The 57004-nt window shown below is 66.1% G+C and carries 50 protein-coding genes and 1 tRNA gene (2 of these 51 running past the window's edge); 17 read left to right on the top strand and 34 right to left on the bottom strand.

Annotated elements, in window-relative coordinates; all coding sequences use genetic code 11:
* Window positions 1-488 carry the beginning of a glutamine-hydrolyzing carbamoyl-phosphate synthase small subunit gene (gene carA, locus GQY20_RS10485; RefSeq protein ID WP_157217026.1) on the bottom strand. The gene continues 688 nt to the left of window position 1, outside the view, so 488 of the gene's 1176 nt are visible here — the first part of the coding sequence; it begins with the start codon at window positions 486-488; its stop codon lies off the left edge, out of view.
* Window positions 489-624: 136 nt separating this feature from the next.
* Here carA and GQY20_RS10480 point away from each other — a divergent pair, with 136 nt between their 5' ends.
* The 6 genes from GQY20_RS10480 to GQY20_RS10455 all read left to right on the top strand — a co-directional run bounded on the left by GQY20_RS10480 (window position 625) and on the right by GQY20_RS10455 (window position 7312).
* A complete protein-coding gene (locus tag GQY20_RS10480; RefSeq protein ID WP_157217025.1) occupies window positions 625-1077 on the top strand; it encodes a GatB/YqeY domain-containing protein in 453 nt (150 codons plus the stop codon).
* 36 nt (window positions 1078-1113) lie between these two features.
* A complete protein-coding gene (locus GQY20_RS10475) occupies window positions 1114-1551 on the top strand; it encodes an endonuclease domain-containing protein (RefSeq protein ID WP_408641075.1) in 438 nt (145 codons plus the stop codon).
* Window positions 1548-3401 carry a DNA primase gene (gene dnaG / locus GQY20_RS10470; RefSeq protein WP_157217024.1) on the top strand — a complete coding sequence of 618 codons (1854 nt, stop codon included), beginning with the start codon at window positions 1548-1550 and terminating at the stop codon, window positions 3399-3401. Before GQY20_RS10475 ends, dnaG begins: the two co-directional genes overlap by 4 nt.
* Window positions 3402-3417: 16 nt before the next feature.
* Window positions 3418-5451, top strand: a complete 2034-nt coding sequence (gene rpoD, locus GQY20_RS10465) for an RNA polymerase sigma factor RpoD (protein WP_157217023.1) — start codon at window positions 3418-3420, stop codon at window positions 5449-5451.
* A gap of 270 nt (window positions 5452-5721) precedes the next feature.
* Window positions 5722-6390: a DUF6975 family protein gene (locus tag GQY20_RS10460; protein ID WP_157217022.1), complete on the top strand. Its 669-nt coding sequence runs from the start codon at window positions 5722-5724 to the stop codon at window positions 6388-6390.
* 79 nt (window positions 6391-6469) lie between these two features.
* Window positions 6470-7312 carry an AAA family ATPase gene (locus tag GQY20_RS10455; RefSeq protein WP_157217021.1) on the top strand — a complete coding sequence of 281 codons (843 nt, stop codon included), beginning with the start codon at window positions 6470-6472 and terminating at the stop codon, window positions 7310-7312.
* Window positions 7313-7345: 33 nt separating this feature from the next.
* Here the strand turns inward: GQY20_RS10455 and GQY20_RS10450 are convergent, their stop codons facing one another.
* Entirely contained in the window at window positions 7346-8728 is a 1383-nt protein-coding gene (locus GQY20_RS10450) for a methyl-accepting chemotaxis protein (RefSeq protein ID WP_232475989.1), read from the bottom strand.
* Window positions 8729-8823: 95 nt separating this feature from the next.
* Between GQY20_RS10450 and GQY20_RS10445 the strand changes: the two genes are divergently transcribed.
* Both GQY20_RS10445 and GQY20_RS10440 read left to right on the top strand, forming a co-directional pair.
* Complete coding sequence (locus tag GQY20_RS10445; RefSeq protein WP_157217019.1) at window positions 8824-10002, top strand: vWA domain-containing protein; 1179 nt, start codon at window positions 8824-8826, stop codon at window positions 10000-10002.
* A gap of 1 nt (window position 10003) precedes the next feature.
* Window positions 10004-10366, top strand: a complete 363-nt coding sequence (locus GQY20_RS10440; protein ID WP_157217018.1) for a hypothetical protein — start codon at window positions 10004-10006, stop codon at window positions 10364-10366.
* Window positions 10367-10410: 44 nt separating this feature from the next.
* Here the strand turns inward: GQY20_RS10440 and GQY20_RS10435 are convergent, their stop codons facing one another.
* The gene (locus tag GQY20_RS10435) at window positions 10411-11517 is read right to left on the bottom strand and encodes an anhydro-N-acetylmuramic acid kinase (RefSeq protein ID WP_157217017.1); all 1107 of its coding nucleotides are present in this window, start codon (window positions 11515-11517) and stop codon (window positions 10411-10413) included.
* Window positions 11518-11549: 32 nt separating this feature from the next.
* On the opposite strand from GQY20_RS10435, the gene tyrS reads away from it, so the two are divergent.
* The gene (gene tyrS / locus GQY20_RS10430; protein ID WP_157217016.1) at window positions 11550-12776 is read left to right on the top strand and encodes a tyrosine--tRNA ligase; all 1227 of its coding nucleotides are present in this window, start codon (window positions 11550-11552) and stop codon (window positions 12774-12776) included.
* Window positions 12777-12855: 79 nt separating this feature from the next.
* Here the strand turns inward: tyrS and mdoH are convergent, their stop codons facing one another.
* From mdoH to recG, 3 genes are all read right to left on the bottom strand, one after another.
* Window positions 12856-14718 (bottom strand): glucans biosynthesis glucosyltransferase MdoH, encoded by a 1863-nt coding sequence (gene mdoH / locus GQY20_RS10425; RefSeq protein WP_157217015.1) that lies wholly within the window; start codon window positions 14716-14718, stop codon window positions 12856-12858.
* Complete coding sequence (locus GQY20_RS10420; RefSeq protein WP_157217014.1) at window positions 14715-16133, bottom strand: glucan biosynthesis protein; 1419 nt, start codon at window positions 16131-16133, stop codon at window positions 14715-14717. The genes mdoH and GQY20_RS10420 overlap by 4 nt, the downstream gene beginning before the upstream one ends.
* Window positions 16134-16469: 336 nt before the next feature.
* A complete protein-coding gene (recG, locus tag GQY20_RS10415; protein ID WP_157217013.1) occupies window positions 16470-18518 on the bottom strand; it encodes an ATP-dependent DNA helicase RecG in 2049 nt (682 codons plus the stop codon).
* Between the two features lie 73 nt (window positions 18519-18591).
* On the opposite strand from recG, the gene GQY20_RS10410 reads away from it, so the two are divergent.
* Together GQY20_RS10410 and mfd are read left to right on the top strand one after the other, a co-directional pair.
* Complete coding sequence (locus GQY20_RS10410; protein ID WP_157217328.1) at window positions 18592-18858, top strand: FAD assembly factor SdhE; 267 nt, start codon at window positions 18592-18594, stop codon at window positions 18856-18858.
* Window positions 18859-18901: 43 nt separating this feature from the next.
* Window positions 18902-22363: a transcription-repair coupling factor gene (gene mfd / locus GQY20_RS10405; RefSeq protein ID WP_157217012.1), complete on the top strand. Its 3462-nt coding sequence runs from the start codon at window positions 18902-18904 to the stop codon at window positions 22361-22363.
* A gap of 67 nt (window positions 22364-22430) precedes the next feature.
* Here mfd and GQY20_RS10400 read toward each other — a convergent pair whose 3' ends face one another.
* Both GQY20_RS10400 and GQY20_RS10395 read right to left on the bottom strand, forming a co-directional pair.
* Window positions 22431-22892: a nuclear transport factor 2 family protein gene (locus GQY20_RS10400; RefSeq protein WP_157217011.1), complete on the bottom strand. Its 462-nt coding sequence runs from the start codon at window positions 22890-22892 to the stop codon at window positions 22431-22433.
* A 69-nt stretch (window positions 22893-22961) separates the two neighbouring features.
* Entirely contained in the window at window positions 22962-25001 is a 2040-nt protein-coding gene (locus tag GQY20_RS10395) for a putative bifunctional diguanylate cyclase/phosphodiesterase (RefSeq protein ID WP_232475988.1), read from the bottom strand.
* A 167-nt stretch (window positions 25002-25168) separates the two neighbouring features.
* On the opposite strand from GQY20_RS10395, the gene moaA reads away from it, so the two are divergent.
* From moaA to GQY20_RS10375, 4 genes are all read left to right on the top strand, one after another.
* Entirely contained in the window at window positions 25169-26188 is a 1020-nt protein-coding gene (gene moaA, locus GQY20_RS10390) for a GTP 3',8-cyclase MoaA (RefSeq protein ID WP_157217010.1), read from the top strand.
* Window positions 26185-26958 (top strand): NAD kinase, encoded by a 774-nt coding sequence (locus tag GQY20_RS10385; protein ID WP_157217009.1) that lies wholly within the window; start codon window positions 26185-26187, stop codon window positions 26956-26958. Before moaA ends, GQY20_RS10385 begins: the two co-directional genes overlap by 4 nt.
* A gap of 67 nt (window positions 26959-27025) precedes the next feature.
* Window positions 27026-27100: transfer RNA gene (locus tag GQY20_RS10380), tRNA-Asn, on the top strand.
* A gap of 363 nt (window positions 27101-27463) precedes the next feature.
* Window positions 27464-28054 carry a cell wall hydrolase gene (locus GQY20_RS10375; RefSeq protein WP_157217008.1) on the top strand — a complete coding sequence of 197 codons (591 nt, stop codon included), beginning with the start codon at window positions 27464-27466 and terminating at the stop codon, window positions 28052-28054.
* A gap of 25 nt (window positions 28055-28079) precedes the next feature.
* Here GQY20_RS10375 and GQY20_RS10370 read toward each other — a convergent pair whose 3' ends face one another.
* The 10 genes from GQY20_RS10370 to GQY20_RS10325 form a co-directional block, all read right to left on the bottom strand.
* A complete protein-coding gene (locus GQY20_RS10370; RefSeq protein ID WP_157217007.1) occupies window positions 28080-28433 on the bottom strand; it encodes a hypothetical protein in 354 nt (117 codons plus the stop codon).
* Window positions 28434-28443: 10 nt separating this feature from the next.
* Window positions 28444-29853 (bottom strand): MBOAT family O-acyltransferase, encoded by a 1410-nt coding sequence (locus GQY20_RS10365; protein ID WP_157217006.1) that lies wholly within the window; start codon window positions 29851-29853, stop codon window positions 28444-28446.
* Window positions 29854-31113, bottom strand: a complete 1260-nt coding sequence (locus GQY20_RS10360) for a GDSL-type esterase/lipase family protein (RefSeq protein ID WP_198350901.1) — start codon at window positions 31111-31113, stop codon at window positions 29854-29856.
* Window positions 31113-32150 (bottom strand): SGNH/GDSL hydrolase family protein, encoded by a 1038-nt coding sequence (locus tag GQY20_RS10355; protein ID WP_157217004.1) that lies wholly within the window; start codon window positions 32148-32150, stop codon window positions 31113-31115. The genes GQY20_RS10360 and GQY20_RS10355 overlap by 1 nt, the downstream gene beginning before the upstream one ends.
* A gap of 165 nt (window positions 32151-32315) precedes the next feature.
* The gene (locus tag GQY20_RS10350; RefSeq protein ID WP_157217003.1) at window positions 32316-33593 is read right to left on the bottom strand and encodes a bifunctional alpha/beta hydrolase/OsmC family protein; all 1278 of its coding nucleotides are present in this window, start codon (window positions 33591-33593) and stop codon (window positions 32316-32318) included.
* Between the two features lie 12 nt (window positions 33594-33605).
* Entirely contained in the window at window positions 33606-33989 is a 384-nt protein-coding gene (locus GQY20_RS10345; protein ID WP_157217002.1) for an OsmC family protein, read from the bottom strand.
* Between the two features lie 111 nt (window positions 33990-34100).
* Window positions 34101-35435, bottom strand: a complete 1335-nt coding sequence (locus GQY20_RS10340; RefSeq protein ID WP_157217001.1) for a hypothetical protein — start codon at window positions 35433-35435, stop codon at window positions 34101-34103.
* 125 nt (window positions 35436-35560) lie between these two features.
* Window positions 35561-35998: a cupin domain-containing protein gene (locus tag GQY20_RS10335; protein ID WP_232475987.1), complete on the bottom strand. Its 438-nt coding sequence runs from the start codon at window positions 35996-35998 to the stop codon at window positions 35561-35563.
* Between the two features lie 22 nt (window positions 35999-36020).
* Window positions 36021-37187 (bottom strand): acyl-CoA dehydrogenase family protein, encoded by a 1167-nt coding sequence (locus tag GQY20_RS10330; RefSeq protein ID WP_157216999.1) that lies wholly within the window; start codon window positions 37185-37187, stop codon window positions 36021-36023.
* A gap of 272 nt (window positions 37188-37459) precedes the next feature.
* Complete coding sequence (locus GQY20_RS10325) at window positions 37460-37897, bottom strand: nuclear transport factor 2 family protein (protein WP_157216998.1); 438 nt, start codon at window positions 37895-37897, stop codon at window positions 37460-37462.
* A 228-nt stretch (window positions 37898-38125) separates the two neighbouring features.
* On the opposite strand from GQY20_RS10325, the gene GQY20_RS10320 reads away from it, so the two are divergent.
* Complete coding sequence (locus GQY20_RS10320) at window positions 38126-38974, top strand: SMP-30/gluconolactonase/LRE family protein (protein WP_232476016.1); 849 nt, start codon at window positions 38126-38128, stop codon at window positions 38972-38974.
* A 123-nt stretch (window positions 38975-39097) separates the two neighbouring features.
* Here GQY20_RS10320 and GQY20_RS10315 read toward each other — a convergent pair whose 3' ends face one another.
* Window positions 39098-39928 carry an MOSC domain-containing protein gene (locus tag GQY20_RS10315; RefSeq protein ID WP_157216996.1) on the bottom strand — a complete coding sequence of 277 codons (831 nt, stop codon included), beginning with the start codon at window positions 39926-39928 and terminating at the stop codon, window positions 39098-39100.
* A 37-nt stretch (window positions 39929-39965) separates the two neighbouring features.
* Complete coding sequence (gene hmgA, locus GQY20_RS10310) at window positions 39966-41246, bottom strand: homogentisate 1,2-dioxygenase (protein WP_232476015.1); 1281 nt, start codon at window positions 41244-41246, stop codon at window positions 39966-39968.
* An 86-nt stretch (window positions 41247-41332) separates the two neighbouring features.
* Here hmgA and GQY20_RS10305 point away from each other — a divergent pair, with 86 nt between their 5' ends.
* Window positions 41333-41791 carry a MarR family winged helix-turn-helix transcriptional regulator gene (locus GQY20_RS10305; RefSeq protein WP_157216995.1) on the top strand — a complete coding sequence of 153 codons (459 nt, stop codon included), beginning with the start codon at window positions 41333-41335 and terminating at the stop codon, window positions 41789-41791.
* 36 nt (window positions 41792-41827) lie between these two features.
* Here the strand turns inward: GQY20_RS10305 and GQY20_RS10300 are convergent, their stop codons facing one another.
* The 14 genes from GQY20_RS10300 to GQY20_RS10235 all read right to left on the bottom strand — a co-directional run.
* On the bottom strand, window positions 41828-42958 hold the full coding sequence (locus GQY20_RS10300; RefSeq protein WP_157216994.1) for an aminotransferase class I/II-fold pyridoxal phosphate-dependent enzyme: 1131 nt from the start codon (window positions 42956-42958) through the stop codon (window positions 41828-41830).
* Window positions 42959-43210: 252 nt separating this feature from the next.
* The gene (locus GQY20_RS10295; RefSeq protein ID WP_157216993.1) at window positions 43211-44371 is read right to left on the bottom strand and encodes an acetyl-CoA C-acetyltransferase; all 1161 of its coding nucleotides are present in this window, start codon (window positions 44369-44371) and stop codon (window positions 43211-43213) included.
* Between the two features lie 69 nt (window positions 44372-44440).
* Window positions 44441-45508, bottom strand: coding sequence for a phosphotransferase (locus GQY20_RS10290; RefSeq protein WP_157216992.1), 1068 nt, complete (start codon window positions 45506-45508; stop codon window positions 44441-44443).
* Window positions 45505-46683: an acyl-CoA dehydrogenase family protein gene (locus GQY20_RS10285; protein ID WP_157216991.1), complete on the bottom strand. Its 1179-nt coding sequence runs from the start codon at window positions 46681-46683 to the stop codon at window positions 45505-45507. The genes GQY20_RS10290 and GQY20_RS10285 overlap by 4 nt, the downstream gene beginning before the upstream one ends.
* Window positions 46680-47441 (bottom strand): SDR family NAD(P)-dependent oxidoreductase, encoded by a 762-nt coding sequence (locus GQY20_RS10280; RefSeq protein WP_157216990.1) that lies wholly within the window; start codon window positions 47439-47441, stop codon window positions 46680-46682. The genes GQY20_RS10285 and GQY20_RS10280 overlap by 4 nt, the downstream gene beginning before the upstream one ends.
* Window positions 47442-47501: 60 nt before the next feature.
* Window positions 47502-48686, bottom strand: a complete 1185-nt coding sequence (locus tag GQY20_RS10275) for an acetyl-CoA C-acyltransferase (protein WP_157216989.1) — start codon at window positions 48684-48686, stop codon at window positions 47502-47504.
* 230 nt (window positions 48687-48916) lie between these two features.
* Window positions 48917-50215 (bottom strand): type III glutamate--ammonia ligase, encoded by a 1299-nt coding sequence (gene glnT / locus GQY20_RS10270; RefSeq protein ID WP_157216988.1) that lies wholly within the window; start codon window positions 50213-50215, stop codon window positions 48917-48919.
* 54 nt (window positions 50216-50269) lie between these two features.
* A complete protein-coding gene (locus GQY20_RS10265) occupies window positions 50270-51601 on the bottom strand; it encodes an FMN-binding glutamate synthase family protein (RefSeq protein ID WP_157216987.1) in 1332 nt (443 codons plus the stop codon).
* Window positions 51601-52290 (bottom strand): GltB/FmdC/FwdC-like GXGXG domain-containing protein, encoded by a 690-nt coding sequence (locus tag GQY20_RS10260; protein WP_157216986.1) that lies wholly within the window; start codon window positions 52288-52290, stop codon window positions 51601-51603. Before GQY20_RS10260 ends, GQY20_RS10265 begins: the two co-directional genes overlap by 1 nt.
* Window positions 52290-53177, bottom strand: a complete 888-nt coding sequence (locus GQY20_RS10255) for a class II glutamine amidotransferase (RefSeq protein WP_157216985.1) — start codon at window positions 53175-53177, stop codon at window positions 52290-52292. The genes GQY20_RS10260 and GQY20_RS10255 overlap by 1 nt, the downstream gene beginning before the upstream one ends.
* Before the next feature lie 96 nt (window positions 53178-53273).
* Window positions 53274-53933, bottom strand: coding sequence for a helix-turn-helix domain-containing protein (locus GQY20_RS10250; protein ID WP_157216984.1), 660 nt, complete (start codon window positions 53931-53933; stop codon window positions 53274-53276).
* Between the two features lie 134 nt (window positions 53934-54067).
* Window positions 54068-54943: a formyltetrahydrofolate deformylase gene (gene purU, locus GQY20_RS10245; protein ID WP_408641073.1), complete on the bottom strand. Its 876-nt coding sequence runs from the start codon at window positions 54941-54943 to the stop codon at window positions 54068-54070.
* Window positions 54944-55007: 64 nt separating this feature from the next.
* Window positions 55008-55598, bottom strand: a complete 591-nt coding sequence (locus GQY20_RS10240; protein WP_157216983.1) for a sarcosine oxidase subunit gamma — start codon at window positions 55596-55598, stop codon at window positions 55008-55010.
* Window positions 55591-57004, bottom strand: the 3' portion of a protein-coding gene (locus GQY20_RS10235) for a sarcosine oxidase subunit alpha family protein (protein ID WP_157216982.1). 1496 nt of this gene lie beyond the right edge of the window; the window shows 1414 of its 2910 coding nt (coding positions 1497-2910); the start codon falls outside the window, past its right edge; the stop codon is at window positions 55591-55593. Before GQY20_RS10235 ends, GQY20_RS10240 begins: the two co-directional genes overlap by 8 nt.

The raw sequence follows: 57004 nt of genomic DNA, 5'->3' as shown, positions 1-57004 counted from the left end.
CAGCGGCGCGCCTCGGCGAGCAGCGCGTCGACGTCGAACACGCCCTTGGCGTCATGCGCGATCACCGCGTTGGGCGCACCCTGGATGCGGATCGCGCGGGTCAGCGCGCGCGTGTCCACTCCGGCGAGGCCGATCCGTCCGTTCGATTTCAGCCAGGCATCGAAACCCTGCGTCGCCCGGAAGTTGGATGGCGCGGTAACGTCCTCGCGCACGACGCAGCCGAGCGCATGCGGATTGATCGCCTCGACATCCTCGGGATTGGCGCCGACATTGCCGATGTGCGGGAAGGTGAAGGTGATGATCTGGCCAGCATAGGATGGGTCGGTCATCACCTCCTGATAGCCGGTCATGGCGGTGTTGAAGCACAGCTCCCCGACGGCCTGGCCCTCGGCGCCGAAACCACGGCCCCATATGATCTCGCCTGAAGCCAGTACCAACACGCCTGTCGCTCCTTCAGGTTGCGGGCGCGCGTGCTTAGTCTCGGCCACGGGCTGGCTCTCCTTGTGCTCGGGAAGTGGGTAAACGGCGGGGTCGATAGGTGGCACGGCACTGCGGGTCAATCTATTAAAAATCGGCAGGCGGAGTTATCCTGTATGCTTCCCCTTAACCGCTGTTCGAGGCTTCATGATTCGAGACGAGATCAAGGCGGCGCAGATCGCCGCGATGAAGGCGCGCGACGCCGATACCACGGCCGCCATTCGCCTCATCCAGGCCGCCATCAAGAATCGCGACATCGAACTCAGGACGGCTTCGGCCGCCGCGGACGACGATGTCGTGGTGAGCGAAGTGCTTCAGAAAATGGCGAAGCAGCGCCGCGAATCGATCGATATGTTCGAAAAGGGTGGCCGCATCGAACTGGCCGCCGCCGAGAAGGCCGAACTCGCGGTGATCGAAGCTTTTCTGCCCAAGCAGATGGACGAAGCAGAGGCCAAGGCCGCGATCGGCACCATCATCGTCGAGCTCGGCGCAGCCTCGGTCAAGGACATGGGCAAGGTTATGGCGGCGGTAAAGGAACGCTTCGCCGGCAAGATGGACATGGGTAAGGCCAGCGGCCTCGTGAAGGCTATGCTGTCCTAGCGATTCCCTCTCCCTGCCAAGGGAGCGGGTTAGGGGGTGGGTTTGCCGCGCAGAATTGATCCCAGGCTTGCCACCTTTGCGCGTTCCATGCGGAGCGCCACGACGCCTGCGGAGCAGCGCCTTTGGTTGGCGCTGCGGTCCCCGCGGTTGGAGGGGTTCAAATTCAGCCGCCAGATAATGGTCAGCGGGTGCATCTGCGATTTCGTTTGCCGAAGCCTCGCCTCGATTGTCCAGATCGACGGCGACACGCATGATCGGAAAAGGGACGCCGACAGGGACCATCTGTTCGGGCGAAACGGATATCGGGTGGTTCGGTTTACGAATGCGGAAGTGATGGGAAATCTGGAAGGCGTTCTGCCGGCGATCGTCGAAACAGCGAAAGGACAGTCTGCAAGGCGCTTCCATCGCTTCTCGGGCGGCGGCGCCACCCATCCCCCGGCCCCCTCCCTTGGCAGGAAGAGAGAGCGCATATGAGCCTCTCCCCCCAGTTCCTAGACGAATTGCGCACGCGCACCTTGCTGTCCGCGCTGATCGGCCGGACGACCAAGCTGCAGAAGGCCGGGCGCGAATTCCGGGCCTGCTGTCCGTTCCACAACGAGAAGTCGCCGAGCTTCTACGTCAACGACGAGAAAGGCTTCTACCATTGCTTCGGCTGCGGCGCGCATGGCGATGCCATCCGCTGGATGACCGACCAGCGCGGGCTGCCTTTCATGGACGCGGTAAAGGAGCTCGCCCAGGCCGCCGGCATGGAGGTTCCTGCGGCCGATCCCCGCTCGCGCGACAAGGCCGAGCGCGCGAGCAGCCTGTATGACGTCGCGGGGAAGGCAGCGGAATGGTTCGCGGAGCAGCTCGCCGGCATCGGCGGCAGCGAGGCGCGTGCCTATATAGAGCGGCGCGGCGTTACGCCCGAGACGGTCAGAAATTTCAATCTCGGCTTCGCGCCCGATTCTCGAGGCAAGCTGAAGAGCGCGCTCGCATCGCTGGGCCAGGACAAGCTGGTGGAAACCGGCCTGCTCATCGCGGCCGAGGACAAGGAACCCTATGACCGGTTCCGGGGTCGGCTGATCATCCCGATTCGCGATCCTCGCGGCCGGGTGATCGCCTTCGGCGGCCGCATCATCGGCCAGGGTGAGCCGAAATATCTCAATTCGCCCGAAACGGTGCTGTTCGACAAGGGACGCACCCTCTTCAACCTCGATCGCGCCAGTGCGGCAAGCCGCAAATCCGGGCGGCTGATCGTGGTGGAAGGGTATATGGACGTCATCGCGCTCGACCAGGCCGGAATCGGAGAGGCGGTGGCACCGCTCGGTACCGCGCTGACCGAGGGGCAGATGGAGCGGCTGTGGCGGCTCGTCGACCTGCCCATTCTCTGCTTCGACGGCGACGCCGCCGGACAGAAGGCAGCAATACGGGCCGCAGTTCGGGCACTGCCGATGCTCGGCCCAGGCCGTTCACTGCGCTTCGTATCGTTGCCGGCCGGCCAGGATCCGGACGATCTCATTCGCACTCGAGGCCGCGCCGCGCTGGAGGCGCTGCTCGCCGAACCCGAGCCGCTGGTCGACCGGCTGTGGCGGCATGAGCTCGCAGCCGAGCCGCTGACCACGCCGGAAGCCCGCGCCGGGTTCCGACGGCGCCTCGCCAACCATGCCGAAACGATCCGTGATGGCGATGTGCGCGGCCAATATATGGCCGAATTCCGTCGCCGCTTTGATGCTCTCTATGAATCGGCCAAGCCCCGCGCTCGCGCGCCGCAGCAACGCTTCGGCGGCCGGCAGACGCGCTGGCAGCCGGCATTCCAGCCGGCAACGGAGCAGGCCAAATCACTGGCCGGAAGCGGCATGGAGAGGCTGATGACGCGGGCCATCCTGGCTGGCCTCTTGCGCCATCCGCGTGAAATTGCCGCCCATTCCGAGGCTATTGCCGCACTGCCGCTCACCGATCCGCCGCTCGATAGGTTACGATCGGTGCTGCTGGATGCGGCCTTTGGAGCCTCTGTGCTTGAAGAACAACAGCTTGAAACCATATTGGCGTCAACCGGGTTGAAAGGCTTGGCAGACGAGCTTCGCGGGACGAACGGGCTTGCCTTTTCGTTTCTGCGAAGCAATGCCGATTCGGATCGTGCTGCGCGCGATCTGGGAGTGGCGATCGAAACGCTGGCGGCGAGGCCGGAACTCGACGCTGCGCTCGCGGCCGCAACTGCGAGGCTGATGGAGGCCCCCGACGAAGCGGGCTTCGCCGAGCAGCGGCGGCTGAGAGCGGCGCGGGAAGAGGCGGATCGGTCACTGGCGGCACTGGCGCAACCCCAGGATGGCGCAGCATATTGAGGACTGGCGTAACGGGATGGCGAAAACGAACATGGCGGAAGCCCCTGAAAAGACTGATGGGGACGCGCCCCTGATCGACCTCAACGAAGCCTCGATCAAGAAGCTGATCGCCCGCGCCAAAAAGCGTGGCTATATCACCTATGACCAGCTGAACGAGGCCCTTCCCCAGGATCAGATGACCTCGGACCAGCTCGAGGATGTCATGGCGGCCCTGAATGAAATGGGCGTCAACATCGTCGAGAACGAGGATGCTGGCGAAGACGAGCAGTCTGCCGACGACGTATCCGAAGAGGAGATTGCGGCCGACGACACCGACGGCTCCGCGCCGGTGCTTACGACCGTCACCAAGAAGGAAACGGTCGATCGCACCGACGATCCGGTGCGCATGTATCTGCGCGAGATGGGTGCCGTCGAGTTGCTCAGCCGCGAGGGCGAAATCGCCATCGCCAAGCGCATCGAGGCCGGCCGCGACACGATGATCCTCGGCCTGTGCGAATCGCCGATCACCTTCGAAGCGATCATCGGCTGGTCCACTGCGCTCAACGAAGGCACGATGCAGCTGCGCGAGATCCTCGATCTCGACGCCATGCTCTCAAAGGGGCCGACTGCCGAACAGGTGGAAGGCGCCGAAGAGGACGATAATGGCGAAATCAGCGAGAAGAGCGCTGGTCCTTCCTATAAGGAAGAAGAGGATGTCGAGGAGGAAACGGCCGGAGACGAGGACGAGGATTCGCTGACCGAACGGCGCGCGCCGCGCCCATCGGACGACGATGAGGACGACAACACCCTCAGCCTTGCCCAGATGGAAGAGCAGCTCAAGCCGCAGGCACTGGAGAAGTTCGCCAACATCACCGCGATCTACAAGAAATTCTCAAAGATCCAAGCTGCGCGCGTCTCGGCGCTCGGCATCGGCGACGACTTCCCGATGGCGGAAGAGCGGCGCTACCAGAAGATGCGCGAGGATTTGACCGCCGAGGTGGAAAGCGTCCAGTTCCACGGCGCCAAGATCGAATTCCTCGTCGACCAGCTCTATTCGTTCAACCGCCGGCTCACCACGCTCGGCGGCCAGATGCTGCGCCTGGCCGAGCGTCACAAGGTCACGCGCAAGGATTTCCTCGATCGCTACATCAACCACGAGCTCGACGAGAACTGGCTCGCTTCGGTCGCCCAGATCGACCGTAAATGGTCGGCATTCGCGACGAACGAAGCCAATGCGGTCGATCGGATCCGTACCGAGATCGGGGAGATCGCCCAAGTGACGGGCATGTCGCTCGGCGAGTTCCGCCGCATCGTCAACATGGTGCAGAAGGGCGAGCGCGAGGCGCGGATCGCGAAGAAGGAGATGGTCGAGGCGAATCTTCGCCTCGTCATCTCGATCGCGAAGAAATACACCAATCGCGGCCTGCAGTTCCTGGACCTCATCCAGGAGGGCAATATCGGCCTGATGAAGGCGGTAGATAAGTTCGAATATCGCCGCGGCTACAAATTCTCGACCTACGCCACCTGGTGGATCCGCCAGGCGATCACCCGCTCGATCGCCGATCAGGCGCGCACCATCCGCATCCCGGTGCACATGATCGAGACGATCAACAAGCTGGTGCGCACCAGCCGCCAGATCCTGCACGAGATCGGCCGCGAGCCGACCCCGGAAGAGCTGGCCGAGCGGCTTTCCATGCCGCTCGAGAAGGTGCGCAAGGTGATGAAGATCGCCAAGGAGCCCATCAGCCTCGAGACGCCGATCGGCGACGAGGAGGATTCGCATCTGGGTGACTTCATCGAGGATAAGAACGCGATCATCCCAGTGGACGCCGCCATCCAGGCGAACCTCAAGGAAACCGTGACTCGCGTGCTCGCCAGCCTCACTCCCCGCGAGGAACGCGTGCTGCGCATGCGCTTCGGCATCGGCATGAATACCGATCACACGCTGGAGGAAGTAGGCCAGCAGTTCAGCGTGACGCGCGAACGCATCCGCCAGATCGAGGCGAAGGCGCTTCGCAAGCTGAAGCATCCGAGCCGCAGCCGCAAGATGCGCAGCTTCCTCGATCAATGATCCACAGACCGGCCCTGGCACGATGCGAGGGCCGGTTTTTATTTGTTTTTCGCAGATCTTCTTATCCGGTCCGATGCGCCACTGGGGCATGGACTTGCATCCGCAAATGCCTCTAGGCCGACCAGGTTCCCCGTATCATCGCATTTATGGTGCGGATGGGCTACTTAGCGGACTGTAAACCTTATTTTTACGCGCTTGCTATAGGGGTGGATGTCAATAGGCAGCGGGCCGGGCAAGCGGTCGCCGGTGGCCGCTTCCGGGGAGATTGACATGGCTACGGATGCAATGCGGATCCACAACAGCGAGGGTACCGCCGATCTGATCTACGCCCTTGCCCGCAACGACGGCAGCGCGCACCATGAATATGTCAATGCGCCCTTCCTCGTCGAGGGCGCGCAATCCTCGCGCAATCTCGCGGATGCCGTTCATTATCTCTGCGTTCTGCATGGTCGCCTGCCCAGTGTGGTTGATCTGGCGGCGATGAAGGCCGGCCGCGAGGGGCTGAGCGGCTGGCTCAACGAAGCGGCGATCGCCTTCGCTCTGGAGCGCACCTATCTCACGCGGCTGGTCGTCGCGGTCGGTCCGATGCCGAGCACGCCTGGCCAGGCGGATTGTGAGGCGGCCGTCGTCAGCCAGCATCACGCGCTGGAAATGCTGGCCCGCTCCGAACGCCACGGATGCGCCATCGGCGCTGCCGTCGGGCTCGTGCTCGACTGGGCCGCGGTGCGGCCGATCCTAGACGCTGCAGCCGCCCGTTTCGGTCTGCCCGTCGCCGAATGGCGGCTTCCGCCCGATTCGGAGACCCGTGCCTTCATCAATCGGATCGCCGATACCTATACGGTCGAACGCGCGATGATGTTCGGCGCGCAGCAGCTCCTCGCCCAGCATCGCGGCCTCTGGGACCTGCTGGAAGCGCGCAGCACCGCCCGCCAGGATTGAGTTTTACCGCGCGAAACGCATTGCGCACCCGCCCGTCCCTGCTATCCGGATAGGAGGGTTAGGACGGAAGGATGCGCAAGTGCGGTTCGAAGGCACGCAGGATTATGTCGCCACCGACGATCTGAAGGTAGCCGTCAACGCGGCAGTGACGCTGCGGCGCCCGCTGCTCGTGAAGGGCGAGCCCGGTACCGGCAAGACCGTCCTTGCGCATGAGATCGCCAAGGCAGCCAACGCACCGCTGATCGAATGGCACGTTAAATCCACCACCAAGGCACATCAGGGCCTCTATGAATATGACGCCGTCGCCCGGCTTCGTGACGGCCAGCTCGGCGATCCGCGCGTCCACGAGATCTCCAATTATATCCGCCGCGGCAAGCTGTGGGAGGCGTTCACCGCCCCAGCCCTGCCCGTCCTCCTGATCGACGAGATCGACAAGGCCGATATCGAGTTCCCGAACGATCTCCTGCAGGAACTCGACCGGATGGAATTCCATGTCTACGAGACCGGCGAGACGGTGAAGGCGAAGGAACGGCCGATCGTCGTCATCACCTCCAACAACGAAAAGGAGCTGCCGGACGCCTTTCTGCGCCGTTGCTTCTTCCACTATATCAAATTCCCCGACCGCGAGACGATGGAAGCGATCATCGAGGTCCATTTCCCTGGCATCCAGAAGATCCTCGTCTCCCGGGCGATGGACGTCTTCTACGAAGTCCGCGATGTCCCCGGCCTCAAGAAGAAGCCATCCACCAGCGAATTGCTCGACTGGCTGAAACTGCTTCTTTCCGAAGACATGCCGCTGGATGTGCTCCAGTCGCGAGACCCCAAAAAGGCGATCCCGCCCCTGCACGGCGCTCTCCTCAAGAACGAGCAGGACATCATGCTGTTCGAGCGCCTGGCTTTCATGGCCCGCCGGCAGAACTGAGCGGCACTCCTCCTGCCAGCAAGCGGCCGGTCGTCAAATCAGATAGCCGACCTCGTAAAGGCCCCACTTTCTGCCGCCGAACAGCAGCGGCACGAACACGCTCCGCAGTGCCCGATAGCGGCCGTCGCCGAAATCCTGGCGATACGTGAACAGGAAATAGTCGCCGTCACGATCCATCGCCTCGCGCGTCTGGCGATCCATGAAAATCTGCCGGTTGCGCGCATGTTCGAGATTCCATTGCCGATCGTTCGGCCGCGGCGCCTGGCTGCGCGCGCTGATGTGCGTCGGCAGATGCCCATTGCGATCGATCAGGCAGCAGCCGACGATCGCCGCATCCTCGGCCGTGAATCGATCGAGCATCGGTCGGATCACGCCATCGGCGAAGGGGACGAAACCGGTCATATACTGCACGGGATCGGTATCGGGCAGGCGGCGATATTCGGTGTCGAACAGCGAAGATTGCGAAAGCCGGCCGGAGCGCAGCGCCGCTTCGATGGTCGTGTGGATCGATGCCGCCTGATCGCGCGCCACCGCCACAAAGCGCGTATCCCGGGTCTGCACGCCGCTATGTGCGACGCGATCGAGCATTCGGTTGGAGGCTGTCTCCAGCCCATCCAGTCGCTCGCGTACCTGCGCGAGCCCCGCTGCGTTCTCGATCGCCGTATCGGCGAAACCATCGAGCCCGTCGCCCAGCGTTTCGACATGGCGGGTGATATCGGCCCCGCATTGCTCGATCGCAGCGGTGCGCTGGTCGAACTGGGTGACGAGCGCCGCAATGGATTCGAGCGCCCCGGTAATTTCGCCCGTCCGGCTGCGCGCGGTCCGGCCCTGCTCGGCTCCGGCACGAACCTCGTCGATCACGGCGCGTGCGCCATCCTCCAGATGCGCGACGCTCTGCGTCACCGAGGCGGTCGCCGCGCGGGCATTGGCCGCCAGCCGCTTTACTTCAGCGGCCACGGCCGCAAAGCCGCTCGCCGCGTCGCCCGCGCGGGCCGCCTCGATCGAAGCGTTGATCGCAAGCATGCCGGTATGGCGCGCGATGCCGTCCAGGTCGCCGGAGATCGACCCCACCCGCTCGATAGCGCCGACGAAACCTTCGAGCTGCTCGCCCATTCGGACGACATCGTCGATCAGCCGCCCGATATCGCCCAGAGCGTTCAACACCGCCTTGTGGCTGTCCGTGATCAGCGTCGTCGCACGTTCGGCAACGAAACGGATCTCGGCCGCGGCGCCATTGGCCTCGTTCTGTAGGCTGGTGAGATCACGCACGCTCTCCTGCAGCCGCTGCAGCCGCTGGTTGTCCGCGGCGATCCGCTGGTTCACCTGATTGACGTAGCCCGCCACATCGCTGCATTGAAGAGCGAAGTCCCCGCACAGATCCCCCAGAAAGGCGAGATGCTCTTCGGTTCGCGCCACATCGTCAGCGCTGGTGCCCCCGGGGGCCGGTTTGATAGCTTGGTGCTGCATCGTGCTGCTGCCATGCCGGAAGTTGGTAAAAAGGCTATTAAACCGTGTTCCTGAATTTCTTCGATGCGCTGCGCACCGCCGGTATCTCCGTCTCGATCAAGGAGCATCTCACGCTCCTGGAGGCGCTGGACCGGGACGTGATCGCCCAGACGCCGGAAGAATTCTATTATCTGGCGCGGTCGACCTATGTGAAGGACGAAGGGCTGCTCGATCGGTTCGACCAGGTGTTCGCCAAGGTCTTCAAGGGAATCGAGACCAGCTACGGCGAATCGGGCGCCGCCCTGCCCGAGGAATGGCTGCGCGCCGTCGCCGAGAAATATCTGACTCCCGAGGAGATGGAGAAGATCAAGGCGCTCGGCTCCTGGGAAGAGATCATGGAGACGCTGAAGCAGCGGCTCGAGGAGCAGAAGGGCCGGCATCAGGGCGGCAGCAAGTGGATCGGCACCGGCGGCACCTCGCCTTACGGCAATTCGGGGTATAATCCCGAGGGCGTCCGCATCGGCGGCGAGAGCCGGCAGAAGCGCGCGATCAAGGTGTGGGACAAGCGCGAGTTCCAGAATCTCGACAACACGCGCGAGCTCGGCACGCGCAACATCAAGGTCGCGCTCCGCCGCCTGCGGCGCTTCGCACGGGAGGGCGCGGCCGACGAGCTGGACATCGACGCGACGATCGACGGCACCGCGCGCAAGGGCTGGCTGGACGTGCAGATGCGTCCCGAGCGGCACAATGCGGTGAAGCTGCTGCTCTTTCTCGACGTCGGCGGATCGATGGATCCCTATATCCGGCTGTGCGAGGAGCTGTTCTCCGCAGCCACATCGGAATTCAAGAATCTAGAATTCTTCTATTTCCACAACTGCGTCTACGAGGGGCTGTGGAAGGATAATCGACGCCGCTTCTCCGAACGGACCCCGACATGGGACGTACTGCATAAATATGGGCACGACTGGAAGATCGTGTTCGTCGGAGATTCAGCCATGAGCCCCTATGAGATTACGCATCCCGGCGGCTCCGTGGAGCATTTCAACGATGAGGCAGGCGCGGTGTGGATGCAGAGGCTGGTGAATACCTATCCCGCAGCGGCCTGGCTCAACCCTGTCGCCGAGCAGCACTGGGGTTATTCCCAGTCGACCCGCATCATCCGCGAGCTGTTGGGCGATCGCATGTACCCGCTCACCCTCTCTGGCCTGGACGAGGCGATGCGGGCCCTGAGCAGGAAGAACTGAGATGAGGATCGTAAAGGCCGCCATCGCGGCAGCCCTGTTGACGAGCATGGGCACGGCGCTGGCCATCCCGGCCAACGCCCCCAATCCCTTCAACGAGCGCCTGCGCGCGTTGAACGAGTTGCAGCGCAACTCGGTGCTCCGGCGCGGCATCCTGGATTCCGGCCAGCAGTGCAAGCGCGTCGTCGGTTCTGTGTTCAACGGGGCCTATGGCAATCTGATGCGCTGGACCGCCTGGTGCGAGCCGGTGGGCGACTATGCCGTCTATATCGGCACCGACCAGTCGGTGCAGGTCCGCCCCTGCACCGATGTCGCCCAGCTCAAGCTGCCGCTGTGCGCAGCACGGCCGAAGACCGGCAAAAAATAGGACTTCTCTCGCGATCCCGGCAAAAGCCGGATGAGGCGGACAGTTCATCCAGTTGCTTTCAGCGCCGGGTTGAGAACCCCGCCGGTCATCGGTTCCGGTGCACCGGTCGTGCCGGGGAAGCTGATCGGCAGGCCTTCTAGCGACCGGACCGCCATATAGGCGAAACCTTCCGCTTCGGTGGCATCGCCGTTCCAGCCGAGCGCTTCGATCGGCTCGGGCGCGATGCCGCATGCATCGGCGAGCATGCGCATCAGCGTCGCATTGTGACGGCCGCCCCCCGCGACGATCAGCCTCTTCGGTGCTTCCGGAAGGAGCCGGAGACCGAGCGCCACCGTCTCGGCGGTGAAAGCCGTGAGCGTTGCCGCGCCATCGGCCGGGGCAAGGCCGCGCACCGGCGCAATGGTGAAGTCCGAGCGATCGAGCGATTTGGGCGGCGGCGCGTCGAACCAGTCATTATTCAGCATCGACGCCAGCACCTGACGGTTCACTTCGCCGGTCGCCGCGAAAGCGCCGCCTGCGTCATAGGCCTGTCCGGCTTCCGCTTCCATCCAATCGTCGATCAGGCTGTTGGCGGGGCCGGTGTCGAAGGCGATGATCGCTTCCCTCGCGATCCAGGTGACGTTGGCGACGCCGCCGAGGTTCAGCACCGCCACCGGAGCGGGCAAGGCCGTGGTGAGCGCGCGATGATAGACGGGGAGCAGCGGCGCGCCCTGTCCGCCCGCCGCGACGTCGGCCGATCGCAGGTCGTTGATCACCGGAACGCCGAGCGCGGCGGCCATGGCAGCGCCGTCGCCGATCTGCCAGGTCCAGCCGGCCTGCGGACGATGTGCGATCGTCTGACCGTGAAAGCCGATCACCGCGATGTCGGAGAGAGGGACGCCGGCCTGCGACAGAAGCTTGCGCACTGCCAGAATGTGCGCACGCGTCAGCATATCCTCGGCGGCGACGATCGGCGGGCTCTGTCGCGGCTTCTCGAAGGTCAGCGCCAGCGCTGTCGCCTCGCGCAAGGTAGTGCGCGCCTGCTCGGAATAAGGCTCGCCCCGAAATGCGATCGGCCGGATGTGATCGCATCCATCCGTTTCGATCAGAGCGGCATCGATCCCGTCGAGCGAGGTGCCCGACATCAGGCCGACCGCGAGCACGCTACCCATCTGCTTACCCTCATGCTAAGCGCCCGCGCGCCATGACCGAATATACATCCGACCTGTTAAGGCTGCTCGAAGCCCGAGGCTATATCCATCAGGTGACCGACGCCAGCGCGCTCGACGCACTCGCCGCGCGGACCGTCGTGCCAGGCTATATCGGCTTCGATCCCACTGCACCGTCGCTGCACGTCGGCAGCCTCGTGCAGATCATGCTGCTGCGCCGCCTCCAGCAGACCGGTCACAAGCCGATCGTCGTGATGGGCGGCGGCACCGGCAAGATCGGCGATCCGAGCTTCAAGGACGAGGCGCGCAAGCTGCTGACGCTCGATACGCTCGGGCAGAACATCGCCTCGATCAAGCGCGTCTTCGAACGCTTCCTGACCTTCGGGGATGGCCCGACCGACGCGATCATGGTCGACAATGCCGAATGGCTCGACCGGTTGGAATATATCCCCTTCCTCCGTGACGTCGGCCAGCATTTCTCGATCAACCGGATGCTGAGCTTCGATTCGGTGAAACTCAGGCTCGATCGCGAGCAGTCGCTGAGCTTCCTCGAATTCAACTATATGATCCTCCAGGCCTATGACTTTCTGGAGCTGTCGCGCCGCGTCGGCTGCCGCCTGCAGATGGGCGGATCGGACCAGTGGGGCAATATCGTCAACGGCATCGAGCTCACCCGGCGCATGGACGGTGTGGAGGTGTTCGGCGTCACCACGCCGCTCATCACCACCGCCGACGGCGGCAAGATGGGCAAGACGATGTCGGGCGCGGTGTGGCTCAACGAGGATTCGCTGAGCGCCTACGACTATTGGCAGTTCTGGCGGAACACGCACGACAAGGATGTCGGCCGCTTCCTGCGCCTGTTCACCGATCTGCCGCTCGATGAGATCGCACGGCTCGAGGCCCTCGAAGGTCAGGAGATCAACCAGGCCAAGATCGTGCTCGCCAACGAAGCGACGGCGATGTGCCGCGGCCGCGAGGCCGCAGACGATGCCGCCGAGACTGCACGCCGGACCTTCGAGGAAGGGGCTGCCGGCGAGGCGCTACCGACCCTCGCCGTGCCGGGAGGCAGCATTGCCATCGTCGATGCGCTGGTCGGCCTCGGCCTCGCCGCCTCGAAGGGCGAAGCGCGCCGCCTGATCAAGGGGGGTGGCGCGCGCATCGATGGCGAGAAGGTGAGCGACGAGGCGCTCGTCGTGACTGTCGGCACCGAGCCGGTGAAGCTTTCCGCCGGCAAGAAGAATCATGGCGTCCTGACCGCCTGAGGCGCGGTCAGGAGCGTTTCCGCTTCGTCGCTTGCCCGGTCATTCCGACTTTCGTCGTGATGGCCGTTCTACCGTGGCATCAGCCCGCGCGAGCCTCGGTCAGGGCTGCCGGCACGTTCACCGTAATCTCCGCCGGACGGCGATCGCTGCGGCCCAGACCGCGCCATTCCTCCGGAGTCAGCAGCAATTCGTCCCGCATCAACAGCATGCCGATGTCGCGCCGCGCCGAAATCATCGCCAGCAGCGGCGCCGCGATCAAGCTCAACGCCACCGGCGCGGTCCACAGCAGCTGATGCTGCGTGCTGAGCGTGACGGCGAACATCGCGATGCCCGTCAGCACATGCCAGCGATAGAAGCGGAAGGCATAGCCGAAGCTCAGCCCGTCGGCATCGCGGCACTGCGCCTTCCAGCCCGAGTCGCGCCCGCGCAGAATGTCGATCAGCATCAACGTCTGGGTCATCATCACCATCGGCGCGAGCAGCACGGCCAGCGGGATCTCGATCATCACGCTGGCGATGATACGTTCCGCGCCGCCATAGGCGGCACGCCGCGCCGGATCGCCGAGCACCCAGGCCACCGAGAGCAGCTTCGGCCCGAACAACAGCACGAAAGTGAGCGTGAACACCCAGGTCACCTGCGGCACCTCGAGCAGCACGCGGCCATTGGCATCGGCCTGCTGCAACGAGCCGGCGATGAGCATCATCAGCCAGAGCGGCGAGGTCAGATAGGCTGAACCGCCGATCAGCAACTGGAAGCGGCTCGCCCAGTGGAACCCTTTTCCGCCCAGCAGGCGCAAATGCTGGATATTGCCCTGGCACCAGCGCCGGTCGCGGATCGCATGGTCGATCGCGGTCGGCGGATATTCCTCGTAGCTGCCTTCCTCTACCTCGACCATATGCACCGCCCAGCCGTGGCGGCGCAGCATCGCCGCCTCGACGAGATCGTGGCTCATGATCGCGCCGCCGAACGGCTTGCGGCCGGGCAACGTCGGCAGGCCACAGCATTGGGCGAAGGCGCGCGTGCGGATAATCGCATTATGCCCCCAGAAGGTCGCTTCGGCGCCGGACCACCAGAGCAGGCCTGCCGAGGAGACCGGACTATAGAGCCGCGCCGCAAACTGCTGCCAGCGTGCGAACAGCGTGCGGCTGCCGATGATCGACGGCAGGGTCTGGATCAGGGCGACGCCCGGATGCGCCTCCATCGTAAGCGCCAGACGGTTCATCACCTCGCCGGACATCAGGCTGTCCGCATCCAGCACAATCATATGCTCATAGGCATTGCCGAAACGGCTGATCCACTCGGCGATATTGCCCGGCTTGCGATGCAGATTCTGCGGTCGCAGCCGGTAATAGAGGCCGAGCGGCGCCTCCTGGCGCAGTGCCTCGAACGCCGCATGCTCGGCAACCCGGATCGCCGGATCGGTGGAGTCGCTCAGAATGAAGAAATCGAACTGCGCGCCGTGGCCGGTGGATGCCACCGATCGCATCATCGCGCGCACCCGCTTCATCACGCCATCGACGTCCTCGTTGTAGATGGGCACCAGCACGGCGGTCCGCTCCCGCGGGGCGCCGCCATCTTCCAGACGCAGCGACTCGTGCGTGCCGCCATGGCGCAGGGCGAAATAACCCGCGAGCGCGGTGGAGAAGGCGAAAGCGATCCAGGCGAACAGGGGGCAGAACAGAAGGATCAGACCAAGCTCGCGCAGACTGATGCCATCCTCGGCTGCCACCCCGACGATGTCGGCGCTTGCGAACAGCGTCACCACGATCGTGCCGACGATCAGCAGCGCGCGCCGCTCGTCGATCGAGCGCGGCGAAGTCGCCGGCGGGCGCGGCGTCGCGGGTGCGTCAGCGAAGGACTGGGTCGGCATCGCCATCGGCGCTTCGTGCGGCAAGTCGCCTGCCAGCTCGTGCGGCGCGGTCAGAGGGATATGATTGCTCATGCCGACCACCTCGAAAGCCAGGTTTCCGATTTGCCCGCCAGGGCAAGACGCAGTTCGGCGACACCCGATGCGGGTGGCGCGAACTCGAAGGTGGCGCGGACGATACGGCCGCCGGGCAGGGCTTCCAGGCGCACCGGCGTCATCGTGCCGGCGCTCACGGACGCCACGGGGCGAACGTCTTGCAATCTGCTCAATGCGGGGGTTCCTTCGAAATCAATGGCGTAGCGACGGCGACTCGTCACCTTTCCGCCCACTACGTCCGATCCCGAGCGAGTGGCGATCACGCGTGCCACGTCGTTCGGTGCGGAACTGCGCTCCCCCCAGCGCAGGCGATAGGCGAGGCGAACCTCGCGACCCGGTATCCACGGCGCCTTCGGGCGCCAGAATGCCGCGACGTTGTCGCCGGTCTCGTCATGGGCCGGCATTTCGAGCAGCTGGACGCTGCCCGGTCCCCAATTACCCATGGGCTCGACCCACAGGCTCGGGCGCTTCTCGTAGCGAGCCTCCATGTCCTGATAATCCTCGAAAGCCCGCGCCCGCTGCATCAGGCCGAAGCCACGTGGATTGAGATCGTCGAACACGCTGATCTGAACGCCGTTCGGATTGGCCAGCGGCCGCCATAGCCGCTCGCCACGGCCGGTCCAGATTTCCAGCCCGTCCGAATCATGCACCGCATGACGGAAATCATCGAAGCGAGGACCTCCCCCGGAGAACAGGAACATGCTGCTCATCGGCGCAACGCCGGGCGCGTTGATTGCGACACGCGGATAGAGCCGCGCCTCTATGTCGAACCGCGTCTCGTCACCGGGACGGATGATCATGTGGTAGGCGCCTGCTACGCTCGGGCCGTCGAGCAGCGCGTGCACGCGCACCGAGTCTTCTGTCGGATGCTCCAGCCAGAAGGCGCGGAAGATGGGGAATTCCTCCTTTGGTCCGCCCGTTCCTATACCCAGCCCGCGCGCCGACAGCCCATAGAGCTGATCGCGCGCGACCGCGCGGAAATAGCTGGCGCCCTGGAACACCGCTATCTCGTCCATAACGCCGGGACGATTGATCGGATGGAGGAAACGGACACCCGAAAAGCCAGTCGCGGGATCGGTAGGAGCCTCGGTGCCTTGGGGGAAGGAAAAGCGCGTTGGATCGAATGGAACCAGCGCCGCCCTGCCGCCTTCCACGGCATAGAGGTCGACCTTTTCCTTGAAGAGCCAGCCGCGCATCATCGGCTCGGCGATGAATTGCGCCGCATCTCCCGCCCAGATCGCCTGGCCGCGATCGAAGCGATGGCTGCGATATCCGTCATAGCCGATATGGGATAGAGCAGGCGGCAGCATCTTGCTGGGTGGCGAATACGGCCTGGCAGCGAGGCTGCGCGCGAGAGCGTCGATCCGCATCGGCGAGAAGGCCGGTGCCGGCATGGCCGCTCGCACCGGCCCCATGAGGCCGAGCGCAGCCAATGCGAAAAGCGCAGCACGCCTGTCGCAAGCAATCGGATCGCTACCGTTCAGAACCGATATCCTTTGATTACCCGCAGACCCTGTTTCTTTTTCCCGCAACCGTCGAAACGATTTTTGGTTGCAAGTGCGAACGTTCATCCGTCCGCCGTCCCCCTATGCAGATTGTAACTGAATGAAACCTGTCATCGCCCCGAAATGCGGGCCGAGCCGGCCCGGAGAGGCGACGAAGTGTGAACGAAGGTTGAGAAAGATCATGGCCTTAGCCTGTCCACGGCGTAACGCGGCAGACAGACGCGCTCAACCCGAACGGAGCAGGCCCACGGCGGCATCGCGCTCGAAAAGATAAAGCGCGGTGCGTGCCGCCTGCCCACGCGGCGCCTCCAGTCCGCCATCGCGATCGACGAGCAGACGCGCGTCGCCATTGGCCGTCTGCACCAGCGATTGCACCTCTTCGGGGCTGGCGATGCGGAACGCCTGCTCGCCCGACTGGCGGGTGCCCAATATCTCGCCTGCACCGCGCAATCGCAGATCTTCTTCCGCAATGCGGAATCCGTCGTTGGTCTCCCGCATCAGCGCCAACCGCGCCCGCGAAGTTTCGCTGAGCTGCCGGCCCCGCAGAAGCAGGCAGACCGATCGCCCGCTGCCCCGCCCCACCCGTCCGCGCAATTGGTGAAGCTGGGCGAGACCGAACCGCTCGGCCCCCTCGATGATGATCAACGTCGCATTGGGCACGTCCACGCCGACCTCGATCACCGTCGTCGCGACCAGCACGAGCGTTCGCGCGGCCTGGAATTCCGCCATCACGCTGTCCTTGTCCGGGCCTTTCATCCGCCCGTGGACCAGCCCGATCCGCTCGCCGAACCGCTCGCGCAGCATCGCCGCGCGCTGCTCGGCCGCAGTCTGGTCGGAAACCTCGCTTTCCTCGACCAGCGGGCAGACCCAATAGGCCTGCCCGCCGATCGCCATGTGCCGGCCGAGCGCCTCGATCACCTCGTCGATCCGCTCGGCCGAGAGCACGCGCGTCTCGATCGGTTGGCGGCCGGGCGGCATCTCGTCGAGCCGGCTGACCTCCATTTCGCCATAATGGGTCAGCGTCAGCGTCCGGGGAATCGGCGTCGCGGTCATCACCAGCAGATGCGGCGGCCGCTCGGCCTTGCTCGCCAGCATGATCCGCTGGGCGACGCCGAAGCGGTGCTGCTCGTCGACGACCGCGAGGCCGAGATTGCGATAGGCAACCGCCTGCTGGAATATGGCGTGGGTACCGACGAGGATGTGGATCGATCCGTCGGCCAGCCCCATCAGCGTCGCCTCGCGCACCCTGCCCTTCTCGCGCCCCGTCAGGATCGCAACGTTCACCGGCAGGCCGGCGAGCTGCCGCGACAAGGTGTCGTAATGCTGGCGTGCCAGAATCTCGGTGGGCGCCAACAGAGCTCCCTGAGCGCCGGCCTCGACCGCCATCAGCAGCGCCATCAGCGCCACCAGCGTCTTGCCCGACCCGACATCGCCCTGCAGCAGCCGCGTCATCGGCATCTGCTGGATGAGGTCCGCCTCGATTTCCGCAATCGCCCGCGCCTGCGCGCCGGTGGGGCTGTACGGTAGTGCGAGCTGTGCGCGCAGGCTGCCGTCCCCCACCAGGGGAAGGCCGCGCCGCTTGCGCGAGGAAGCCCGCACCAGCATCAGCGCGAGCTGGTTGGCGAATACCTCGTCATAGGCCAGGCGTTGCCGCGCCACCGCGTCCAGCGGATCGGCATGGGCGCGCTGCAGCGCCTCCTGCCAGGACGGCCAGCCGTGGCGCGCAAGCAGGCTTGGCTCGATCCATTCCGGCAGGTCCGGCGCACGGGCGATCGCCTGCGCGACGAGCTGGCCCATCCGCTTGTTGGTGATCCCTTCGGAAAGGCCATAGACGGGCTCGCGCTCGGGCAGGTCGGCCGCCTCCGTGTCGGGATGCACGATCTGAAACCAGACGTCATATTGCTCCAGCTTGCCCGAGATAGTGCGCTTTTCGCCGAGCGGCAGCAGCTTGCGCGCCCAACCGGAATTGTTGCCGAAGAAGACGAGATGCAGCGCCTGCCCGGCCGAATCCACTGCCTGCACGCGGAACGGGCTACGCGGGCCGCCGCCGGCACGGTAATCGGTCGGCGTCACCTCCAGCGTGACGATTCGGCCGACATCGGCTTCTTCCAGCCGATCGACCTTCTTGCGATCGACGATGCCGGTCGGAAGATGAAAGAGAAGGTCGACCACGCGCGTCAGACCGAGCCGCGCCAGCGGCTTGGCCAGCGCGGCGCCTACGCCCTTGAGGGCTTCGGTCTCGGCGAACAGCGGGTTGAGGATATCGGGGCGCATGACTAGATGCGAGCCACTTATAGCCAAGCCGGCAGGCGCGCAAAGCCCGCCGGCCGTTTTGCATTGGATCATGATGGACCACGCAACCCGCCTCAAGCGCCTCTATTTCCGGGCCTGGCACCGCGGCACCAAGGAAGCCGATCTGATGATCGGCGGTTTCTTCGATCGCTACGGGTCAAGCTGGAGCGGGGCCGAAACCGACTGGTTCGAGGCCCTGCTGGAGGAACAGGACGTGGACATCATGGCCTGGGCACTGGGCACGCAGCCGGTGCCAGAGCGATGGCAGGGGCCGATGATGGAACGCTTCTGCAGGCTCGATTATATTCCGGTGAGCAAATGAGCGATGCCATTCTCCGCTTCCTTGAAAGGGAGTGGAACACGATATGATCGATCTCCGGCGCATCCTTTCCGCGTCCGATCCGCTGACCCTCGCAGGCACGCCGCCGGGCTTCCTTCCATGGCTGGCCGCGGACCTCGCACGCGCCGCCAAGGGCCGCGCGGTGTTCATCGCAGCGGACGATATCGCGATGCAGGGCATTGCCGATGCTGCCGTGCATTTTGCGCCCGAACTGGAGATCATCCGCTTCCCGGCCTGGGACTGCCTTCCCTATGACCGCGCCTCACCTTCGCTGCGCGCGACCTCGGAGCGCCTCGCAGCCCTGCACGCGCTCCAGCGCAAGGGCAGCAAGCCGCAACTCGTCATCACCACCGCCAATGCCGTCGTCCAACGCACGCTGACGCCATTCCGTATCCGTCAGCTCGTCGCGCGCCTCGCGCCGGGCGAGCGGATCGATCGCGATTCGCTGGCCGAACTCCTGCAGGCCAATGGTTATGTCCGCACCGAGACCGTGGCCGATGCCGGCGAATATGCGGTGCGCGGCGGCCTGGTGGATCTGTTTCCGGCGGGTGAATCGCTGGCCCTCCGCCTCGATTTCTTCGGCGACGAGATCGAAAGCGTTCGCCAGTTCGACCCCAGCGACCAGCGTAGCGTCGGCCGGGTCGACGGTTTTACCCTGCTTCCCGCATCCGAGGCGCTGCTCGACGAGGAAACCGTCAAGCGCTTCCGCACCCGCTACCGTGAACGCTTCGGCGCCACCGCGACCGGCGATCCGCTCTATCAGGCGCTCTCTGAAAAGCGGCGGCTGGCAGGCATGGAGCATTGGCTACCCCTGCTCGAGGAGCGGCTGACCACGCTTTTCGATCATCTCGGCCCTGATGACGTGATCCTGCGCGAAGCGGGCGTCACGGGCGCGGCCGAGGCGCGCTTCGACGCGATTGCGGACTATCACGCCAATCGCGTGCGCGCTCAATCGGCCGATCCCGGCAGCTATCGCCCGCTCGGGCCTGCCGAACTCTATCTCGGCGCCGACGAGTGGGAGGGGCTGGTCGCCGACCGGCCGATCCACATCACCTCCCCCTTCCATGCACCGGACAGCGCCACCGTGCTCGATTTCGGCGTGGACGGCCCGCGCGACTTCACGCCCGAGCGTGCACAGAATGCCAATATCTATGAGGCCGTCGCCGAGCATACGACGAAGCTCGCCCGCGATCGCCGTAAGGTGGTACTCGCCAGCTATTCGATCGGTGCGCGCGAGCGGCTAAGCGGCCTGCTCAAGGATCATGGCCTCGATCGGCTGGCGATGGCCGACAGCTGGCAGGAGGCGCTCGGCCAGGCGTCCGGCGGACGCGCCGCCCTGATCGTCCTGCCGCTCGACCATGGCTTCACCACGCCCGACATCGCCGTGCTCACCGAGCAGGACATGCTCGGCGACCGCCTCGTCCGGCGTGCCAAGCGCAAGAAATCGGCGGATGCCTTCCTCGCCGAGCTCGCCACGCTCAGCCCCGGCGACTTCGTCGTCCATGCCGATCACGGCATCGGCCGCTATGAGGGGCTGACCCAGATCCCCGTCGGCCAGTCCCCGCACGATTGCGTCTGGCTGACCTATGCCGGCGGCGACAAGCTCTACGTGCCGGTCGAGAATATCGACGTGCTCTCGCGCTACGGTGCCGAGAGCGAGGGTGTGACGCTCGACAAGCTCGGCGGCGTCGCCTGGCAGGCGCGCAAGGCGAAGATGAAGGAGCGGATCCGCGAGATCGCGGGCGAGCTCATCGCCACCGCCGCGGCCCGCGCGCTGCGGCCCGGCCAGGTCGCGGAGCCGGACGGCAGCGGCTATGCGAGCTTCGTCGATCGCTTCCCCTATCAGGAGACCGACGACCAGGACCGTGCGATCGCCGAGGTGATCGACGATCTCGGCTCCGGCCGACCGATGGACCGCCTCGTCTGCGGCGACGTCGGCTTCGGCAAGACCGAGGTGGCGATGCGCGCCGCCTTCGTCGCCGCCATGGCCGGCCAGCAGGTGGCACTGGTCTGTCCCACTACCCTGCTCGCCCGTCAGCATCATGCCAATTTCCTCGAGCGCTTCCGCGGCTTTCCGATCGAAATCGGCCGCCTCAGCCGGCTGGTGCCCGCCGCCGAGGCCAAGGCGACCAAGGAGGGGCTGGCCGACGGCACGATCGACATCGTCATCGGCACGCACGCGCTGCTCGCCAAGTCGATCGCGTTCAAGCGGCTCGGCCTCGTCATCGTCGACGAGGAGCAGCATTTCGGCGTCACCCACAAGGAGCAGCTCAAGGCGATGAAGGCGGACGTGCACGTCCTCACCCTCACCGCCACGCCGATCCCGCGCACCCTGCAAATGGCGATGTCGGGCCTGCGCGAGCTGTCGGTGATCCAGACGCCGCCCGTCGACCGCCTCGCGGTGCGCACCTATGTGATGCCCTGGGATCCCGTCGTGGTGCGCGAGGCGCTACTGCGCGAACATTATCGAGGCGGGCAGAGCTTCTTCGTCACGCCGCGGATCAAGGACCTTCCGGACATCGAGGAATTTCTCCGCAAGGAGGTACCCGAGGTGCGCTATGTCGTGGCGCATGGCCAGATGGCGCCTTCCGAGGTCGAGGAGCGGATGTCCGCCTTCTACGACAAGAAATATGAGGTGCTGCTCTCCACCACGATCATCGAGAGCGGCCTCGACATTCCGAGCGCGAACACACTGATCGTCAACCGCGCCGATCGCTTCGGCCTCGCCCAGCTCTATCAGGTGCGCGGCCGCGTCGGGCGGTCCAAGACGCGTGCTTATGCCTATATGACGACGGCCGGCGGCCGTATCACCGAGACGGCGGCCAAGCGCCTCCAGGTGCTGTCGGATCTCGATACGCTGGGCGCCGGCTTCCAGCTCGCCAGCCACGATCTCGACATTCGCGGGGCCGGCAACCTGCTCGGCGACGAGCAGTCGGGCCATATCAAGGAGGTCGGCTTCGAACTCTACCAGTCGATGCTGGAGGAGGCGATCCTGGAAGCGAAGGCAGGTGGCGCGGGCCTCGCCGCGCCCCGCGAAAGCTGGTCGCCGCAGATCACCGTCGATGCGCCGATCCTCATTCCAGAGGAGTATGTGCCGGATCTCGATCTGCGCATGGGCCTTTATCGCCGGCTCAACGAGCAGGAGGACGTGCAGGCCATCGAGGCCTTCGCCGCCGAACTGATCGATCGCTTCGGTCCGTTGCCGGAGGCGACCGAAAACCTGCTGAGCGTGATCCGCACCAAGCTCAACTGCCGTATCGCCTGCGTGGCCAAGCTCGACGTCGGCCCGCGTGGTGCGCTCGTCACGTTCCACAACGACACCTTCCCGGACCTGCTCGGGCTCATCGCCTATGTGCAGCGGCTGGAGGGCACGGCGAAGCTCAGGCCGGACAGCAAGCTCGTCATCAGTCGCGCCTGGAGCACGCCCCAGGCCCGGCTGAACGGCGCGCTGCAGCTCTCCAAGGGGTTGGCGAAGATATTGGCGTAAGCGTTGCCGTTTAAATCCGTCATCCCGACTTCCGTCGGGATGACGAGATTGCGGCAGCAGCCTCGCATCAGCCGTCCATGAAAGTCACGCAGGGCCCCTCGGTAAAGAAGCTCCGGTACATCCGGTTCTTCACCCGCCAGCCTTGGGGCGTGCGGACGAGCTGGTCGTCATATTCGCCCCACATCGAATAGATCGCGCCCTCATATTTCCGCGCACCGACATGGACCGCATAATAATGGACTTTGGCGGTCGCCGTATCGCCCGAGACGTGGATGCGGAAGTTCATCACATTGTGGTGCGTCGCGCCGCAGTTCGATCCCTCGCCCATATGCGTCTTGGCGCCGGCGATGAGCGGCCCGGTGCCCTGCATCAGCCCGTCGGGGCCAAGATTGGAGCGATAGTCCTGCACCGCATCATGGGCGAAGACCTCGGTCAGCCGATCGAAATCCTTGGCGTCGATGATGTCGCAATAGGCGCAATAGACCAGTTTGATGTCGCGTTCGTCGTTCAGTTCCTGCAGCGTCGCCATGGCGTTTCCTCTCCTCGATACTGGCTCGAAGGCTAAGGCTGGCGGGAGGAGGCGGCAATGCGGGAGCCGTCAGCGCGCGGCGCGATTGCGCTCCTTCACAAGATTTTCCAGCTTCGCCGCGTCGACCGGAGGGGCGCAGAGGAAACCCTGATAATAGTTGCAGCCTTCACGGGCCAGGAGCGCGAGCTGCTCCTCCGTCTCCACTCCCTCGGCGACCACGGCCAGGCCCAGCGAGCGTGCCATTTCGATCACGCCTCGCACCACCACCCGATCGCGCGGCGATCCCGTAATGTCCTCCGCCAGGCGCTTGTCGATCTTGAGATAATCGAGCGGCAGCGCCTTGAGATAGGCCAGGCTGGAATAGCCCGTGCCGAAATCGTCGATGGCGACGCGCAGGCCCGACGCCCTGAGCCGCGCGAGCAGCCCCGCCGCCGCGTTCAGATCCTCGATCAATCCGCTTTCCGTCACCTCGACGGTCAGGCGGCCGCGATCCATGCCGCTCTCGTCGACCATGGCGAGGAAATGCTCGACGAAATCGGGACGGGCGATGTCCGCTGCGGTGACATTCACCGACAATCGCAAAGCAGCCAGCGGTGCAGGCCAGCGCGCCGCCATCGTCACCGCCTTGCGCTGGACATGGGCCGAAAGCGGCACGAGGAAATCCGATCGTGCGGCAGCCGCGAACAAGACCGGCGCGCCGAGTTCCCCCATGCGCGGGTGGCGCCAGCGGGCCAGCGCCTCGACCCCGGTGATCTCGCCGGTGGTGACCGAGACCTGGGGCTGAAACAGGATGCCGATCTCGTCCTGGTCGAGCGCCAGGCGCAGATCGATCTCCAGCCGGCTGTCGGTTTCCGCGCGGCCTATGCCCGCCGCATCCATCGTCCGGATCGCGTCGCCTTCGCCAGCCTTGGCATCGGCGAGCGCGGCGCTTGCACGACGGAGCAGCGCAGAGGCGTCATCCCCCTCTCCTTCGGCTGCCGCGATACCGATCCGGCAGGATAAGGTGATCAGATGGTCGCCGACCGCGAACGGCCGTTCGATCGCTTCGACGACCCGGCGCGCGAGAAATCCGGCCTCCTCGGTCGTGGCCGGCGCCGGCAGGCCGATGGCGAATTCGGCGCCGGCCATGTGCGCGATCAGCCGCTGCCGCCCGCTGCCCGCCATGCGTTCGATCCGCCGCGCCACCCCCTGAAGAAGGGCATCGCCCGCGGAACGGCCGAATGCGGCGTTTATCATATCGAACCGGCTGATCGCGACGAGCAGCAGCACCATGCCCGCACCGTCGGCGATCCGCTCCCCCATCCAGCGCCGCGCGCTCGGCCCGTCATCGAGACCGGTCAGCGGGTCGCGGCTGCGGGGCAAGCGTGCGCTGCTCGGCGCATCCAGCTCCTCGACGCGGGCGACAATTGTCTGGCCGCCATCTTCCAGATGGAGGTGATGCGCGATGCGGATCCCCTCCTCGCCGCCGAAATCATGCGCGAAAGCGGTCGGCCGATGGTCGGAGAGCAGCCTCTGCATCGCAATCCAGGCGGCATCGACCGCAGCCTCGCCGACGAGCAGCCGCAGATCGCCGATGGGCACCGTCCCGCTCTGGTCGAGAGCCAGACCGAAGCGCTCGGCCAGAGTCTCGCTGACCGTGACGCGACCGCTGTTGATCTGCCAGCGCCAGAACCCGGTCTGCGCCTCGATCAGCGCCGTGCGCCCTTCGATCGCCTGGCGTCCCCCCGCCAGCCGTTCGGCGTAGCGCGCCGCGAAGCGCAGCGACTGGGCGAATTCGGCCTCTTTATAAGGGCTCGTCAGATAATGGGTTGCGCCCGCGGAGAAGAAGGCATCGAGCATGGGCGTGCTGCGGCGCGGAAACAGCACCAGCAGAGCCGCAGCATTAGCCTCGACCGCATCGGCGAGACTCTGGACCGCGGCCAGCCCTTCGTCGAGCGCGCCGCGCGCATCCACCACAGCGATATTGGCGCCGCTTGCCACGAAACGGCGTTCGGCTGCCTCGGTGCGCCGTGCGGCGATGGGTTTCCAGCCCAGTCGCTCGGCTATACCAGCCAATTCGTCGCGATGACGGAAGGACAAGATGAAGATGGGCGTCGATGCGCTGCTCAAACTTTGCCAAGCCTCCCCCGCGCATCCTTAGAGCGATTCAAACGGAGGGGGAATCCGCCAAATCCACCCTGTGGTCGCAGATAGCGATGCTTTGATCGCTCGCCTGTGCCGTTTGGGCACATACCGCGCCCCTTGCTCTCGGCGCCGCCGCACCTTAGCTGTCTGTCATGGACGTGCACGCGTCAGCGCCCCCGCAACGGCTCACCGACGGTTTCGGCCGCCGGATCAGCTATCTGCGTATATCGGTCACCGATCGCTGCGATCTGCGCTGCCGCTATTGCATGTCGGAGGCGATGACTTTCCAGCCGAGGAGCGAAATCCTCTCGCTGGAAGAGATTGCCGCGTTGGCCGACGCCTTCATCGCGCGCGGCATACGCAAGATCCGGCTGACCGGCGGCGAGCCACTGATCCGCCGCGGCGTGCCCGATCTCGCCCGGATGATCGGCCGGCATCTGGCCGACGGCACGCTGGACGAGCTTACCGTCACCACCAACGGCACGCATCTCGCCCGCCATGCCGAGGCCCTGCATGAGGCCGGAATCCGGCGCATCAACGTCAGCCTCGACACGATCGATCCCGATCGCTTTCGCCACGTCACCCGCTGGGGCGATCTCGCCAAGGTGCTGGAGGGCATAGCGGCCGCGCGGGCGGCGGGGCTGCAGGTCAAGATCAACATGGTCGCGCTCAAGGGGCTCAACGACGACGCGGTGGAACCGATGCTGCGCTGGTGCGCGGCCGAAGGCCATGATCTCACCCTGATCGAGACGATGCCGCTCGGCAGCGTCGATGAGGACCGCATCGACCGCTATCTGCCGCTGGACTCGGTCAAGCGCGACCTGGAGCAGCGCTTCACCCTATCCCCTCTCGCCGAGCGGACGGGCGGTCCGGCGCGCTATTGGCAGGTGGAGGAACTCGGTGTCCGGCTCGGCCTCATCACGCCGCTGACCGGCAATTTCTGCGACGGCTGCAACCGCGTCCGCGTCACCGCGACCGGCAAGCTCTATATGTGCCTCGGCCATGGCGAGCGGGTCGACCTGCGCGCGGCATTGCGGAGCGGTACTCCCGGCGCGATCGACGCCGCGCTCGACGAGGCGATGGCGCTCAAGCCGCTGCGCCACGGCTTTCGCATCGACGCGCGCGGCGCGGCGCCCGCGGTCGAACGGCACATGAGCGTCACGGGCGGATGAGCGAAAAACAATTGGCGCTCGTCGCCTCTACCACTCCTCAGGCCCAGGCAGCGGCAGAGGAACTCATGCGCCGGCGCGATTTCGTCCCGATCGAGGAGGCGGAGATGGCGATCGCGCTCGGCGGCGACGGCTTCCTGCTGCAAGCGCTGCATGCCATGCTGGACCGTCACCGCATCCTTCCCGTCTTCGGCATGAATCTCGGCACCGTCGGTTTCCTCATGAACGAATGGCGCCTCGACGATCTCGACACCCGCATCGATCGCGCGCGCAAGTTCACCGTGACCCCCTTGCGCATGGAAGCGACCGACGTCGACGGCCAAACCTATTCCATTCCCGCGATCAACGAGGTCTCGCTGCTGCGTGAAACGCGCCAGACCGCGTGGCTCGAAGTCACCGTCAACGGCCGCGTCGTGATCCCGGAACTGGTCTGCGACGGTGTGCTGGTTGCGACGCCCGCCGGCTCGACGGCCTATAATTTTTCCGCGCAGGGCCCGATCCTGCCGCTCGATTCGGCGATGCTGGCACTGACCCCGATCAGCCCTTTCCGTCCCCGCCGCTGGCGCGGTGCAATCCTGCCCGAAAGGACGCGTATCGCCTTTCGAGTACTCGATCCGTCCAAGCGCCCGGTCAGCGCCGTGGCCGACCAGCATGAGGTGCGCGACGTCGCGACGATCGAGGTCGCGATCGATCGAACCAGCCCGCTGCACCTGCTTTTCGACCCGGAACATGCGCTCGATGACCGCGTGACGATGGAGCAGTTCGTCATTTAGAAAAGGCCCTTGCCTTTCTTGAAAACCCGCTGCTATAGGCGCGCCTCGCCCGACGGCGAGAGAGTGTTCCTCGGTAGCTCAGTGGTAGAGCGTTCGACTGTTAATCGAATGGTCGCAGGTTCGAATCCTGCCCGGGGAGCCACTCATCTTTCGGTTTTTTCTCGTAAAAACCTGGAATTATCTTCGAAGCAAGGATCGGCTTCGAGTTGCCCTTTGCTTCGTCGTCGGCTCGCTTTCTCTTGCCTGCCCCATATTGACTTGGGCGTTTAGCGCGCGCGAACGCAGGACCTTCGTCTCTGTTCCGTAACAGCTTGCCGATTCCGATTTGACCTCGAGGATCACGCTGGTAAGGACGCCCCCGACTTTTAGTCGCTCATGCTGCGCCATGCCAAACTCCAATGGCGGAATGCATGACGGCGAGACGTGGGGGATTCCCGGCGCGCTTCTTTTTCCGCGTACAGTTTCTGTGCGCTGGGGCGCCCTCGCGCATATGTGATGAACAAGAATGACGCGTCGCGTTTCGGTGATGATGAGTGTTGTGCCGCTGACGATCGGCATTGCGATCACGAACATGGCTCCGGCTGCCATACCGGTCCCCAGCCATAATCCGGCAAACACCCAAGCTCATCTCGAGATGGTGCCTTCGGTTTTCGATCAGACTCCCGCAGCTTCCGAGCTCAGCCAGGCGAGCGATCCTTCCAATTTTGCCCCTGTTGCCACCGATGCCAGCTCCGCCACGCCTGACCGGCGGCAGGTGGAATGCATGGCCAAGGTGATCGTGCATGAGGCCGGCAACCAGCCGCGCGTCGGCCAGGTGGCCGTCGCCCAGGTCATCCGCACCCGAATGAAGGACGGCCGCTTCGGCAGCAACGCCTGCAGCGTCGTCAAGCAGCGCGGCCAGTTCTTCGACGTCGATGCCTATGAGCCCTCGCGCACCAACAAGCGCTGGAGCGACGCGGTGGAAATCGCGACCGACACGCTCAACAATGAAGGCGAAGAGGTCGTCCCCGGCGCGCTGTTCTTCCACGCCGTCGGTTCCAGCATGCCGCAGCGCACGCGCGTCGCGAAGATCGCCGACCACATCTTCTATCGCTGATCGGCGCGCCTGACGGGTGAGGCGTTCAGGGCGCGTCGTCCGCGCCCTGCTCGCCCGGCTTTTCCTTCCCGAACCGCGCCGCCTGCGCAGCCTTCCAGCGTCCGCGCAACCAGGTTCGCGGGGCATCGAGCCCAACGGCGGCGGTTAGCGCGCTCCATCCTTCGACCGGCTCGCGGAGCCGCTCCGTGGTGGCGCTCGGCGTCAGTTCGTCGAACCAGCCGGCAATCGCCTGCGCGTTGGTGAGCGCCAGCAGCAGCGCGGCCGTGCCGATCGTCACGCTCGCCCAGCGCAGCGGATGGCGGTGAGCGACGGGATCCCCCTCGATGACCACCGGCGATCCCACTTCGGCAATCTCACCCTTCTCGGCCCCTGTCGTCATCTCCGGCCCCTCAGAACTGATAATAGATGAACGGCGCGATGCCTTCGGGCCGCATCGCGTCGATGATCAGCAGCAGCAGCGCGGCGGCCGCGCCTACCGCCGGCGCCGGCCAGCGCCGGACATGGGTGGCGAGCGTCTGGAGACCGCGCGGCGGCGCGGCATGGATCGCGAGGCCGAACAGGACGAGCGCCAGCGACAGCGGCGTCACCAGCGTATTCTGCCAGTTTCCCGCCACCAGCGCGGATAGATAGGCGATCGCCTCGTGCAGTCCCGGTGCGCGAAAGAAGATCCAGCCCAGCACCACGACGTGGAAGGTGATCAGCGTCCCCAGCCAGGCGGGCGGGGTCCACCAGCCGCGCTGTTTGAACATCCGCACCAGCATCCGCTCGATGGCCAACCAGCTGCCGTGCAGCGCTCCCCAGATGATGAAGGTCCAGTTCGCGCCGTGCCACAGCCCGCCCAGCACCATGGTGACGAACAGGTTGAGATAGGTGCGCACCCTGCCCTTCCGGTTGCCGCCAAGCGAGATGTAGAGATAGTCGCGCAGCCAGCTCGACAGGCTGATATGCCAGCGCCGCCAGAAATCCTGCAGCGAGCGCGCCCGATAGGGCTGATCGAAGTTGCGCGGAAAATGATAGCCGAGCAGCGCCGCCAGCCCGATCGCCATGTCCGAATAGGCCGAGAAATCGCAGTAGATCTGCACGGCATAGCCATAGGCGCCGAACAGCAGGTCCAGGCTCGATCGGTGGAGCGGATCGTAGAAGGCCGGATCGACGAGGCTGGTCGCGACTTCGGACGCGATCACCGTCTTCTTGAACATGCCCCAGAGGATCAGCAGCAGCGCCGCCGACACCGCTCCGCGATCGAGGCGCGGCGTCTGGCGGAACTGGGGCAGGAGATCGGATGCCCGGACGATCGGCCCCGCCACCAGATGCGGGAAGAAGGACATGAGCAACGAGAGATCGAGCAGGCTTGCCGCCTGCACGCGGCGCTTATGGACGTCGACCAGATAGGAGACGGCCTGGAAGGTGAAGAAGGATACGCCGACCGGCAGGAACACCTGCATCAGCGGCACGTCGCGCGCGAAGTCCAGTCGATGGAGCAGCACCGCCAGCTGCTCGAAGAAGAAGCCCGCATATTTGAAATATGCGAGCACGCCGAGATTGAGCGCCACGCCCAGCGCCACCAGCGCCTTGCGCGATCGTTCCGAATTGCGCGTGGCGATCGCCTGTCCGATCGCCCAGTTGCCCGAAGCGGACAGGAACAGCAGCAGCACGAAGCGCCCGTCCCAGGCCCCGTAGAAGAACCAGCTCGCCATGAGCAGCGCGATCTTGCGCCATTCGTTCGAACGCTTGAGCGCCCAGGCGACGCCGTAGACGAGGAGAAAGAAGAGCCCGAAGCCCAGCGTCGGAAATTGCATCTATCGTCGCGCGTCCCCGGGCGCGGCGGAAACCGTCACGCCCGTACCCCCCAAAGTCACCATCGCGCCATCGAGATCCTGCTGGAGCCGCCGCGCGATCTCGGCCGCTCCCATGGTGCTGAAATGCACATGATCCGGACGCATCATCGGCGGATCGCGGCGCGACCAGTCATTGGCGGTGCAGCGTCCGCCCATCCGGGACGACCAATCCCAATAAGCGAGGCCCAGCTGGTGCGCGCGGCGGCGCTGGATCGACTGCACCGTCGCCAGCGCCGCGGTCGGCCGCCACGGCTCGCCGTCACAGCCGGCGGAGACACCGCTCTCTCCGCTCTGCAGTGCCGGCAGCTTCGTCGACGAATCGGGCGCCCCGATCAGCAGCATCGGCACGCCGGGGGCGAGCCGCTGCACCCGGCGGATGCTGGCCTGCAGCGCCGCATCATATTCGCCGGCCGAGAATTTCGGCCGGAACGCCTCGTTGGTGCCGAAAGCGATGACGATGAGATCCGGCCGATATTCGGCCAGTTCGCGCGTCACCACCGCATCGGTCGTCCGGCCGAAATGGATGAACTGCGCGCCCACCGTGCCGAGATTGGACAGGAGCACGCCGCCCCGTCCGCTCGCCTCGGTGGACCAGGACGTCACGGTCACCGGCCCCTGCACCACGGTCAGCAACGCAGTGTCGGTGAGGCTGCCCGTCTCGATCGTCCGGCAGGACGGCTCGACGCGCGGCGCATCGAGCGACCAGCGCACATTGATCGCGCCAGCCGAAAGCGCGACCGCTCCCGCCCCCGGCCCGGTCATCGCGCAAACCGTGAAACGATCGAACCATTCGACCGAATCCGCCTTGAGCCCGATCGAAGCGCCCGCGACGGAGGTCGAGAGGCTGTAGCCGCTGAGCCCGATCGGCACGCTGCTCGCCGAATCATAGGCTGCGCCGAAAATGCCGTTGACCGACCAGCCGGGCGACTGGCTGGCGGTGATCCCGCGGGTCAGATAGCCGGCATAGGGCCGCCCCGGCGGCAGCACGCCGCGTCCGGCGCTGCCATAACGGCTCTGCAGAAGCGTCCGCCAACTGCCGGTGACCTGATCGGCCGCGGTGTGGCTGTCGCCGATCTGGAGGATGCGGACTGGCCGGCGCGTCTGCCGCGTCTCGGCCAGCATCTGGAAGACGGGCGACAGGCGATCCGCGTCGCACAGCGCTTCGACGCAAGGGCCGCCCATCGCCGCCTGCAGGAGCGCGGCTGCCATCCAGACCGCCATCAGCGCGCCGCCCCCGCCGGCTTGCCCGCAACCGCCGCCACCGTCGCGGCGGGCCGGTCACGCCCCGCCTCATGCCGCACCCGCGCGTCATAAGCCTTGATCCGCGCGACGAGGCCGGCGGTGATCCGCTGATAGCCGACACCGATCATGTGCAGGCCATCGGGCGTCCGCATCAGCTGCGGCTCGCCTGTCTTCGGGTTGGGTAGATAGGCGTTGTATTTGCCTTCGGCGTCCACCGAGAGCGGGCGCGTATCGATGAAGGGCACGCCCAGAGCCTTCATCCGCGCGGCATAGAATGCGTTCATGGCGCGCATGTTCTTATCCATGTCTGCATCGCGCATGACCGGCAGACCCACCCAGTAGACGAATGCGCCGGTCGACCGCGCCGCCGCGACGAAATGATCGATCCGATCACCGATGATCTTCTTCCAGCCATCGCTCATCAGCTCCTGCACATGGCCGTCGGCATAGAAGGGAAAGGCGTCGTTCGCGCCGAAGCAGATCACCGCGACGTCGATCGGATCCGCGGCGAGCTGCTCCTTCGCCCGCTTCTCGAGATCGAGCGAGCGATAGCGGGTGAAGCCGGTCGCCTCCTTGCCGAAGCGCAGCACGTCGAATCCGTCTTCCTTCGGCAGTTGCCGGTAGATCCCATCCCAGACGCCCACGCCGAAGCTGTCCCCGAACACGCCGACGCGCAGCCGCCCATCCGCGGCGACGCGCTTCACGACCCGCGGATCGACCGGCTGGACAAGCTCAGGCCGTGCATCGGGATCGGCGAGAATCGGCCCGGCCGTGGCGACCGGCGCGGAACCGGACGTGGGCGTCTTGTCCGTAGCCGGCACATTCGCGCCGGTTTCGGCGGTCGGCGCTCCAGGATGACCGTTGAAGGACAGCCCAACCGCGAACCCCGCGACCAGACCCACGACCAGCACGGCGGTACGATCGAGCACCAGCCACGCACGTCCGGGCGCCGGCGCACGCTCTTCGCTGAAATCGGTCGCGACCTCCGGCGGATCGGAATCGCCGGAGCTGAGCAAATCGTTATTTTCCTGGGAAAACAAGGGGATGTCCCTGATACGCGCGGGGTTATGTGACGAGACGGTGACAATCGATAGAATCGATCGCCGGCGTTTAACATCCCTTCGCGATTGCCGATATTTTTTTGCGCACTGGCGCTTCCGGAAGCTGCGTCTCCGCGCCTGTCAGCGCTGCGCGGTATCCGCCAGCGTGGCGGACACCATCCGCGTCATCGCTTCTTCATGCGCGTCGATCGGTTCGGCGGGGCTCGGCGACTCGCCCGATGCGGTCTCGAAGCGGGCGCCGCCTTCCAGGGTGCGGTGGACGGGGCAGCGATCGGCCATTTCCATGAGGCGCGCGCGCTGCTCCGCATCCAGCGCACCGTCGATCGCGATGCGCCGTGTGAAGAGATCCGGCGGCTCGATGCCCTTCTCCTTCATATGGCCCACGGCCGTGCGGATCCGCTCGACCGGCCATTGCTTGCGCTCGGCATAGAGGCGCAGCGTCATCGTCGTGCAGGCGGCAAGCGCCGCGCAAAGCAAGTCATAGGGCGTGGGTCCCGATCCCAGCCCGCCGACCGCCTCCGGCTCGTCGGCCAGGAAACGAATGCCGCCCGCGCGGATCGCCACCTGGAAACGGCCGCCGCCCGTCTCTTCGGCCACCACGTCGCGCTCCGATCCATCGCCGCGGGTTTCGTCCAGCGCCGGCAGATAGGGAGCGGCCCAGGCCGCGATCATCGCGGCCGCATGGTCTGCATCGGCACGATCGGTGAGCAGATGATCGGCCCGGTCCAGCGAGACGAAGCTCTTGGGATGACGCGCGGCGAGGAAGATGCGCGTGGCGTTGTCGATGCCGACCACATCGTCGAGCGGCGCGTGCATCACCAGCAGCGGGCGGTGCAATGCCGCGATCCTCGCACCGAGATCGTGCCGGCGCAGATCGTCTAGAAACGCCCTGCTGACCGTGAAGGGCCGTCCGCCGAGCGCCACTTGCGCCTGACCCTCGGCCTCGATCCGGGCAATGCCGTCCGGATCGAAATGGTGCAGGACATGGCTGACGTCGAACGGCGCGGCGAGCGTCGCCACGGCCTTCACCGAAGGCATGTCCACCGCCGCCGAGAGCACCGCCGCGCCGCCGAGACTGTGCCCGATCAGCAGCGAAGGCGCGATGCCGTCCGCCGCCATCGCCTCGGCCGCGGCCACGAGATCCTGCGTATCGGCGCCGAAGCCGCTCTCCGCCAGCGCGCCGCCGCTCTTGCCGATCCCCGCAAAGTCGAAGCGCAGCGTGCCGATGCCGAGCGCGGCCAGGGCGCGCGCGATGCGTACCGCCGCGATCCCATCCTTGCCGCAGGTGAAGCAATGGGCGAACAGCGCCCAGCCGCGCGTCCGGCCCTCGGGCAGCTCCAGGCGGCCCGAGAGCCTGTAGCCGGCCGGACTGTCGAAATCGAAGATGCGGGTGGGCATGGCGCGCTCCCGTCAGGCGAGCTGGGTGTGGATCGGCAGGCCCGCCTTGAGCGTCAGCGTGACCGGCGTGCGCTCGGCAATGTCCGCCAGACGCGCCGCCTGCTCGCCATCCACGCCCACCGGCGCAATCGTACGCTCGATCCGGCGATCCTCCGATCCGCCTGTCAGGCGCAGCGTCACCGTCACCGAGTCCAGCGGCCACTCCTTGCGGTCGGCATACATGCGCAAGGTGATCGCGGTGCAGGCGCCGAGGCTGGCGAGGAGCAGGTCATAGGGCGCCGGCCCCGCGCCGGCTCCGCCGAGCTTCGCGGGCTCGTCGGCGAGAATCTCGAAGCCGCTCACCTCGATCGAGGTGGCGTAGCGATCGCGGCCGATGGTCGCGGTTCCGTGGGTCATGTTCGGCTCCTGACGCTTGATCGGAACGCTCTTTGTCAGACTGGCGGGAGGAGAGAAAGCATCATGGCCGGTCTGCGGATAGTTGAACAGGTGCCGGGTCCGATCGACGCGTCATTCCTCCTCATCCCATAGCCATTCGGGCGGCTCGGGCTCGTCGCGTCCCGGCGGGGCGCAGCCATGGGTGCGCCAGTGGCGGCGGTGGAGATCATAGTCGGCGACGCGTTCGCGGGTCTCGGCGATGAGGGCGGCGGCTTCGTCGGGGTCGAGATCGGGGCGGGCGTTCAGTGACCAGCGCTGGTCGGGACAGCGGGAGAGCCAGAAGAGGATGGCCGTGAGCGAAGGCGGCTGCTCGACGCGGACCTGGGTGCGGATGATGTCGCCGTCGTCGTTCCGCAGGAGTTTCTCGCGAACATGGCTGTAGCCGGTGGCGCGGGCGAAGAGGGCGGCTTCGACGGCATCGTCTGCGACGTCTTTGGGAAGGCGCACGGCTTGGCCGAAGGCGGCGTGGCGGAGCGTCCATTGGCGGATGGTGGTGGTGGTGACGCCGAAGGCGCGGGCGAGATCGCGGTCGAGCGCGCCTTGTCCGGCCAGCGCGCGGGCCAAGGGCACGAAGGCAGGGTCGTAGCGCGCTACGGGTGCGGGCGGATCGGCGTCGATGGGTGCGACGAGGGGTGCGGTGATCGGATCCGGCAGAGGGGGGTGTATGCGATGAGGGAGGGTATCGCTTGCCGTCGGTTCGGCCATTTCATCCTCCCCCGCAGGGGGAGGGGGACCAGCCGCAGGCTGGTGGAGGGGCTCACCTCCACTGCGGGCGCGTCGCCTGTCATACGCGGGAACCCCTCCACCGTGCTCCGCACGGTCCCCCTCCCCCTGCGGGGGAGGATGATCGGCGAGAAACTGGAGGGGATCGGTATCGTCGGCCGGAGCATCCGCAGGAGCGAGCGCGTCGATGCGGGCGAACGTGTCGGCGTCGCCCGCCATCTCCGGTTCGCCGTCGATCGCAGCGCACCAGGCCTCATAGGCGACATGCTCGATCTCGCGGAGCGTCTCTTCGGTAGGCGTGAGATCGTCGGGTCCGGCCCGTCGTATCACCATCGGCGCGGCCCAGCGCTCGGGGCGGCGGATGCGCAGCCAGAAGGCGGCGGCCCTGTCGTTGGGCGGGACATGTTCGGTGACGGTGGTGCGGATCAGTTCGCCGTCCTTCAGGGCGAGCTGCTCGATCTCGCGGTCATGGCCGGTGGCCAGCCGGAACAGCGCGCGTTCGACGGCGGCGTCGGCCGCTTCGGGAGACAGGCGGCAGGCGGCGGCGAATTCGGGATGCTGCTGCTTCCAGGCGCGGATGGTCGTGAAGGATACGCCGAAGGCGGTGGCGAGATCCTTGTCGAGCGCGCCGCGCTCGGCGAGCGTGCGGGCGACGGGGATCAGGGCGGGGCTGTAGTCGGTCATGACAGCCAGGCTGGCATGGGTGCAGGGATTGCCGGGAGGGCAATCGCATATGAGGGGAGTTCGCCCATACGGCTGTCTGCCATATGCGATAGCCCTGCCCCTGCGGGAGAGGACGAAGCAGCGGCTTACGCTTCCGGGCGGCTCACGATCGCGATGCAGGTGGCCGGGGTGGTGCCCGGATTGCGCCAGGCGTGGTTGGTGTTGCGCTGGACGACGATGTCGCCGGGTTTCAGCGCTTCGCTGCCTTCGTCCAGCTCCAGCACGAGCTCCCCGTCGATCAGGATCAAGTAATCGATCGTCGGCGTCTTGTGGAAGCCATTCTCGTCGAGGCCCGGAATACCGGCGGCGAGCAGTGGCGCCATCTCGCTGTCCGGCGGGATCAGGATGTGGCGCGCGACGACATGGCCGACCGGAAAATCGAGCGAAAGCGCACTGCCGTCGGGTTCGTCGCCCAGCCAGTTCCGAGGGCTGGTTTCCCAGATGGCGCCCATTGGCGCGACATCTGCCACGGTGCGCAGGCGCGAACGTCCGTCCGGACCATTTTCGGTGATGATCCGCTTCACGTGCATCTCCCTTCTCTGTTCGTCAGTAGGATTTGGGCAGGCCCAGCGCCTTTTCCGCGATGTGGCACAGGATGAGGTGCTGGCTCACCGGCGCGGTGCGCGGGATCAGGCTTTCGCGCAGATAGCGCTCGACATGATATTCGGCGGCATAGCCCATGCCGCCCAGGGTCGAGATCGCGGTGTGGCATGCCTCGAACGCCGCCTCGGCCGCCAGATATTTGCCAGCATTGGCCTCGACGCCGCATTCCTTGCCGGCATCGAACAGGCTTGCCGCCTTCATCACCATCAGGTTCGCCGCCTCGAGCTGCGCCCAGCATTTGGCGAGCGGATGCTGGATCGCCTGGTTCATGCCGATCGGCCGGTTGAACACGATCCGTTCATTGGCGTAGCGCGATGCCTTGGCCAGCGCGGCGCGGCCGATGCCGATCGCCTCGGCGGCGATCAGGATCCGCTCCGGGTTCATGCCGTTGAGGATCAGCTTGAAGCCCTGCCCCTCCTCGCCGATCCGGTCCGCCTCGGGGATCCACAGATCCTCGATGAACAGCATGTTCGAATCGACGGCGTGGCGGCCCATCTTGTGGATCAGTTTCACGTCGATCTTCGACCGGTCGAAATCGGTATAGAAAAGAGTAAGGCCCTCGGTCTTCTTCCTGACCTCCTCCAGCGGCGTGGTGCGCGCGAGCAGCAGCATCTTGGTCGCCACCTGGGCGGTGGAGATCCAGATCTTCTCGCCCTTGACCAGATAGCCGCCGTCCTTCTTCTCGGCGCGGGTCTTGAGCTGAGTGGTGTTGAGGCCGGTATTGGGCTCGGTGACCGCGAAGCAGGCCTTGGCCTCGCCGCGGATCATCGGCGGCAGCATGCGCGCCTTCTGCTCCTCGGTGCCGGAAATGACCACCGGCTCGAGCCCGAAGACGTTGATGTGGACCGAGGAGGCGCCGGACATGCAGGCGCCGGATTCGGCGATCGCCTGCATCATCAGCGCCGCCTCGAGAATGCCGAGGCCCGACCCGCCGACGGATTCGGGCATGGCGATGCCGAGCCAGCCCGCATCGGCCAGCGACCGGTAGAAATCCTCCGGGAAGGTTCCGTCGCGATCCTTCTCCAGCCAATATTCGTCGCCGAACTGGGCGCAGTGCCGCAGGATGGCGTCTCGGATGCTCTGCTGGTCGTCGGTCAGTGTGAAATCCATGACGGGCTACGTCCCTTTCCCTGCGGGGCTATTCCATATCAACATCAACGACGGTCCTGCGTCCTCCCCATCAAAGATCGGGAGGGGGACCATGCGCAGCATGGTGGAGGGGAAATGCGCGGCTGCTGAAGAGCGCGCCTTCGGCCACTGTTCGGCATTTCCCCTCCACCAGCCTTCGGCTGGTCCCCCTCCCCAGCAAAGCTGGGGAGGATGAGGACCGTTCGCACGCAGTCCCTCGGCTATAGACAATCTCGGATATTGCCCGCAGGCGCTTATTGCGCGTAGGCTTCCTCGATATTGGGCGCGAACAGGTCCCAGCCTTCGGGCGCCGAGACCGAGCTTTCGTCCCAGAAGGCGCGCAGATGCCTGATCTTGCCGTTATCGTCGAACTCGGCATGCTCGATGATCGAGAGGTTGAGGCCCTGCTTCTTGTCGGGGATGCGCACCTCCATGGTGAAGCGCAAAATGCCCTGGTTGCCGCAGGCGCGAATTTCCTCGAGCCGCGGCGTCACCTGCCGCCCCTTGCCCTGATGCGCGAAATCCCAGAAGCCGCCGATGCCGGCATGGCCCCTGAAGGCCGGCGTTCCCACGGGATCCTCCAGCGTGCCATCCTCGGCGAACAGGGACAGAAGCAATTCCTTGTCCTTGCTGCCCCAGGCCTTGATATATTGCTCCAGCGCATGGCGGACCTGATCCGGCGTCGTGGGCATTTCGCACTCTCCTCTCTCGTGCCGGTGTCGGCACCTGACTCGCGATCGTGGCGGTTCGACGCAAACTCCTACAGCAATGATGATGTGGAGCAACCGCGATCCATTGTGTGATTTCGCCGATCGAAGCGCCCGGCATTGCGGAATCGCGTAACCCATGATTGAACTCGCCGCGCATCGCACCATCATGGTGTGCCCGCTCAAAACGACACGGAGGATGCCTTGACCGCCATGCGCCGTTTCCCCGCACAGCCCGACCGGCTGGGAGAAAATCCGCTCTGGAACGAGCGAACCGGACGCATCGATTGGATCGACGTGCTGGGCGAGACACAGTCATCCGCGTTGCCGGACGGATCCGACCTCCGGCGCGAGCCACTGCCCGGCGAGCCCGGCGGCTTCGCCTATCGCGAACAGGGCGGCCGCATCATGTCCTATCGCCGCCGGCTCGCCCTGCGCGAGGAGGACGGCAGCGAGCGAGACGTTCCACTGCCCCTGTTCGACGTCGAGCGGGAGCGATTCAACGATTGCGCCTGCGCTTCCCGGGGCCGGCTCTGGATCGGTACGATGGCGCCGGACTATCGCTCGCCCACCGGCGCCCTCTACCGGCTCGATCCGGACCTGAGCTTCCACCGCATGGACGAGGGCGTGATCATCTCCAACGGCATCGGCTGGAGCCCGGACGAGACGATCCTTTATTATTGCGACAGCGGGCGCGGCATCTTCGCCTATGATTATGACGTGGAGACGGGCAGCATCTCCAACCGGCGCAGCTTCGCGACGTTCGGCGCGGGCGACGGCTCGCCCGACGGCAGCGCCGTGGATGCGGACGGCCATCTCTGGGTCGCCATGGCGGGCGGGCGCCAGATCCTCCGTTTCGCGCCGGACGGCAGCATCGCGCTTCGGATCCCGATGACGGTCGATTTTCCGGCGAGCGTCTCCTTCGGCGGCAAAGGGCTCGAGACGCTCTTCATCACCTCGATGCTTCCCTTCGACGATACCCCGCCCGGCCCCGACGACGGCCTCGTCTTCGCGTTCGAGCCGGGCGTCGCCGGCCTGCCGATGCACCGCTTCCGCGGCTGAGCAGACCCGTCTGCGCGCGGCAGCGCGCGGGCGACGCCATGATCTCCTGGCTCTGGCCACGCATCAGCGGGGGAAGCCGCTGCGCGCTGTCCGTGAAAGATTGTGGCGGTGCCGCGGCCCCGCTCAGGCGACAGGGCGAACGAGGTTGGACGGGCCGGTCTCGAGCGGCTCCACCACGTCGCCGATCCGGATCTCACCGACTTCATCGGGGATCAGATTCTGGCCGAACATGATCCCGCCCTTCGCCATGCGGCCCATCCGGCGCAGCGTGGCAAGCGGCTCGTTGCCCTGGCCGGCGTCACCGCTGTCCGGATCCTGCGTCACGATCACGCAGCGCGAGCAGGGCTTGACCACGCGGAACGTCATCATGCCGATCCGCAGCCGCCGCCATTCGTCCTCGACCCAGGCATCCGCCCCTTCGACGACGATATTGGGCCGGAAGCGCCGCATCACCATCGGTTCTGGCAGCAGGGCATTGAGAGCGGCCAGCGATCCCTGGCTGGTGAGCAGCACGGGGAAACCGTCCGCGAAGCTCACCCGATCGTCCGGCGCGCCATAGGCGGCGTCCACCCGCCGTACATCGGGATCCGCCATGTGGACGAGGTGCATCTTCGCCCCAAGCGCTTCGCTGAGCCAGTCCGCCGCTTCCTGCGAAGCGAGCCGTGCGGGCACGTGATCGCGCCACACCGTCGCCTCCACCGCAGCCGCATCCGGCCCCGGACAGGCGACGTGCAACTCCCGCCCGGCGTGGCGCAGCACGAGGCCGTCGCCGGCCGGCAGCGCGGTGATTCCGGCCATTTGCGGCCGCTCGCGCCGCGTCACGAAGCGGCCCGCGGCATCGACCACCAGCCAGCGCCGATCGCCCGCCAGCCCGGTCCGCTCGATCGCCGCGGCCTCGAGGGATTCGCCCTGCAGGCTCTTGACGGGATAGCGGTGAAGGCTGGTGACGCGCATGCCCTCATAAGGCCCGCGCGCCGCGGGAATGCAAGTGTCAGCCGGGCAGGACCGCTTTCGGAAAGCCTTCCCAGACATGATCATAATCCGCCTGCATCAGCGGCGTTTCCATCGCCCAGCGCGTGGGGCGGATCACGTGGCGGCTCTCGAACATGAAGGCCATCGTCCCCTCGATCCGATGCGGCGCGAGCTCCGCCGCCACCGCGGCGCGATAGCTGGCGAGATCCGGCCCGTGGCCGTTCATCTGGTTGTGCAGCGAGGCGCCGCCGGGCAGGAAACCACCCTGCTTGGCATCGTAGCTGCCCTCGATCAGGCCCATATACTCGCTCATCACGTTGCGGTGGAACCAGGGCGGCCGGAAGGTCTCCTCCGCCACCATCCAGCGCGGCGGGAAGATCACGAAATCGCAGTTGGCCGTTCCCGGCGTGTCGCTGGGCGAGGTCAGCACCGTGAAGATCGAGGGATCGGGATGATCAAAGCTGACCGTGTTGATCGTATTGAAGCGCCTCAGATCGTAGCGCCGCGGCACGAGATTGCCGTGCCATGCCACCACGTCGAGCGGCGAGCGGTCGAGCATCGTGCGCCACAGCCGACCCTGGAATTTCTGGACGAGCTCGAACGGCGCCTCGACATCCTCGAACCAGGCCGTGGGCGTCTCGAAATCGCGCGGATTGGCGAGGCCGTTGGCGCCGATCGGGCCGAGATCGGGCAAGCGGAACGGCGCCCCGTAATTTTCGCAGACATAACCGCGTGCCGCGCCATCCGGCAGCTCCACCCGGAACCGCACGCCCCGAGGGACGAGCGCGATCTCCAGCGGCCCCACCGCGACTATGCCGAATTCGGTGCGCAGCCGCAGCGCGCCCTGCTGCGGGACGATCAGCAATTCGCCATCCGCCGAGAAGAAGGCGCGCCGTTCCATCGACGCGGTCGCCGCATAGCCGTGGATGGCGATGCCCCGCCCCGCGCCGACATCGCCATTGCCGCCATAGCTCACCAGCCCATCGACGAAATCGGTCGCCGCCGCGGGGATATCCAGCGGATCCCAGCGCAGCCTGTTGGGGCTCGGCGCCACCTCGTCGAACGGCGCGGAACGGAGCAGCGGCGCTCCCGCACAGGCTTCGAACGGCCCATGATCGGCAGACGGCCGCAGCCGGTACAGCCAGGAGCGGAGATTGTCCGCGCGCGGCGCCGTGAAGGCACTGCCCGAAAGCTGTTCGGCATAAAGGCCGAACGGCACCTTCTGCGGGCTGTTGCGCCCCACGGGCAAGGCGCCCGGCACCGCCTCGCTCGCGAAATGATTGCCGAAGCCAGACATCATGCCCGTCATCTCGCATCCTCAATTAGTTTCATTTGTTACTATATCGCCAGTTGCGCATTTGCTGTCAAATGATAGCTCCTCGCTGCATGGACGGGCCTGCCGAACTCCGCCTCGATCGCTTCCTGCCCTACCGGCTGTCGGTGGCGGCCAATCTGGTGAGCGATCGGATCGCCACCGCCTATCAGGCGCTGTTCGGCCTGCGCATCCCGGAATGGCGGCTGATCGCGGTGCTGGCGGAAAGCGGTCCGGTGACGCAGCAGGCGCTGGTCCAGCGCACGCGCATGGACAAGGTGACGGTCAGCCGCGCGGCGATCGCGCTGGTGACGCGCGGTCTCGTCGAGCGCACCCCACACGCGCATGACGCCCGCTCCCGCCTGCTCGCGCTCAGCGCCGACGGACGGGCGCTCTACGAAAAGGTCGTGCCCAAGGCCCTCGAGCTCGAGCAGCGCATGCTGGCGGGACTCAGCCCGGATGACGTCGCGAAGCTGTTCGTCCTGCTGGAGCGACTGGAGACGACGGCGCTGGAGGATGGCGATCCGATGTGATCCGCCGTCGCCCCTGCCAGCGCAGGACCGGCGGAATCAACCCCTTGCCGCAAACCAGGGCGCCATGCGCGCGATCGCATCCTCCACCCGGTCGGTCGAGACCGCGAAGCTGATCCGCAGGAAATGGCGCCCCTCGACGGGATCGAAATCCACCCCCGGCGCGGTCGCGACGCCGGTTTCCTCCAGCAGCCGGGTGCAGAAGGCGATGCTGTTGTCGGTGAGATGGCCGATATCGGCATAGATATAGAAGGCGCCGTCGGGCGGCGCGATGCGGCGCAGGCCCATGCCGGGCAGCGCGGCGAGCAGCAGGTCCCGGTTGCGCGCATAATTTGCGACATGCCCTTCCAGCTCGTCGCGGCAATCCATCGCGATCAGCCCGGCATGCTGGGCGAGCGAAGGCGGCGTCAGGAAGAGATTGCCCATCCGCGCGCGCGCCGCTTCGATCAGCGCCTCCGGTACCACCAGCCAGCCGAGCCGCCAGCCTGCCATGCTGAAATATTTGGAGAAGCTGTTGACGATCAGCGCGTCCGGTTCCTCCTCCAGCGCCGAAGCGGCCGGACCCACATAGCTGAGGCCGTGATAGATTTCGTCGGAGATCAGCCGGATGCCCCGCTGGCGGCAGACCGCAGCGATCGCCGCCAGCTCCGCGCGCGAGAGGATCGTGCCGGTCGGGTTTGCCGGGCTGGCGACGATCAACCCGTCGGGCGCGGGCTCCAGCGCCTCGACCGCCCGTGCGCTGATCTGGAACCGTTCGGTCTCGCCGCAGGGCAGCTCCACCGGCACCATGTGGAGGGCCTTCAGCGTGTTGCGGTAGGCGACATAGCCCGGCCGGGCGAGCGCCACCCGCGCACCTGGGCCGAACAGGCAGGACAGCGCCAGCACGAAAGCGGGCGATGCGCCGCAAGTCAGGATGATCCGCTCGGGATCGACCGCGATGCCGTGCCGTTCGTCATAGAGCGCTGCGATCCGCTCCTTGAGCTTCGGGCTTTCCCAATAGCCCATCGGATCGCTTTCCAGCACGCGATGCGCCGCCGCGATCGCCGCGGCCGGCGCGCCGGTCGAAGGCTGGCCAAACTCCATATGGATGATCGAGCGGCCTTCTGCCCCCAGCCGATGGGCAGTCCGGCTGATCGCGATGGCGTGGAACGGATCGATCTCGGCGGTCATCGCGGGCGCTTACCGGGCACGGGACGTGGAGGCAACTCGACCTGTTGCCCTCTCCCGCTTCGCTATCGGATTCACGCATCGGTTCGTGTCGCATTTTCCCCGTCATGCCAGCGGAAGCTGGCATCACTCTCGACAGGCAGCCGGATGACTGCACAGAGCGACCCCAGCTTCCGCTGGGGTGACGAAGAGGCGAAAAGCTTTCATCAACGATGAGTGAATCCCCTCCCTTGCAGGGAGGGGGAAACAAGCATCTCACACCATCTCGATGATCGTGACGTTGGCGATGCCGCCGCCCTCGCACATCGTCTGCAGGCCCCAGCGCAGGCCACGCGCCTTCAGGGCGTGGGTCAGCGTCGCCATCAGCTTGGCGCCGGTGCCACCCAGCGGGTGGCCGAGCGCGATGCCGCCGCCATTCACGTTGAGCTTCGCCGGATCGACGCCGGTCTGCTTGAGCCAGGCCAGCGGCACGCAGGCGAAGGCCTCGTTGACCTCGAACAGATCGATATCGTCGAGCTTCATGCCAGCCCGCTCGATCGCTCGGAAGGTGGCCGGGATCGGCTCCTCCAGCATGATCACCGGATTGCCGGCAGTGACGGTGAGATTGTGGATGCGGGCGAGCGGCTTGAGGCCGTGCGCCTTCAGCGCCCGCTCGCTGACGATCAGCGTCGCCGAGGCGCCGTCGGTCATCTGGCTGGCATTGGCGGCAGTGAGCGTGCCGCCCTCGCTGATCGGCTTCACCGCCGCCATCGCCTCCATCGACGCGTCGAAGCGCACGCCTTCGTCCTGGTCGAACACGCCATGCTCAGTGAGCACGGGCACGATCTCCTCCTTGAACGCGCCGGCCTGGATCGCCGCAGCGGCCTTGCGGTGACTGGCGAGCGCGAAGGCATCCATCTGCTCGCGGGTGAAGCCATATTTGTCGGCGATCATCTGCGCGCCGACGAACTGGCTGAACTCGGTGACGCCGTAGCGCTGCTTGATCGCATCGCTCCACGGCCCGGTGCCGAGCCCCGCCTCGGCCGCCAGCCGTACCGCCGACCCCATCGGCACGCGCGTCATGCTCTCGACACCGGAGGCGATTACCACGTCCTGCGTGCCGCTCATCACCGCTTGCGCGGCGAACTGGATCGCCTGTTGCGAGGAGCCGCACTGCCGGTCGATGGTCACCGCCGGCACGCTGTCCGGAAGCTTCGAGGCGAGCACGACGTTGCGGCCGAGCGCGAAGGTCTGCTCGCCGATCTGGGTGACGCAGCCGGTGATCACATCCTCGACGGCAGCCGGATCGATCCCGGTGCGATCGAGCAGCCCGTTGATCACGGCTGCGCCGAGATCGGCCGGATGCACGCCGGCCAGCGATCCCTTGCGCTTGCCGCCCGCGGACCGCAGCGCCTCGACGATATAGGCCTCAGCCATATTCACGCTCCTTCAGATGGAATGATAGGAAACCGTCGTCCTCCCCAGCTTTGCTGGAGAGGATGAAGATCATGCACCCGCGCGGACCGCCTGTTGCCAGGCCAGGGCCGCGAGTTCGGGAAAGACCTTCGCGCGCTCCTGCGCCTGCGCCGAGGCGGCGGTGCCGCGGATCGCGCGGCCCTTGATGCCGTGGAAGATCGCGGCGAGGCGGAAGAAGTTGAACGCGACGTAGAAATCATAGCCGGGCATCCCGTCGCGCCCGGTGCGCCGGCAATAGGCGGCGAGATAATCCGCCTCGCTCGGAATGCCGAGCGCGGCGATGTCCGCCCCGCCCAGCCCCGCCACGATATGCGGCGGCACGCGATACATCATCGCGTGATAGGCGAAATCGGCGCCGGGATGGCCGAGCGTCGACAGCTCCCAGTCCAGCACCGCGATCACGCGCGGTTCGCGGGGGTGGAAGATCATGTTGTCGCAGCGGAAATCGCCATGGACGATGCTGGTCTCGTCACCCGCCGGAATGTTCGCGGGCAGCCATTCGATCAGCCGGTCGAGATGCGAATCGCGGCCGGCATCGGCATCCTCCAGATACTGGCGCGACCAGCGGGCGATCTGCCGCTCGAAATAATTGCCCGGCCGGCCATAGTCGGCGAGGCCGATCGCGGCATAGTCGATGCTGTGCAGCCGCGCGATCGTCTCGTTCATCGCGTCGAAATGGGCCGCGCGGTCGGTGCGGGCGACGTCCGGGAAGGTCGCGTCCCAGACGATGCGCCCGTCCACCATGTCCATCACGTAGAACCAGGTGCCGATCACATCGTCGTCGGTGCACAGGCCGTGGACGTGCGGCACCGGAAAGCCCGCGCCGCCCAGCGCGCTCAGCACCTTGGCCTCGCGCTCCACCGCATGCGCGCCCTTGAGCAGCTGCCCCGGCGGCTTGCGGCGCAGCACATAGGAGCGGCCGGGCGTCACCAGCTTATAGGTGGGATTGGATTGTCCGCCCTTGAACTGCTCGACGGACAGCTGCCCGGCAAAGCCCTCGACATGGGCGGCCATCCATTCGGACAACCGCCCCGCATCGAAGCCATAGCCTTCGCGGACCGCCGTCGTGCCGGCATTTTCCGCGGCCGCGCCGCTCATTGCGCCTCGGCCTTGGCCTGATCGCGCTTGATCTTCTTGGCGAGGCTCCATTTGTGCACCTCGGTCGGACCGTCATAGATGCGGAAGGCCCGGATCTCGCGGAACACCTGCTCGACGATGGTGTCCTGGGTGACGCCGGTGCCGCCCATCACCTGCACGCAGCGATCGGCGACCCGCATCAGCGCCTCGGACACGGCGACCTTGGCCATCGAGCTTTCGGCCGTGCCGAGCGATCCGGTATCGAGCACGCCGGCGCACCAGTCGATCATCAGCTCGGCCTGCTTCAGGTCGATCAGATTTTCGGCCAGCATGAAGCCGACGCCCTCATGATCGATCAGCGTCTTGCCGAACGCCTTTCGCTTGCAGGCATAGGCCGTCGCGATCTCCTGCGCGCGGGTCGCCGCGCCGTGCCAGCGCATGCAATGCGACAGGCGCGCCGGGCTGAGCCGGATCTGGGCATATTGGAAACCCTCGCCGCTGTTGCCCAGCATCTGGTCCGCCGGCACGCGCAGATTGTCGATGGTGACGACGGCGTGGCCGCCGGGCATCGAGCTGTCGATGGTGTTGGGGATGCGCTCGATACGGATCGCCGGATCGGGCAGGTCGACCAGGAACATGCAGGCGCCGTCTGCCGACTTGGCCATGACGATGCCCACCTTTGCGCCCTGGCAGCCGGTGATGAACGCCTTGCGGCCGTTGATCACCCAGTGATTGCCGTCCTGGTGGCAGGTGGTGAGCATCATCGATGGATCGGAGCCCGCGCCATTGTCCGCGGCCGGCTCGGTCATGAAGAAGGCCGAGCGGGCGCGCCCTTCCACCATCGGCTTCAGGAAGCGTTCCTTGATCTCGGGGCTGCCGACCTTGCCGAGCAGGTACATATTGCCCTCGTCCGGCGCGTTGGTGTTCACCGCGAGCGGGCCGAGGATGGAGAGGCCGGATTTCTGCAGGACGATCGCCGTCTCGCGCTGCGAGAGATGGCTGCCATCGGGCAGGATGTGCGGGGTCAGCACTCCGGCCGCCCGCGCCTTCTCGCGCATCTCCCAGACGAGCTCGTCGGTCGGCGCGTCATGATGGTCGCGGCGCGGATCCTTCTCGTAGGGAATGACGACGTCGCGGACGAACGCCTCGACCTTCGCGGCGATCTCCGCCGTCTTCTCGGGGCCGACGCCGCTCATCGCGGAGCCATCCGGATGGCGCCGTCGAGGCGGATGACTTCGCCGTTCAGCATCGGATTGGCGATGATGCTCTCGACCAGCTGGGCATATTCCTCCGGCTTGCCGAGCCGGCTGGGATGCGGAACCTGCGTGCCGAGACTGTCCTGCGCGGCCTGCGGCAAGCCCATCAGCATCGGCGTCAGGAAGATGCCCGGTGCGATCGTGACGACGCGGATCTTGTGCTGCGCCAGATCGCGCGCGACCGGCAGGGTGAGGCCGACGACGCCGCCCTTCGACGCGGCATAGGCCGCCTGCCCGATCTGCCCGTCATAGGCGGCGACCGAGGCGGTGTTGACGATCACGCCGCGCTCCTCGCCGATCGGATCGGCCTCGCTGAGCTTCGCGGCGAATTTGGAAAGCACGTTGAACGTGCCGACGAGGTTGATCTCGACCGCCTTGCGGAAAGCGTCGAGCGGATGCGGCTTGGCCTCCTTGCCGACCGTCTTGATCGCCGGCGCGACGCCCGCGCAGTTGACCAGGATCCGGGCCACGCCATGGGCCGCCTCGGCAGCCGCGATACCCTGGGCGACGCTGTCGTCATCCGTCACGTTGACGGTGAAAAAGGCGCCGCCGATCGCGTCCGCCTGCGCCTGCCCCGCCTCGGCATTGAGATCGAAGATCGCGACCTTCGCCCCCCTCGCCGCCAGCATCTTCGCGGTCGCCCCGCCGAGGCCGGACGCCCCGCCGGTGACGATCGCCGCTACACCCGCCAAATCCATCAACGTCCTCCCTCGATCATATCCATGCATCGCCCCTGCCTGCGCGGGGCGACGGAAACATCACACCAGCTCGAGTGCCACCGCCGTCGCCTCGCCGCCACCGATGCAAAGGCTAGCGACGCCGCGCTTGCCGCCGCGCGCTTCGAGCGCGGCGAGCAGGGTCGCGATGATCCGCGCGCCGCTGGCGCCGATCGGATGGCCGAGCGCGGTCGCGCCGCCATTGACGTTGACCTTGTCCGCCGGAATGCCGAGCTCGCGCATCGCGATCATCGGGACCACGGCGAACGCCTCGTTGACCTCGAACAGGTCGACGTCGTCGACGCTCCAGCCCGCTTTCTCCAGCGCCTTGCGGATCGCCGGAACCGGCGCAGTCGTGAACAGCGCCGGATCATGCGCGTGCGCCGCCTGCCCCTTCACCTCGGCGACGATCGGCAGTCCGAGCTTTTCCGCCACGCTGCGGCGCGTCATCACCAGCGCGGCTGCGCCGTCCGAGATGGAGGCGGAGCTGGCGGCGGTGATCGTGCCGTCCTTTGCGAAAGCGGGCTTCAGCGACGGGATCTTGTCCGGCCTGGCGTTGCCCGGCTGCTCGTCGGTGTCGATGGTGACGCTGCCCTTGCGGGTCGTCACCTCGACGGGGACGATCTCCTTGGCGAAGGCGCCGCTGGCGATCGCCGCATTGGCGCGTTCGAGCGAGCGGACCGCATAGGCGTCCTGCTCCTCGCGGGTGAATTGATACTCGCGGGCCGTATCCTCGGCGAATGCGCCCATCGGCTTGCCGGGCTCATAGGCGTCCTCGAGCCCGTCGAGCATCATCGAATCATAGACCTTGTCATGACCGATGCGCGCGCCGCCGCGATGCTTGGTCAGCAGGAAGGGCGCATTGGTCATGCTCTCCATGCCGCCCGCGACGACGATGTCGACAGAGCCCGCGGCCAGCGCCTCGGCAGCCATGATCGCCGCCTGCATGCCGCTGCCGCACATCTTGTTGACTGTCGTCGCCTCGACCGAGCGGGGCAGGCCCGCGCCCAGCGCCGCCTGGCGGGCCGGCGCCTGGCCGAGACCGGCGGGCAGCACGCAGCCCATATAGATGCGCTCCACCACATCGCCGGCAACGCCGGCGCGCTCCACCGCAGCCTTCACCGCCGCCGCGCCGAGCTCGGTCGCGCTGGCGCCGGACAGGGCGCCCTGGAAGCCGCCCATTGGGGTGCGGGCATAGCTTGCGATAATTACGGGATCGTCGCTCATCGAAAATACTCCTGCGAGGAAGCGGCGATCCTTACCATCCATGCCGCATCGCTCACGCCGCTGGGTTTTTAAGCACTCGGAATAGTATCTACTGATGAGTAGATGGCGCGGGAGCGACCGGAAGTCAATTGCTCGCACATGCAAAAAACGGCGCCGTCGATGACGGCGCCGCAAGTCGAATTTCCCTGAATTGAACTTTCCCCTTCACGGGGAAGGGTGCTTGGCCGGCCTCAGCAATCCAGCGTGGCCTTGCGTTCCCAATCGGTCAGATGCCCGGTAAAGCTCGCCCACTCGCGCTGCTTGAGCTTGAGATAGGAGGGAATGAAGTCCCCGAACGCCGCGCCCAGCACCTCGGACGCTTCCAGCGCGCGCAAGGCATCGAGCAGGTTGAGCGGCAGCTTGCCGATCCCCGGTACCTTGTGCGCCTCGGTGTACATGTTGATGTCGAGGCGCGGGCCCGGATCGCGTTTCTCGACGATCCCGTCCAATCCCGCCGCCAGCACGGCGGCCTGGAGCAGATAGGGATTGGTCGCGCCATCGGCGAGCCGCAGTTCCAGCCGGCCGTCGTCCGGAATGCGGATCATGTGGGTGCGGTTGTTGCCGGTATAGCTGATCGAGTTGGGCGACCAGGTAGCACCGGACAGGGTCGGCGGCGCGTTGAGCCGCTTGTAGCTGTTGACCGTGGGATTGAGCAGCGCCGCGAGCGCCGGCGCGGAATGCATGAGCCCGCCGATGAAATGGTAGCCAAGCGCCGACAGGCCCAGCTCGCCGGCTTCGTCGGCAAAGAGATTGGTGTCGTCCTTCCACAGCGAGATATGGGCGTGACAGCCATTGCCCGTCAGGTTCGAGAAGGGCTTGGGCATGAAAGTCGCGCGCAGGCCGTGCTTCTCGGCGATCGACTTGACCATATATTTGAAGAAGGCGTGGCGATCGGCGGTGATCAGCGCGTGATCATATTCCCAGTTCATCTCGAACTGGCCGTTCGCATCTTCATGGTCGTTCTGGTACGGCTTCCAGCCGAGCGCGAGCATTGCATCGCAAATCTCTGTGATGACGTCATAACGGCGCATCAGAGCAAGCTGATCGTAACAAGGCTTTTCCTGGGCGTCGGCAGCGTCGGCGATCGCGCTGCCATCGGGCGTGATCAGGAAATATTCGCACTCGACGCCGGACTTCATCTCGAATCCGTGGTTCGCCGCCTCGGCGACCATCTTCTTGAGCAGATTGCGCGGCGCCTGTTCGACCGGCTTGCCCGACATCCACAGGTCGGCCGCCAGCCAGCCCACCTCCGGCTTCCACGGCAACTGGATCAGGCTGTCGGGGTCGGGAACGGCGAACAGATCGGGATGAGCCGGCGTCATGTCCAACCAGGTCGCGAAGCCGGCAAAACCCGCTCCGTTCTTCGCCATGTCCCCTATGGCCGATGCCGGCACCAGCTTGGCGCGCTGAGCGCCGAACAGATCGGTGTAGGAAATCAGGAAATATTTGATGTTCTGCTTCTTGGCCGCCGCTTCGAGATCGATCGCCATATCCTTGCCTTCCGCTGTGGCACGGAGGCGAAGGCCCCCGCCCCGCCCAAATGTTCAGAAGCCCCCTTGGCCCGGAATCCAGCTGGTGCCCGCCAGCGGCACCCGCGCCATCGCCGCCGCCTCGATGGTCAGCGCCACCAGGTCTTCCGGCTCGAGGTTGCGCAGATGGCTCTTGCCGCAGGCCCGCGCGATGGTCTGCGCCTCGAGCGTCAGCACCGCGAGATAGTTGGCCAGCCGCCGTCCGGCCGCGACCGGATCCAGCCGCGCCGCCAGGTCCGGGTCCTGGGTGGTGATGCCTGCCGGATCGCGTCCTTCCTGCCAGTCGTCATAGGCACCGGCAGTGGTGCCGAGCTTGGCATATTCCGCTTCGAGCGCCGGATCATTGTCGCCGAGCGCCACCAGCGCCGCCGTGCCGATCGAAACTGCGTCGGCGCCGAGCGCCAGCGCCTTGGCGACGTCGGCACCGTTGCGGATGCCGCCGGAGACGATGAGCTGCACCTTGCGATGCATGCCCAGTTCCTGCAGCGCCTCGACCGCCGGCCGGATCGCGGCGAGCGTGGGGATGCCGACATGTTCGATGAACACATCCTGCGTCGCCGCGGTACCGCCCTGCATGCCGTCCAGCACCACGACGTCGGCGCCTGACTTCACCGCCAGCGCCACGTCATAATAAGGCCGCGTCGCACCGACCTTGACATAAATCGGCTTCTGCCAATCGGTTATCTCGCGCAGTTCCTCGATCTTGATCTCGAGATCGTCCGGTCCCGTCCAATCAGGATGCCGGCAGGCCGAGCGCTGATCGATGCCCTTGGGCAGGGTCCGCATCGCCGCGACGCGATCGGAGATCTTCTGGCCGAGCAGCATCCCGCCGCCACCCGGCTTGGCGCCCTGGCCGATCACGATCTCGATCGCGTCGGCCTTGAGCATGTCAGCCGGATTCATTCCGTAGCGCGAGGGCAGATATTGGTAGACGAGCGTCTGCGAATGGCCGCGCTCTTCCGGCGTCATGCCGCCGTCGCCGGTGGTGGTCGACGTGCCGGCGATCGTCGCGCCGCGGCCGAGCGCCTCCTTCGCCTGGGCGGAGAGCGAGCCGAAGCTCATGCCCGCGATGGTGATCGGCGTCTTGAGATGGATCGGCTTCTTGGCGAAGCGCGTGCCGAGGATCACATCGGTTGCGCACTTCTCTCGATAACCTTCGAGAGGATAACGGGAAATAGACGCACCGAGGAACAGCAGATCGTCGAAATGCGGCAGCGCCCGCTTCGCACCCGCGCCGCGGATGTCATAGATGCCGGTCGCTGCCGCGCGACGGATCTCGGAGAGGGTGTAATCGTCAAAGGTGGCGCTGCGCCGCGGGACGGTGCGCGGGATGTCGGTGGTGTCCATCAATAGGCCCCCGCATGATCGACATGGAAATTGTAGAGGGTGCGGGCCGAGCCGTAGCGGCGGAAATCCTCCACCTTCACCGCGCCGTCGAGGCCCGCCGCGTCGAGCAGCCGACGCAGTTCGGCGCGATGCTCGTCGCGCAGTTCCTTCTCGATGCAGTCCGCGCCGAGGCTCTTCACCTCCCCGCGGACATAGAGCCGGGCCTCGTAGATGGAATCGCCCAGCGCATCGCCCGCATCACCGAGCACGACCAGCGCACCGGACTGCGCCATGAAGGCGCTCATCGGCCCGATCGAGCCTTTCACGACGATATCGACACCCTTCATCGACGTGCCGCAGCGGGCGGAGGCATTGCCGTCGATCACCAGCAGGCCGCCATGGGCGGTCGCGCCCGCGGACTGGCTGGCATCGCCGAGCACATGGATCCGGCCGGACATCATGTTCTCGCCCACGCCGACGCCGGCATTGCCCTCGACGACGATGGTCGCCTGACGGTTCATGCCGCCGCAATAATAGCCGGCATGGCCGGCGATCTCCACGGTCACGGGCACGTCCAGCCCCACCGCCAGCGCATGCTGGCCGCCGGGATTCTCGACCCGCCAGAGTGTCTCGTTGGTATCAGGCGCCAGCGCGTGCAAGCTTTCGTTGAGCGCCCGCTTGCTGGTCACGGCGAGGTCGACGACCGGCATCAGTTGCGCTCCCATGCATAGACGCGGGCGGGTTCGGGCTCGAACACCTTGGCCTTCTCGACCCCGGGCAGCCCGGCGAGCGCGCGGTACTCCGACGCGAAGGCGACGTAATCGTCGGTTTCCGCCATCACTGCCGGCTTGCAGGAGATCGGATCGCGCACCACGGCGAAGCCGTTTTCGGTGCCGACGACGAAGGTGAAGAAGCCGTCCAGATCCTCGAGGCCGGCTTCCAGCGCCTCGGCCAGGCTGGCGCCCTCGCGCATCTTCCAGCTGAGATAGCCTGCTGCGACCTCGCTGTCGTTCTCGGTGGTGAAGGCGATGCCCTCCCGCGTCAGCATCCGGCGCAGGCTGCTGTGGTTGGACAGCGAGCCATTATGCACCAGGCACTGGTCCGGCCCGGTCGAGAAGGGATGTGCGCCCGCGGTGGTGACGGCGCTTTCCGTCGCCATGCGCGTGTGGCCGATGCCGTGCGTGCCGGACATGCCGGCCAGATCGAAACGGCGCGCGACGTCGCCCGGCAGGCCGACTTCCTTGTAGAGCTCGATGCGCTTGCCGGATCCGGTCACCGCCAGATCGGGGCGCTCGGCGGCGAGCCAGGCGCGGGCCGCCGCTTCCTGCGCGGTGGCGAGGCCCAGCACCACATGGCTGTCGTTCGGCGACTCCGTCACCGGCGTGCCGATCGCGGCCGCCAGCGCATCGCCCACGCCGGCCAGCGCGGGGCCGCGCACGGTGAGCTTGACGATCCCGTCGTCACCCGTGCCGTACACCGCGAAACCCGCACTGTCGGGTCCGCGATCCGACATGACCTCCAGCATGGTGGCCAGCATGGCGCCGAGCTTCGGCTCCAGCGCTTTGTCCTTCAGGAATAATCCAACGATTCCGCACATGCGCGCCTCCTGCCCCGATGCTTAGGGGTCAGGCCGCGCAGCTGTCAATCCTGGAGAATTAATTTTTCTCCGCAGGAAAGTATCGGCGGGATAGGATCACCCCGCGCTGCGCGGATAGATGATGATCGAAAGATAGCGCATGGGATGCTTCAGCAACTCCTCCGGCCCATGGCGCGCTCCGGAATCGAACATCATCGTGTCGCCGGGATGGAGGTGGTAGGACGCGCTGCCATGCTGATAGGTCATCTCGCCTTCCAGCATGTGGATGATCTCGACGCCGGCATGACTGAAGCTGGTATAAGGCTGCGCGCCTTCCTCCAGCGTGATCAGATAGGGTTCGACGACGACGTCGCCGCGCGGCAGGTGGCCGAGCAGCTGATAGGTATGGCCGGCCTTGGTGCCGCGCCGCTCGATCGTGACGCCCCGCCCGGCCGGCACGAAGGAGCAATCCTGCCGTTCCTCCACCGAGGCGAACAGCGAGGAGATCGGCACGGACAGCGCGGTCGCGAGCGCGTTGAGCGTGGTCAGCGAAGGCGAGATCAGGCCATTCTCGATTTTCGAGAGCATGCCCAGCGAGATGCCCGCCGCCGCCGCGAGATCGGCGACCGAAAGATCCTGCTTGCGGCGCAGCAGCCGGATCTGCACGCCCAGCGCCCGCTCCAGCACGCGCGCCTCGCTGCTCGGCGCGCTCGATCCGGTCCGCAGCTCCTCGATTTCCGCCGCCGCCGCCTCGATCGTCTTGGTCCGCTTCGCCATCAACCTGCCCTGCCGCCTCCCGTTGCGGAACTTTTACGCAAATCACCCCTGCCAGCCAGCGCCGGCATGATGCATTTGAGGGCATTGCGCCGGTTTTGCAAAGGTTCAGCTCGCAGGGGTAGCCAGCCTGCGGATCAATCCCGGAAGACGACGGTGGTGGAGCCGTTGAGCAGGGCGCGGCCTTCGAGGTGGAAGCCGACGGCGCGGGCGAGCACGCGGCGCTCGATGTCGCGGCCCTTGCGGACGAGATCCTCGGGGCTGTCATTGTGGCTGACGCGTTCGACGTCCTGCTCGATGATCGGGCCTTCGTCGAGGTCCGCGGTCACATAATGCGCCGTCGCCCCGATCAGCTTCACGCCGCGCGCATGGGCCTGGTGATAGGGCTTGGCGCCCTTGAAACCGGGCAGGAAGCTGTGATGGATGTTGATGCAGCGGCCCGACAGATAGGCGGCGAGATCGTCCGACAGGATCTGCATGTAGCGCGCCAGCACGATCAGCTCCGCGCCCGTCCGCTCGACCACCGCCTTGATCTGCGCTTCCTGCTGCGGCTTGGTCTCCCTGGTGATCGGCAGGTGATGGAAGGGGATGCCGCCGAAATCGATGCCCGCATAGGTTTCGAAGCCATGGTTGGAGACGATCCCGACGATATCCATCGCCAGCTCCCCGATCCGCCAGCGATAGAGCAGGTCGACCAGGCAATGATCGAATTTCGAGACCAGGATCAGCACCTTCTTGCGCCGGTCGTTCGGGCTCAGCGCCCATTCCATGCCATGCTCCGCCGCGATCGGCGCAAAATCCGCCTCGACCTTCGCCACCTCCCCGCCCTCCGGCAGGTTGAACACCGTCCGCATGAAGAACCGGCCGGACACTATGTCGTCGAACTGGTTCGCCTCGAGGATGTTGCCGCCATGCGAGAACAGCATCGTCGCGACCTTGGCGACGATGCCCGGACGATTCGGGCACGACAAAGTGAGAATATAGCTCGCCTGGGCCATAGCATCTTCCATCATGATGGCGCGCCGTCCGCATCGCGGCACCGCCGGGTGGGGTCAATGACGGGTCGGAGTTGATCTATCAACCATCTTCGCTGAACCGGTGCAGCGGAACGCCGCGCGCGGCCGCGCTCGTGGCCAGCCAATGCCAGAAGCTGCCGGCGAAGCTGCGGAAGACGGCAACGTCGAATTGCGCTTCGCCGACGCGTATCAGGATCGCGCCGACATGGGCGATCACCGTCACCGCGACGGCGCCGACCGGAAAGGCGTCCGCATGCAGATCGATGAAGGCGCCGGACTGAAGCATTGGCATCGCTTCCGCGCCGCCGAGACGCAGCACCGCATAGCCCGAGCTCTGATCGAATACCGACGCCACGCCATCGAGCTGCACCGCCATCGAGCAAGCCCAGAAGGGATCCGCGCCCTCACAGAAGGAAAGCCAGCTTCCCGGCCCCGTCCCGGCAAAACGCACCGCGCCGGCACCCGACAGGATCGGCCCGTCGATGAGCGCGATCCCGAAGCGTTCCGCCACGCGCTGCGCGAGCGCAGCCGTGGACGATGCGCGCGCCATGATCGTCGCGATTCCAAGATCGCCCCGCTCGCTGACGGCCAGGCCGCCGCCCGCCGCCGGCAGGGCGCCGACCATCGCCGTAAATGCCCGTTCCTCAACCACGCAGCCTAACCCCTTCCGGATCGAAGAAAATCGGGGAGCAGACCTCGACCTCGACATCGGTCCCGCGCACGGGAGACACGGCGCGCACCCGCTCGCCGATCCGCGACGGCCCGTTGGCGAGGAGGCCGAGCGCGATCCATCCGTCGACGACCGGCGAGAAACAGGCCGAGGTGACATAGCCCTGATCATGCTCCGCCCGTGCCGCAGCGCCGAGCGGCAGCAGATGTGCACCGCCGCGCACCCGCTCGCCCGGCCGCACCGGCTTGAGGCCGACCAGCGTCGGCCGCATCGGATCGGTCAGCGCCGCCCGGCCGGCAAGCGCGCGGCCGATGAAATCCTTCCTGGCCGACAGCATCCGCCCCATGCCGAGATCGTGCGCCGTCGTCTGGCCATTCAGCTCGTTACCCGCCGGATGCCCCTTCTCGATCCGGAGCACGCCCAGCGCCTCGGTGCCGTAGGGCGTGACGCCGAAGCTCCGCCCGGCCTCCGTCAGCGCCCGCATCAGCGCCGCGCCGCGATCCGCCGGCACCGCAATCTCATAAGCAAGCTCGCCGGAGAAGGAGAGCCGGAACAGCCGCGCCGGCCCATCCCGCCACCGGCACTGCGCGCTGGCCATGAAGGGGAACGCCTCGTTGGACAGATCCATGTCCGGCAGCAGCCGCTGCATCAGCACCCGCGCATTCGGCCCTGCCACCGCCACTTGCGCCCATTGCTCCGTCACCGACACGGCCTGCGCGTCCAGCTCCGGCCAGAGCACATGCCGGCAATAATCGACATGCTGCATCACCCGCGCCGCATTGGCGGTGGTGGTGGAAATCACATAGCGGTCGTCGGCGAGCCGCGCCGCGGTGCCGTCGTCGAACACGAAGCCGTCCTCGCGAAGCATCAGCCCGTAGCGCGCCTTGCCCACCGGCAGAGTGGACATCATGTTCGTGTAGAGCCGATCGAGCAGCGTGGCTGCGTCCGGCCCGGCCACCTCGATCTTGCCCAGCGTCGATACATCGCAGATGCCGACGCCGGTGCGCACCGCCCGCGCCTCGCGCGTCACACTTTCCAGCCAGTCGCTTTCGCCGGGCCGGGTGAACCACTGGGCCCGCTTCCACTGACCGGTATCGACGAAGCTTGCGCCATTCTCGGCCGCCCACGCATGGCCGGCAGTCAGCCGGACCGGGCGGAAATGCGCGGCAGTGTGCGCGCCGGCGAAAGCACCGATCGCCACAGGCCGGTCGGGCGGCCGCGCGATCACCGTGCCCTTCTCGCCCATCGCCGTGGCGGTGGCCGCGGCGAGCAGTGCCTGGCCGTTGACCTGCCCGGCCTTGCCCTGGTCGGTCGCCATGCCGAGCGTCGTGTAGCGCTTGAGATGCTCGACCGAGCGGAAGCCTTCACGCTCGGCCAAAGCGATATCG

It is taken from the genome of Flavisphingomonas formosensis (assembly GCF_009755815.1).
GTDB classification, from domain to species: domain Bacteria; phylum Pseudomonadota; class Alphaproteobacteria; order Sphingomonadales; family Sphingomonadaceae; genus Flavisphingomonas; species Flavisphingomonas formosensis.
Note: the sequence above shows the minus strand (reverse complement) of the source record. Positions and strands in the feature narration are given on the sequence as shown.

Excerpts from the sequence above, each read along its gene's own strand:
- mdoH (WP_157217015.1), bottom strand. The coding sequence starts at position 14,718 with ATGAGCAATCATATCCCTCTGACCGCGCCGCACGAGCTGGCAGGCGAC.
- GQY20_RS10385 (WP_157217009.1), top strand. The coding sequence starts at position 26,185 with ATGAGCGAAAAACAATTGGCGCTCGTCGCCTCTACCACTCCTCAGGCC.
- GQY20_RS10410 (WP_157217328.1), top strand. The coding sequence starts at position 18,592 with ATGGACCACGCAACCCGCCTCAAGCGCCTCTATTTCCGGGCCTGGCAC.
- glnT (WP_157216988.1), bottom strand. The coding sequence starts at position 50,215 with ATGGCGATCGATCTCGAAGCGGCGGCCAAGAAGCAGAACATCAAATAT.
- GQY20_RS10280 (WP_157216990.1), bottom strand. The coding sequence starts at position 47,441 with ATGGATTTGGCGGGTGTAGCGGCGATCGTCACCGGCGGGGCGTCCGGC.
- GQY20_RS10420 (WP_157217014.1), bottom strand. The coding sequence starts at position 16,133 with ATGCCGGCACCGGCCTTCTCGCCGATGCGGATCGACGCTCTCGCGCGC.
- hmgA (WP_232476015.1), bottom strand. The coding sequence starts at position 41,246 with ATGATGTCTGGCTTCGGCAATCATTTCGCGAGCGAGGCGGTGCCGGGC.
- GQY20_RS10350 (WP_157217003.1), bottom strand. The coding sequence starts at position 33,593 with ATGCCCACCCGCATCTTCGATTTCGACAGTCCGGCCGGCTACAGGCTC.
- GQY20_RS10345 (WP_157217002.1), bottom strand. The coding sequence starts at position 33,989 with ATGACCCACGGAACCGCGACCATCGGCCGCGATCGCTACGCCACCTCG.
- GQY20_RS10305 (WP_157216995.1), top strand. The coding sequence starts at position 41,333 with ATGGACGGGCCTGCCGAACTCCGCCTCGATCGCTTCCTGCCCTACCGG.
- GQY20_RS10360 (WP_198350901.1), bottom strand. The coding sequence starts at position 31,113 with ATGGCGGTCTGGATGGCAGCCGCGCTCCTGCAGGCGGCGATGGGCGGC.
- GQY20_RS10330 (WP_157216999.1), bottom strand. The coding sequence starts at position 37,187 with ATGGATTTCACACTGACCGACGACCAGCAGAGCATCCGAGACGCCATC.
- GQY20_RS10255 (WP_157216985.1), bottom strand. The coding sequence starts at position 53,177 with ATGTGCGGAATCGTTGGATTATTCCTGAAGGACAAAGCGCTGGAGCCG.
- tyrS (WP_157217016.1), top strand. The coding sequence starts at position 11,550 with ATGACCGAATATACATCCGACCTGTTAAGGCTGCTCGAAGCCCGAGGC.
- GQY20_RS10325 (WP_157216998.1), bottom strand. The coding sequence starts at position 37,897 with ATGCCCACGACGCCGGATCAGGTCCGCCATGCGCTGGAGCAATATATC.
- GQY20_RS10440 (WP_157217018.1), top strand. The coding sequence starts at position 10,004 with ATGAGGATCGTAAAGGCCGCCATCGCGGCAGCCCTGTTGACGAGCATG.
- GQY20_RS10375 (WP_157217008.1), top strand. The coding sequence starts at position 27,464 with ATGACGCGTCGCGTTTCGGTGATGATGAGTGTTGTGCCGCTGACGATC.
- GQY20_RS10290 (WP_157216992.1), bottom strand. The coding sequence starts at position 45,508 with ATGAGCGGCGCGGCCGCGGAAAATGCCGGCACGACGGCGGTCCGCGAA.
- purU (WP_408641073.1), bottom strand. The coding sequence starts at position 54,943 with ATGATGGAAGATGCTATGGCCCAGGCGAGCTATATTCTCACTTTGTCG.
- GQY20_RS10250 (WP_157216984.1), bottom strand. The coding sequence starts at position 53,933 with ATGGCGAAGCGGACCAAGACGATCGAGGCGGCGGCGGCGGAAATCGAG.
- GQY20_RS10370 (WP_157217007.1), bottom strand. The coding sequence starts at position 28,433 with ATGACGACAGGGGCCGAGAAGGGTGAGATTGCCGAAGTGGGATCGCCG.
- GQY20_RS10315 (WP_157216996.1), bottom strand. The coding sequence starts at position 39,928 with ATGCGCGTCACCAGCCTTCACCGCTATCCCGTCAAGAGCCTGCAGGGC.
- GQY20_RS10295 (WP_157216993.1), bottom strand. The coding sequence starts at position 44,371 with ATGGCTGAGGCCTATATCGTCGAGGCGCTGCGGTCCGCGGGCGGCAAG.
- GQY20_RS10265 (WP_157216987.1), bottom strand. The coding sequence starts at position 51,601 with ATGGACACCACCGACATCCCGCGCACCGTCCCGCGGCGCAGCGCCACC.
- GQY20_RS10365 (WP_157217006.1), bottom strand. The coding sequence starts at position 29,853 with ATGCAATTTCCGACGCTGGGCTTCGGGCTCTTCTTTCTCCTCGTCTAC.
- GQY20_RS10400 (WP_157217011.1), bottom strand. The coding sequence starts at position 22,892 with ATGGCGACGCTGCAGGAACTGAACGACGAACGCGACATCAAACTGGTC.
- GQY20_RS10275 (WP_157216989.1), bottom strand. The coding sequence starts at position 48,686 with ATGAGCGACGATCCCGTAATTATCGCAAGCTATGCCCGCACCCCAATG.
- GQY20_RS10285 (WP_157216991.1), bottom strand. The coding sequence starts at position 46,683 with ATGAGCGGCGTCGGCCCCGAGAAGACGGCGGAGATCGCCGCGAAGGTC.
- GQY20_RS10340 (WP_157217001.1), bottom strand. The coding sequence starts at position 35,435 with ATGACCGACTACAGCCCCGCCCTGATCCCCGTCGCCCGCACGCTCGCC.
- GQY20_RS10460 (WP_157217022.1), top strand. The coding sequence starts at position 5,722 with ATGGCTACGGATGCAATGCGGATCCACAACAGCGAGGGTACCGCCGAT.
- GQY20_RS10480 (WP_157217025.1), top strand. The coding sequence starts at position 625 with ATGATTCGAGACGAGATCAAGGCGGCGCAGATCGCCGCGATGAAGGCG.
- rpoD (WP_157217023.1), top strand. The coding sequence starts at position 3,418 with ATGGCGAAAACGAACATGGCGGAAGCCCCTGAAAAGACTGATGGGGAC.
- GQY20_RS10300 (WP_157216994.1), bottom strand. The coding sequence starts at position 42,958 with ATGACCGCCGAGATCGATCCGTTCCACGCCATCGCGATCAGCCGGACT.
- GQY20_RS10260 (WP_157216986.1), bottom strand. The coding sequence starts at position 52,290 with ATGCCGGTCGTCGACCTCGCCGTGACCAGCAAGCGGGCGCTCAACGAA.
- recG (WP_157217013.1), bottom strand. The coding sequence starts at position 18,518 with ATGCGCCCCGATATCCTCAACCCGCTGTTCGCCGAGACCGAAGCCCTC.
- moaA (WP_157217010.1), top strand. The coding sequence starts at position 25,169 with ATGGACGTGCACGCGTCAGCGCCCCCGCAACGGCTCACCGACGGTTTC.
- mfd (WP_157217012.1), top strand. The coding sequence starts at position 18,902 with ATGATCGATCTCCGGCGCATCCTTTCCGCGTCCGATCCGCTGACCCTC.
- GQY20_RS10435 (WP_157217017.1), bottom strand. The coding sequence starts at position 11,517 with ATGGGTAGCGTGCTCGCGGTCGGCCTGATGTCGGGCACCTCGCTCGAC.
- GQY20_RS10320 (WP_232476016.1), top strand. The coding sequence starts at position 38,126 with ATGCGCCGTTTCCCCGCACAGCCCGACCGGCTGGGAGAAAATCCGCTC.
- dnaG (WP_157217024.1), top strand. The coding sequence starts at position 1,548 with ATGAGCCTCTCCCCCCAGTTCCTAGACGAATTGCGCACGCGCACCTTG.